The organism is Paenibacillus sp. J22TS3, assembly GCF_018403205.1.
GTDB lineage: Bacteria > Bacillota > Bacilli > Paenibacillales > Paenibacillaceae > Fontibacillus > Fontibacillus tuaregi.
The window spans coordinates 402,909-460,579 of record NZ_BOSF01000003.1 but is presented as its reverse complement, the minus strand read 5'-3'; the positions used below and the strand labels follow the sequence as shown (position 1 = coordinate 460,579).

The following is a 57,671-nucleotide window of genomic DNA, read 5'->3' as shown; positions in this document are numbered from 1 at the left end:
TTTCGGGGAACTGCTGCGCAAGCGGCAGATGGACATTCTCCGCAGGGTCGGATCGATTGTGGAGTTCTCGGGGTTCTATGGCAATTTGACCGCCAAGGAGAACCTGATGATCAATGCAAAGTTGATGGGTGTACATACAAGGAACGCGGTCATGGAGGCGCTCGAAATAGCTGGACTCGAGCAGGAGTCTGGGAAACTGGTCGGCAAATATTCGCTCGGGATGAAGCAGCGTCTGGGCATTGCCAGAGCGATTCTTCACCATCCCGAGCTGCTTATTCTGGATGAGCCTACGAACGGGCTTGATCCCGTGGGAATTGCAGAGATCCGCAGACTTATACAGACGCTGGCGGTGGAACGGAAGGTCACGATCCTGATTTCGAGTCACATTCTTCATGAAATCGAGCTGTTGGCTGAACGGATCGGTATTATTCACGAGGGCAAGCTGCTTGAAGAGATAGACATGGATATTTTGAAGTCACGGAACCGCAAATACGTGGAGTTCCAGGTATCGAATCCAAATTCCGCCGCCATGCTGATAGAGCAGCATTATGGAATCAACGGTTACGAGGTGCTGAATGAGGGAGTTATCCGTCTCTATACCCACCTGGGGCAACAGGGTAAGCTGAATCGGCTGTTTGTGGAGCACGGAATCGAGGTTTCCCGGATTGCCGAGAGCGAGACCCGGCTGGAGGATTATTTTGTCCGGCTTACGGGAGGTGTGCCGCATGTATAATTTGATCTGGACGGAGCTGCTGAAGCTGAAGCGCGCGAAGATGTTTCTGGTCAGCCTAGTCGGGGCGTCAGCCGCTCCCATCATGATGTTTATTGGATTTCGCGGGGTGCTTAATGAAAGAGTGACATTTGAGGTATCGTTCTATAACACAAATCTCTATGTTATCGTCCTGATCGGGGTGCTGCTGTATGGCATCATCACCTCTTTTCTGTTTCACAGGGAATACACGGAGGATACGCTGAAGAGTCTCTTGACCATCCCCGTGTCCAGGGTCAGTCTGATTCTCAGCAAGATGGTGATGCTCTTCATCTGGATTCTCGTGCTTACGTTGACCGCATGGGGACTGACCTTGATTCTCGGATTAATCGGAGGATTTGAGGATCTGAGCGCGGAGCTGCTGCTGCGGACGCTGATTCAATATATCGTAGGCGGCACGCTGCTGTTCTTGTTATCGACACCAACGATTTTTATTACGCTCATATATAAAAACTATATGCCTACGATGATCTTCTCCGCGATTATTACAATGGGCAATGTGGCTTTGGCCAACTCAAAGCACCGGGTGTTGTTCCCCTGGTCGGCCGCTCATTCGATCGCTAATCAGGAATTTGTCCCAGATTATCCGCCTCTCTATTCGTATGTGTCTGTATTGGCTACTGCGGTGCTGGGTCTGGCAGCAGTCCTGATTTATTTTAAAAGAACGGATATTGATTCATAGTTCCTCCGTTAAAGGCTGCTCTTTGAATACGGAAATGGAATTGGAGTGTGAAATTTGTTGAATTTATGGGAAGCATTTGTGGCCCTGATTCTGGGGCTTGTTGAAGGATTGACTGAATTTGCACCGGTATCGTCCACCGGACACATGATTATTGTGGATGATTTCCTGTTTCAGACGAAAAACATGTTCTCACCTGAGGTTGCTGTCACCTTTAAGATCGTGATTCAGCTTGGCTCGATTCTGGCGGTTGTCATATTAATGTGGGATCGTTTCATGAATCTGCTTGGTCTGAAGAAGATTCCCGGCCAGACTCAAGGCGGGCCGCGTCTGAATCTTGGCCAGGTCATTGTGGCCATGATTCCTGCAGGCGTGCTCTACCTGCTGTTTGACGATCTGGTAGACAAATATTTGTTCTCTACGCAGACGGTTGTTATCGGTCTGGTACTTGGGGCGCTTCTGATGATAGCGGCCGACCGTTTCGGTCCGAAGAATCCCAAGGTGGTGTCCGTAGATCAAATTACGTACAAGCAGGCATTTTTTGTAGGTCTGTTTCAATGCCTGTCCATGTGGCCGGGATTCTCGCGTTCAGGCTCGACCATATCAGGAGGGGTCCTGGTGGGTATGAAGCACCGGGCCGCAGCCGACTTTACCTTCATCATGGCAGTTCCGATTATGGCCGCGGTAAGCTTCTTCTCCCTGCTGAAGAATTGGGAGGCCATTACACCCGCGGTAATTCCTTTCCTCATCGTAGGCTTTGTCAGCGCCTTTGTGTTTGCATGGATCTCAATCCGGTTCTTCCTGAAGCTGATCAACCGGATCAAGCTGGTTCCATTTGCGATTTATCGAATTGTGCTTGCCGCCGTCATCTATTTTATATTTTTGTAGCAAACGGATGATTCTCAAATTACTCTGTCTGTATATGTTTGGCGATAATACCCTGCGGGAGTTCTCTCCTGCCGGGTGTTTGCGCTGTAACCGCCTGAGCAGCCGCCAGTCTTGCCTTGGGGCAGCCTATCTGCTTGCCTATGGTCTGGAAGAATCCTGCTATAGTGATATAATCAGGGAAAAGCTTGCTGGAGGACGGAAACGATGCCGGATAACACCCTCTTGGACTTTGAACCTTATACGGCCGGTCTAAGGCTGTATTGTCTTTCGCTTGCCCGTAATGAGTGGGATGCTGAGGATCTGATGCAGGAAGTGCTTGCCAGAGTATACCTGGCGATTAGACAATCCCCCGCAAGGCAGTTGAGCCAGGCCTATTTATACCGGACCGCGCGAAACGTCTGGATCGATCAGTACCGCAAAATGTCCCGGAGACCGGTTATAGCCTCGCAGGCTATAGAAGACAGTCACCTTTCTTCAGGTGAAGACCAGGGAGAACTTCGTCTCAGAGAGCATTTTGAACAGCTGGCCCACCTCCTGAATCCCAGGCAGTTGGTCCTGATCCTGATGCTGGACGTATTTATGTTTACCGCGCAGGAGACCGCGGTCCACCTGCACTCTACAACCGGTGCTGTAAAGGAGGGAGTAAAGCGGGCACGTCAGCGCCTGCGGAGCCTGGCTGCCGCATCAAGAGACGGGCTGCCTCCGGAACAGGGATCTTACGACTCGGGGAAGCTGAGTCCGCAGGTGTTCGAGCAGTTTCTGGAGGGGTTTCGCACAGGCAACCCAAGGCTGATCTGCCGGGCGTACTTGACCCTCGTCCGTCATGGCGTACGGGTGGAGAAGGCGGGGCGTAGTGAGGAGCTGCACTTCAACTTTCGGGACCCGAATGGCCATCTGATTGGTTTTTTTCAAAAAATGGGCTAGCCCCCCGTTTCCTTTTGCCGCGTTATGACGTTTATAAAAGATATCCAATAATGAGGAGTGGGAATGAAGATGGCTGTCAAAAATTTTGCTGTAATCCAGCTGCCGGTCAAAGACCTGGAGGCTTCCGTGAAATGGTACCAGGATATCCTGGGCATTCCATTCACTTTCGAATTCACGCCGGGGGATGATGAAGCCTGGCTGAATGTGGGGGGAGTCGGACTCGGATTAATCCGCAGTCCGCAGGTGCCGTGCTTTGATTTCCAGAACATGAAGGGGCAGAACCAGACCCTGCTGTCCTTGCAGGTTGATAATATCCATGAAATACATAAGGAAATTCGGAGCAAGGGTGTAGAGGTCAGCGAAATTACTTATAAGAAAGGCGGCGGTTACAGCTTCACTTTCCGTGATCCGGACGGGCACCTGTCCAATCTGTGGGGAGGATGGCCTTCTGAAGAGGACGAGAAAGCCCACACATAATGTCCTTAGACAGTTTTGTGGCCGATGGGCAGCAGTTAACGAAGCTCTCTGTATAGAGGGCTTTTTGAATTTGGGGGAAAGTGGGCAGCATGTGGAAGTGAGGGAATGTATACGACACGCTGAGAGGAGGAACGATGGTGCTTATTTCCGGCAGACTGAAGGTATACAAGTCCGCAATCCGGGCCCTCCCGTCCTCTAGACGGTTAACTCCCACGGACCTTCTAACTCCGGACTTTCTGATGGAGCAGAGCGGGCCGATTCAAATGTACTATGCACCGCATAATGAGTATTTGAATGCCTCAGCCTCCGTGGTAATCACCGGAATTACACCGGGCTGGACCCAGATGCGGGCCGCTTACGAATCAGCCGCTGCAAGCCTGGCCGAAGGGCTCGGGGACGCAGAGGTCTGTATGAAATCGAAGAAAGCAGCCAGCTTCGCCGGCCCGATGCGGAACAATCTGATTAACATGCTGGATGAGCTTGGGCTTCAGACAGTTCTAAAGCTCCCGACCTGCAGGGAGCTGTTCGGGCAGGAGAGAACGCTGCTTCATACCACTTCACTTCTGCGTTTTCCCGTATTTGTCCATGGAAAGAACTATACGGGCGCAAGTCCTGCTCTGCTATCCCATGCCTTATTAAGGAATAGGGGGCTTGGTTTTATCCGGGAGGAGCTTGCGCTGCTGGATCAGAGGGCCTTGATCATTCCACTGGGGAAGGCGGTGGAACAGACTATGCGGGCAGCCCAGAAGGAGGGCTGGCTTGAGGGACGACACATTTTGTGGGGCTTCCCTCACCCCTCCGGGGCGAACGGGCATAGAGTCAGCCAGTTCCGGGCTAATTTTGAGCAGATGAGGGCGGCGGTTCACGGGTTGTTCAGATCGCCCTATCACCGTTAAGCCAGCCGTGCCCCGAGACGCTGTGCTTCTTTCAGCCAGCCCTGCCGCAGCGATTCTGACGAGGTCTTTACTGGACCAATCTCCGTTATTCGCACGGGTGCAATCCCGCAGAACCCCAAAATGCTTCGCTTCATGATATGGTGCCCTGCCTGCTTCAAGATCCACCTGTAATACCAATGGGGAGTATCCATGGTGACGATCAGCCGGGCGGTTCTGCCGCCAAGCAGCTTTTTCTGCAGTAGGGAATTCGGCTCTGTCTTATAAGAGTAACCTGGCAGGAAGGTACGGTCGAAGAAGCCCTTCATGATGGCAGGCATGGTCCCCCACCAGGTGGGATAGACAAAGACCAGGTGCTCCGCCCACTTCATTGTATCCTGGGCTGCGAGAAGATCCTCTTCCAGCTCCATGCGCTTGCTGTAACCATACATTAAGTTGGGATTGAAGTTCAGCTTGCCGAGCTCGATGGTCCGTACCTCTGCTCCGCTGCTGCGGGCTCCTTCCACATAAGCATCCATTAGTCCTTGGCACAAGCTGCCAGGGTATGGATGTCCGTTAATAACCGCGATTCTTTTCATATTCTTGTTTCCTCCTCTGGGTCTGAGCCTGCTGGCTCATGGATTGCGCTGAACCGGTTCCACGGTTCATGCTAGAATAGGTTTATAGATGTAATTTTATTGTTTAAAATCCTGATCATATATGATCAAAGGCGTCATAAACCTGTTGATAAGCGCAAGTGGAGGTGTAACAGCTATGCCCAGCCGGGGAATTTCAGTGGCTTTCTTAATTCCTATGATGAGGGGACTTCTGCGAAAAGGTTATGACTGGGCTGATTTCTGCACGGTCGCTTCAGTGGATATGAACATGCTCCAGGATGTGGAAAGCAGGCTGCCTGAAGAGGAATTTACACGGATCGTCACGGAGGCAGCCCGCTACACGGGAGACGAGCTATTCGGGCTTCATCAGGGACAGGAAGTAACCCTGTCCGATCTTGGGGTGCTTGGTTATGTGATGATGCATTCGAAGACGATCGGGGAGGCCCTGACCACATATCAAAAATATAATATGCTTGCATGCGGCGGTTATAACGCCGCCTATCAGATGGACGGGGAGGATATCGTGATTCGTCTCTACGCTGTCAACCCGGCCGTTGCTCTCTCCAGGCATTGTATAGAAGACATGGCCAGTTCCCTTTGTTACGCCATGAAGGGACTGGCTGGCAAGCAGATTGGGCCCAAAGAGGTCGCCTTCTGTCATGAACCAGGTCAGAACATTAACGAGTATGCCCATGTCTTCGGAGTAATGCCCAAGTTCAGGCAGGAGCAGAATATACTGCGAATGAGTCAAGATATCTGGGATTATCCGGTTCTTAGCTCGGATTCCCGTCTTAAAGGGGTATTTGAGGCCATAGCGGAGGAGGCCAAGCACCGTTTGATCCAAGGCGCGAAGCTTACGGATAAGCTGTATCACTGGATCATTGAAAGCATGCCGGCCCGGTTCCCCTCCTTGCAGGAGGCGGCCATGGCTATCCGGATGAGCGCAAGAAGCCTTCAGGCGAAGCTTAAGCAGGAGGGGACCTCATATAACCGGCTGGCGAACCGGGTTAGGAGGGAGCTCGCCCTTGGTTACCTGGCCAATCCCGAATACAATATGGCTGAGATCGCCTATCTGCTTCATTTTTCGGAGCCCAGCGCTTTTCAGAGCACGTTCAAAAAGTGGATGGGGATATCGCCGGGTCAGTACCGGCTTATGCTTAAGGAAAGGGCCAGCTCTGGGGAGGTATTGGCCAGCAGCTGAGGTATCAATGGGGGATTTCTTTACGCATTCCTTAGGGGGCAGCCGGTTGATGTGACATGAATAGTCCGAAGGGGACCCGGCAAATGATAGTTAAATCTGTATAGAGTCTCCAAATCGGTTACAATGAGAAGAGTACTTATATAGGAGGTACGTCATGTCTAAAGATGAAGTAATCATGACCAGAGAAGGGTACGCACAGCTCGAACGCGAGCTTGAGGAGCTGACCACAGTCAAACGCAGGGAGCTTGCTGAGCGTCTCAAGACAGCCATCAGCTATGGGGACCTTAAAGAGAACAGTGAGTATCATTCCGCGAAGAACGACCAGTCCTTCATGGAGACGCGGGTTCTGACCATTGAGCGCATGCTCAAGAATGCCAGGATTGTCGATAGCATCGACAACTCGGTGGTACAGGTAGGCTCTGTTGTTATTCTTAATGATGTGGAGTTCGATGAACGGATTGAATACCGGATTGTTGGGCCTGCCGAAGCGGATGTGTCCGAGAATAGAATCTCTTATGAAAGCCCGCTGGGCGTGGCACTCATGGGCAAATCCGTAGGCGATAAGATCAGTGTGGATGCGCCAATGGGCCAGATCGAATATGAATTGCTGGAGATCAAAGGATTGGAATAGCGGGTATCCGCAGTATAGTCGGCATAAGCATAAAGCAGCTTCCCCTGCCTGTAGACAGGCAGAGGGGCTGCTTTTTTGTACGTGGAATACACCAGATTAGCTGTTATATTTAAAAGGTTACAAACCCCATAGCTTGCTTGGCGGCAAGCAGGGTTTCGGAGGCAACACGGGCTGCGCGCTCCGCACCGTCTTTGAGAATCCGGTCCAGTTCAGTCGAATCTACGATCTCCCGAAATTTCTCCTGGATCGGAGTTAGCCGGGCAACCACAACTTCAGCCAGATCTTTCTTGAATGTGCCGTAGCCCTGTCCCTGATAACGCTGTTCAATGACCGGAATAGGCTCCCCTGAGAAAATCGCATAAATCTCAATCAGATTGCTGACAGCCGGCTTGTTGTCCCAGTCATATCTTACCTGCATGTCGGAATCCGTCACTGCACGGGACAGCTTCTTGCGGATGTCGTCCGGAGTATCCTGGAGAAGAATGTAGCTGCTCTTGTTCGGATTGCTCTTGCTCATCTTCTTGGCCGGATCATCCAGGCTCATGATTCGTGAGCCAAGGTCCTGAATCACAGGCTCCGGGACCACAAAGGTATGGCCATAGCGCTTGTTGAACCGCTCCGCCAGGTTGCGGGTCAGCTCAAGGTGCTGCTTCTGGTCTTCCCCGACAGGGACATGGGTGGCCTGATACAGAAGGATGTCCGCAGCCATCAGGGCAGGATAAGTAAATAAGGCGGAGCTGACCGCGTCCTGGCCTTCAGACTTCTCTTTAAACTGCGTCATTCTGCTGAGCTCGCCGAAATAGGATTGGGTCTCCATCAACCACCCAAGCTCGGCATGGCCGCTAACCTGGGATTGCAGAAAAATGGCCGATTTGTTCGGGTCGACCCCAGCTGCGATGTAGTAAGCGGCGATATCCCGTGAGCGCTGATGCAGCTCCTTCGGGTCCTGATAGACGGTCACGGCGTGCAGATCCGGGACGAAATAGTAACATTCGTAGTCATGCTGGAGCTGCACGAACTGGTGCAGGGCGCCGCCGTACCCGCCAATGTTCAAGTCTCCGCTGGGTTTGATGCCGGATAGAATACGTTTCATGTTTATCTTCCTCCTAAAAAAGTATACATAACAAAAAGACACCTCATCCCTACTAGGGACGAAGTGTCAGCTCCGCGGTACCACCCGATTTCGGCACAAGGCCGCTCTCCAACATGGCGGGATTGAACGCCAAAGCCGTGGCGTATCCGATCATGCCTCCTTAGGATAACGGGGGAGAACCGTCAGCGCCTACTGCCCTGCCGTCAGCAGAAGTTCGGGCTGAAGCGAAGAGACCCATTCACTTACTCTTTAGTACCGGACCTCACACCAACCGCCGGCTCGCTTGAACTGTCCAAGTAAGCTACTCCTTCTCTTCTTAGCCGTTTCATTTTTAGATTGGAACTATTTTTGCATAAAAGGCAGGTGCAAGTCAAGGGAACGTCGATGCAGGTCAATGCACGTCAAGGGCACGTCAATGCACAAAAGAAATAAACGTTCATTTCATTCAATTCACCCATATAGTAGTATTTATTACATACGGGGGTTCTTGATGATGCATGAGTATGTACCTCATCCCCTAAGAAGGAGGGTAACACCGTGAATGTATGGCTGGCTATTGCTATTGTGTTGATTATTGTGGTCGTTACGGTCTATTTATATATCCGCCTGCACCCGATATTTGGTGGGAGACCTTCAGAAGAAACCAGGAAGCGGATGAACCAATCGGGCCATTACAGCAAAGGGAAATTTATTAACCTCTTGGAAACCTCGGTGGATCACGGCCTCAAGAATACCTTCTCCATCTTGAGGGATATGCTTAAGAAGGACGTTGGCAGAAGACCTGCAAAGCCATTAAAGGTGGTTCCGTATACATCCAGTTCCAACCCGCCGGAAACGGCAGCGGTAACGTGGTTTGGCCACTCGGCCCTGCTGCTTGAGCTTGACGGCAAGCGGATTTTCCTCGACCCTATGCTCGGAAGGGCTCCTTCACCGACCCCTATCGTGGGTGGGAAACGGTACAGCGACCGGCTGCCCTGTGAGATTGATGAGCTGCCTGAGTTGGACGCGGTGATTCTCTCCCATGATCACTATGATCATCTGGATTTTGTGTCTATTCTAAAGCTCAGAGACAAGGTCAAGACGTTCTTCGTGCCCCTTGGGGTTGCTGGCCATCTCGAGCGTTGGGGGGTGCACCCGGGACGCATTCGGGAGTATGACTGGGGGGAAGAAGGCGATCTTGATGGAATTAGACTGGTATGTACACCAGCCCGGCACTTCTCGGGGCGAAGCCTGTCCGGCAATTCAACCCTTTGGTGTTCATGGGCCATTCACGGGCGTGAGGCCCGGATATTTTACAGTGGTGACAGCGGCTACGGGCCGCATTTTGCCGAGATCGGCAGGAAATATGGGCCCTTCGATCTGACCCTGATGGAATGCGGGCAGTACGATCCAAGATGGGCCAGCATCCATATGGTTCCTGAGGAGTCTGTCCAGGCGCATGAGGATGTGCGGGGGCATGTGATGCTGCCGATTCATTGGGGCGCCTTCACGCTGGCCTTGCATCCCTGGACCGAGCCAGTGGAGCGGGCGCGCGTGGAAGCCGCTAGGCGGGGAGTCGTTCTAACGACTCCCCGGATCGGTGAGACGGTTAGGCTTGGCCCGGGGGCCGAGTACCCGTCCTCGACATGGTGGAGGACGGCAGATTAGAATATATTCGCTCATGTCACAATCCAAGGGACCGTGTTGTCTTCTGTATATATCCCCTTAGGAGGCGATGACCATGAGTTTAAGATTTAATTACCGTAAGGCAAATCCGGCAGCGTATGAGGCGATGCTGACGTTTGACAGTTCTATGGCAAAAAGCGGGATCGATCCACTCCTGTATGAGCTGATCAAGATTCGGGCCTCGCAAATAAACGGCTGCTCCTTCTGTATCGATTATCATACCAAAGACTTGATGAAGCTGGGCGAATCAACCCAGCGCGTTATTCTGCTGAGCGTGTGGCGGGAGGTCCCGATCTACACGGACAAAGAGAAGGCGGCACTGGAGCTGACGGAATATGTAACCCGGATCTCTGAGGCCGGTGTGCCAGACTCAGTTTATGAGAATGTGAGGAAGCATTTTAGCGAGAAAGAATATATTGATCTTGTCATGGCTGTTAATGTTATTGGCAGCTGGAACCGGCTGGCGATAGCTACCGGGATGTACCCGGGATGTATGGGTTAACCCAGAGTCTGGAGCAATTGTTCAGATAGACTGCTTGCAAGGCACCCTGGAGAGCCGTCTGATGTGGAGCCCAGCTCTTCCGCCCGAATGAGGCCATGCCAAGAATCTAGTGACACCGGGAGGGAGAACGATGGTGAATGGCAAGCTGAATATAGAGGCTCACCAGGATAAGGCTGAAGCGCTTGACGGAGGCAACGCCCCTCAGGGGAAAGATTTAGAGCAGCTGTACCGGTCTTACCGCCCTTATGCATTTATGGTGGCTTACCGCCTGCTCGGCTCCGTCTCTGATGCGGAGGATGTGGTTCAGGATTGGTTCACGGAAATGCATGGCCGACCGCTATCCACAGTTGAGAACTGGAAGGCCTATACAGCCAGATCGATCACGAACCGCTGCCTTAACTTGATGAAATCGGCCCGCCGCCGGAGAGAAGGTTACGTGGGTGAATGGCTTCCGGAGCCGCTGCCTCATTCGTACTGGACCCCGGCATTGATGGATGGCCCCTACGAGGCTGCTGAGCAGGCCGATACGCTGTCCTACGCTTACCTTGTTATGCTGGAGAAGCTGTCCGCTGCGGAGCGGGTTGTGTTCGTGCTAAGGGAGATGTTTGAGTACGATTACGGGACCATTTCGGATATTCTGGGCAAGTCGGAGGTTAGCTGCCGCAAAATCTTCAGCCGCGCCAGGCAGCGCCTGGCTGGGGAGTCAGCCACAAATCTGGACTATGATGTTGCCAGCGGCACACCCAGCCATAAGCTTAAATTGATGAACCGGTTCGTAGAAGCTGTTCAGCATTATGATGCGCCTGCGTTGATGGAACTGCTGACAGATGATGCGGTGCTGATCTCTGACGGCGGTGGCAAGGTAAGATCGGCCATCAACCCCATTATCAGCCGGAAAAGAGTCTTGGCTCTGCTTACTTCCCGGCGGGCCTTCCGCAAGCTGCGGGAATGGGATATCCGGAACATGGACATGCATGACGGCCAGAGCCTTGTCTACTATGATGAGCTTGGCCAAGCCAAGGTTGTCATTACCCTTGAGCTTGCACCGGATGGGGAACGGATTCAGCAGGTATTTATTATCATGAACCCGGATAAGCTCCGCTATCTTCCAAAGCTGACTTCTTGAGTTCTAAAAGGAGGGTGATTTTGCTCTCCTTTTGTATGATGCCCCTGGTTTGTTCGATTCTAAAGGCTTTGCATACACTTCAGCATAAAGCCAGAAGAGCCGTCCGGTCCGCCGGTTCAGTCAGTGGCTTTGCTACAAACCTAGCCGCCATTGCGCCCTGTCCAGCTTCCCGGCTGATGATCTATCGTGGAGTGATTTCCACATGGAGGCCCTCAAAATTCAGTTTTTTCATATTGTAATTCCCCTGGGCAGCTAAGGCTGCTCTATTTTTGATTTAGATAATAATATAATTTCATTGCAACAAAAGTTTAGGTATAAACCAATATGGTTACGCCAGAGTAAGAGCGGACAGGCTATGCTACAATAGCTTTAACCCGCACGGCACGGATGCCGGGGGCGCGAATGCAGCACAAATGCAGACAATGCAGCACGAATTCATATCCTAGTGAGGTTAAAACCATGAATATAGAACGTTTTGAAGATGCGGGTCTTAGCGGGGATCTGGTACGGGCCTTGAAAGGGCTTGAATACGAAAAGCCTACCGGGGTGCAGCGCCAGGTCATCCCACGTTTGCTCGCTGGCAGGGACATTGTGGTCAAATCACAGACAGGAAGCGGTAAGACGGGAGCTTATGCCATCCCTCTGTGCCAACTGGTGGAGTGGGAGGAGAACAAGCCGCAGGCTCTGATTCTTGTGCCTACGCGCGAGCTGGCGGTCCAGGTTAAGGAGGACATCACCAACATTGGCCGGTTCAAGCGGATTAAAGCGGCGGCGGTCTTTGGAAGACAGCCCTTTGCGGCGCAAAAGCTGGAGCTGAAGCAGAAGAATCATATCGTCGTAGGCACTCCTGGACGGGTGCTTGATCATATCGGGCGCGGTTCCTTGCCTCTTGAGAAGCTTAAATATCTTGTTGTTGATGAGGCGGATGAGATGCTGAATATGGGCTTCATTGAGCAGGTAGAGTCCATCATTCAGGCTCTTCCGGCCGAACGTGTCACGGTTCTGCTGTCCGCCACACTTCCTCCGGATGTGGATGGACTAAGCCAGCGGTACATGAAGGACCCTGAATATGTAGAAATTGAAGGAACCGGAGGTGTAACCGTCAGTCTAATTGACCATACCCGGATTACAGTCCGGGAGGAAGACAAACCCGAGGTGCTGAACCGGCTGCTTATTACCCGGAATCCGGACAGCTGTATTATCTTCTGCAACACCCAGGACCAAGTGGATCAAGTGTTCAGGGAATTGGCACGGCGGGACTACCCGGTGGACCGGATTCACGGGGGGATGGTTCAGGAGGACCGCCTGGAGGTGATGAACGCGTTCAGGCGCGGGCAGTTCCGCTACCTGGTTGCGACGGATGTCGCTGCCCGGGGGATTGATATCGAGAACATTACCCATGTTATCAATTATGATTGTCCTATGGATAAGGAGGGCTACGTTCATCGGACAGGCCGTACGGGCCGGGCGGGACATGCCGGGCAGGCAATGACCCTTGTTACGGCTTACGAGGAAGGCCGGTACCTATCTGATATCGAGCACTATATTGGCTTTTCCATCCCTGTTGTGGGAATCCCCGATGAGGGAAAGGTTCGGGCGGACCTAGGGGCTTTTGAACAGAAAATTCACGCCCGCCGTGCGCTCAGAACAGAAAAAAGCGAGCAGCTGAACCAAGGTATTATGAAGCTGTATTTCAATGGGGGGAAGAAGAAGAAGCTGCGGGCTGTCGACTTCGTGGGCACCATTGCCCGGATTGACGGGGTAACGGCCGAGGATATCGGCATCATTACGATTCAGGACAATGTCAGTTACGTTGAGATTCTCAACGGTAAGGGGCCGCATGTGCTTCAGGTGATGAAGAACACCACGATCAAAGGAAAGCAGCTTAAGGTGCACAAAGCGAATAAGTGAAGGAACGGAAAATTACAGCAAGATAAGCCTCCAGCCTGCGGTGTGGTGCTGCATGACGGGTGTCAACCGAAGGGCGCCTGCTGTTTACGTCTTCTGGAATAACCGTGAAGCGCATCGACAGACCTCGCACCGGACTGTACAAATACCCCCTAATGCTCTTTGAATAAAGCTGCGGGGGTAAGGGCTCCTTAGTAAGTGAGCATAAAGGATTTGTCAGATGAGTGTATGACGTTTCGACACAGCTCATGTGATGATGATGCGCGTCGTCAACGACCAACACGTACTATGTCCCTCGTCCCTCGGTCAACTGGCGGGGCTGACCGCGTTATCCGGGGGTGCTGAGGGCCCTGTTAATGCACTTGAAAGCTAGAGAAAATGCGGCTAGCCGCACACGATCACCTGCCGGATGAAGCCGCCTTTGCGGACAGCGCCGCGGTCCTTCTCGATCAAGCCGGCCTGTGTGATCATCTCATCCATGGATTCCACACTGATGAGAACCACCTTGTCCGCAATGCGGCGGGCGTGCTCCAAAATATGCAGCTGCGCCGCCTGCGTAGCCTTGGAGAAGTGATTGTAAGGCATGTCCACAATGGCGACATCATAGTGCTCCTTAATATCCGCGATATCTCCAAGCGTGACGGGCGCATCATATCCGAAATGCGCCAGGTTCTCGCGGGCGCCCTTGGCAATATGCGGATTGATGTCCCTTCCGACGATGTGGATTCCCATCGACAGGGCTTCGATCATCACGGTGCCGATTCCGCAGCACGGGTCAATGACCCGGACTCCCTTAGGTTCCGGAACGGCAATATTGGCGGCGGCTCGGGCTACCCGTGTGCTGAGCGCGATGGAGTAGCTGCGCGGCTTCTTCATATGATGCAGCCAGACCGCCGTGCTCTTGTGATAACGGCCGAAGTACCAGCGTCCCTCCATAGGAACCAGCCCGAACCAATGATCAGGCCGGTTCACGTCGGCTTCGCCTTCGATATGCAGGCCGATCTCGCGTTCAATCGCCCGGCGTTCATCATATTCAATCCTGCTGCTGCCGGTCAGGTCGTTGGTCTTGACGAAGATGACCTTGAACGTATCCTCGCCAAGCTCAATCTGTCTTACCTGGCGCAGAATATCGTCCAGCCGGTCACCTTCATACATAATGTCAATGCGCTCGCGGATAAAGGGACTGCGGCTTGGATCAATTCGATGGCTGCTCTTCAGCAGAGGGGTCTTCGTAATGAAGCCGAAGAGTGACCTCATCTCAAGCTGGCAGAGGGAGACCTCTTCCTCAGGCCAAGCATAAGTGTATATATATTCGGGTATGTTCAATGTATAATCATCCTTTACTGGGACTTTGCAGGCCGGTGCCTGCATCTATTATATGATAAAAGATTGGAGTGCAGTGCAATGACACAGCCTAATGTGAAAATGGACCCCGTGAAAGCAGCGGGGCTGCTTGAGAAATGGATATCCTTCTACGACATGAATGATCCCAAGGCATGGGATAAAGAAGAGTACGGATTCGTCAAAGACACCTGCAAGGCGATGCAGCTGTCGGCCCAGGTCCTGCGGGGCAAGGGGGCTTCGGTGAAGCCCGCACAGCGTCAGGCTGCAGCGGCTCAGCTTCTGGACTGGGTGGACGAGTACGAGATGGACAACCCGGGCAGCTGGGAGAAGGAGAATGTGTCTTTTGTGAAAGAGGTTGTCCAGGCTATTACGTTTGCTGCCTCATACTTGAATGGAAAATAAACCTGAAGGCCGTCCTTTGTTAACTTAAAGGGCGGTTTTCTTATAGTTCCAAGCATAAAGATAATTTAATCTTACAATAGTCCGGGTAATGCCTACCTGAATCTCTGTCCTCCGGTTAATCAGCTTGCGTATAATTAGGATGTAAACGCATTATTTAACATAAGCGTGATCAGATAAGGAGATGATCGTATGACTTTCAGCCGCCAGGAAATTCTGCAGCGTTTGAACACCAAGGTTAAAGAAGGAAAATACATCATGGGTGGAGGAGCCGGTACAGGGATCAGCGCCAAGTTTGAAGAGGCCGGGGGAATAGACCTGATTGTCATCTATAATTCAGGCCGCTACCGGATGGCCGGGCATGGTTCATTGGCGGGTCTTATGCCATACGGGGATGCCAATGGCGTAGTGATGGAAATGGCCAGCGAGGTCCTTCCGGTAGTCCGAAATACACCGGTTCTGGCCGGAGTATGCGGTACAGATCCGATGAGGATGATGCACCGATTCCTGCAGCAGGTAAAGGCCGAAGGCTTCGCCGGGGTACAGAACTTCCCTACGGTAGGTCTGATCGACGGCAACTTCCGGCTGAACCTTGAAGAGACAGGCATGGGTTATGACCGCGAGGTTGAGATGATCCGGACTGCTCACGAGCTGGATCTGCTGACCACTCCTTACGTCTTTAGCGCAGAGGATGCTGTTAAGATGACTGAGGCTGGAGCTGATATCCTGGTCATTCATATGGGTCTGACCACGTCAGGAACGATTGGGGCCCAGTCTGCCAAGACGCTGGACCAGTGTGTGGAAGAGATGAATAAGATTGCTGAGGCAGCTCTGGCTATCCGGGAGGACATTCTGATTCTTTGTCACGGCGGACCTATAGCTGAGCCTGAGGATGCGGCTTATGTACTTGAGAGATGTCCGAAGCTTCATGGGTTCTATGGGGCAAGTTCCATGGAACGGCTACCCACAGAAAGGGCAATCCGCGAACAGACCGAGCGATTTGTAAACATAGTTAGACCACAATAAGGAGGCAATAGCTATGAGTACCGTTGCACTGCTGGGAACGATGGATACGAAAGGTACGGAGTATGCGTATATCCGTCAATGTCTGGAAGCTCAAGGGCTGAAGACGCTGCTAATTAATGTCGGTGTATTTGAAGGGGCATCGCTGCCCGTGGATGTTACCGCTGATGAAGTAGCTATGGCGGCGGGGGCGGATCTGGAGGAGCTCCGGGCGGGGCGCGACCGCGGCCGGGCGATCTCGGTCATGGCGAAGGGGGCCGAGGTGGTCCTGGCCCGTCTATATGAACAGCGTCGTATTGACGGGGTGCTGGCGCTTGGGGGCTCGGGTGGTTCGTCCATTGCCTGTCAAGGCATGAGAGCTCTCCCGATTGGAGTTCCCAAAGTGATGGTATCAACGGTGGCGGGTTCGGATGTATCCTCTTATGTCGGCACCAAAGACATTGTCATGATACCGAGCATTGTGGATATCTCGGGGATTAACAAAATCAGCCGGGATGTGCTCTCCAAAGCGGCGGGAGCAATCGGCGGAATGGTCACGGCCAGGGTTCAGGCCGGTGAGGACAAGCCCTTGATTGCCGCATCTATGTTCGGCAACACCACGGAAGGGGTCGAGCTGGCCAAGGCGCAGGTGGAGAAGGCAGGCTATGAAGTGCTTGTGTTTCACTGCACCGGCAACGGAGGCAGGACGATGGAGAGCCTGATTGAATCCGGCATGATCTCGGGCGTGCTTGATATTACAACGACGGAATGGGCGGATGAGCTGGTTGGCGGGATCTTCGGTGCGGGACCGGACCGCTTGTCGGCCGCGGCCAAGAACGGCATCCCTGCGGTTGTCGTGCCCGGCTGCCTGGACATGGTAAACTTCGGGGCGAGAGAGACCGTGCCTGCCCGGTTTGAAGGCCGCCTCTTCTATCAGCATAACCCGAATGTCACACTGATGCGGACGACACCAGAGGAATGTGAGGAACTGGGAAAAAGAATCGCCGAGCATCTGAACCAGAGCACCGGACCGGTATCGGTTGCGATTCCGCTTAGAGGAATCAGTGTAATATCAGCCGAAGACCAGCCGTTCTACTGGCCTGAAGCGGATGAAGCTCTGTTCCGTTCCCTGAAGAAGAACTTGAGACCGGGAATCCCGGTAGCGGAGCTCGACTGCAACATCAATGATGCGCCGTTTGCTGAATTCTGTGCAAAGCTGCTGCTGACCTTGATTGAAGAAGCCAAAGCAACGGTATAATAGACTGCAACCATAGCAATAGCCATAACTTAGAGGCATGATTACAGGCAAGAAGCGGCGGCTTACTTCAAAGAGTGCTGCCGCTTCCAGTCGCTTGGGGTCATGCCGGTTTCTTTTTTGAACAGGCGGCTGAAATAGGAGGCATCCTCATAACCGACCTGCACGGACGCTTCCTGAACCGTGCAGCTTGGCTCAAGAAGTGCTTCTTGAGCCGTTTTGATGCGCAGGCGGATCAGCCAGTCGGAGTAGCTTGTGCCGGTTTTCTTTCTGAACAGATAGCTCAGATAGTTCCGGTTCAGGTGCAGGGTGTCCGCCAGTTCTGCGAAGGTTCCCGGGTTTGCGAGGTGTTCAGTGACATATTGTGTAATGTACCCGATATAATCCGACCGCTGGATGGCTTCGTGCAGATCGAGCTGCCGTTTCAACTGCTCGTTCTCCGTCTTGATCTCTTCGTATTGCTTAAACAGCTCGGTAACCCTTACAATACTCTCCTCCGTAGGAATTCTCTCAAAGCTGGACCCTCCGATATAACCAACGGCTTCCGTGTTGCGGTAGACATACTCCGCGTTCTCCGGCGAATTGACGGGTCCTCCGTAGACCAGCTTAAGGGGGAGTCCTCCCTTCACGTGAAGGCTCTCAAACATGCCGCGGACAAGCTTGATGCTGTCCTCCAGGCTGACCGAGTGCTGCACACCTGTGCGGCCGCCGGTGGTGAAACCGAGGTGCGCACAGATGATGTCGGCCCCCGCCTCGTTCATCAGCCTGGCTTCCTGTTCGTTAAACACAAATGCTATTGTGAGAAGTCCAAGCTTACCGGCTTCACGGATAGCCTCGACCTCTCTTTCGAAGCGGATGCCGGACTCCTCCAGCGCCTCGCGGAATTGCCCGTCAATAAGACCAATGGTTGGATAGTTGGTTATGCCAGCGAAGCCGGCTTGTTTGATCTCAGCCAGAAGTTCATCCAGACGAAGAGCCGGATCTGTGGCACACAGACCGAAAATGCACGGTACCTCAGGAGATACGGAGCGGAGCACCTCACTGGTGCCAATATTCATAACCATATCATTGCTGCTTCCAAAAGGCAGAAGGCTGGCGGTGGAGCTGATGCCCATGAGCCGAAACCGTCCGGCATTCAGAACCAGAATCAGATCGGCTCCTCCCATGAATGCATACTGGGCAAACATTCCACAGCCGACAGCGGCCCCGATAATAGGTTTATGCTTGAGGGCGGCTTCGGACAGACGGGCAAGATACTTTGATTTATCATCCATAAACAGTGGCTCCATTTAAGAGAGAATTTGCTGCCGTTTTTATTATAACTCTCTAAACCTTCTATAAAAAACGGGTGCCAGCGGGATAGCAAAGGCTTATAGGGAAAGATACTTTGCATTTTGGAATATTCTACCTACGCTGATTGTAGGGTTTACCTTGTCTGATAGCCGCTGGGAGGGTGAACAGCCATATTGTATAATCACCCTTGAAGGAGTGATTTTTATTTTATTGGTGAAGATGAACAGACAAACGTTCCATTTGCTTAGGGATGACGAGTTGATTGAAGCGTGCTTTAATCCGCTGATTCAAAGGTACAAAGAGGAACAGCTTCTGGGAAATGACTTTACCCCTATGTTTAATCAGATGACACCGGGACAGATGGCCATGTTTGTGTTTCAGACGTACTACATACATGCCGCTGAATCTTTGAAAGAGTATTATTGGTGGAGCGCCTACTACCTGGCCACTGGGGAGAGATGGACTGGACTGAAGTCGTCGCTCAAGTTTTTTGGTGAGGATGAGCTGCTGCGTGTAGCCGAAGAGACGGAGCGCGTGCTGGTGGATTCGAACCACCCGCTTTCATTTGAAGGGTTCGATCTGTCCAGGGATCATCTCCATCAGCATCCGAAGCTGCTGGCTTCCATAGAGGCGCTGGAGGAGAAATTTCAGGACATTGTGCCCGGAACAATTGGGAGGATCGCGGCTTATATTCGGCAGCATCCAGAGGAGTTCATTGGTGAATTAGAATAAACTCTGTGATAAGGGCTGCTCCAAGTGAGCTGCCGCTTCTCCAGATTGGATAGTTCAAATCAAGGCCCTTTCCGGACGACAGGTCATGGAAAGGGCCTTTCTGATCGGGTAGACGGGCTGAGAATGCATATGAGTCATGCGATTGCAAGTGTCTCCTTTAATGTGTGAAAGAAATTATGGTTGATTAAAGAAATAAGATATATCATAATAATGAGAGAATAATAGACATTTTTACCTATATATCTACATATTTCGTGAATTTTTGGGCGCTAAGGCTTGCTTCTGTCAGCCTATATGATGCTTGATTATATCAATAAAAAGCATGGGAGATGAGCTTGTGATTTGTACGAATTGTAATCATCGGAATGAAGGTGGGAAGTTCTGTGAGAACTGCGGGGCAAGACTGCCGGTAGAGACGGCTGCAGCCGCTGAGCAGGCTGCCTCGATGGGCCACAGTCAAGAAGAGCAGGGCCGTCCAGGGCCCTCTTATAGCGGACCCTCTTACACAGGAGCTTCGGGAGCAGCTTCAGGACAGCCGAATGTGTATCTACAGAACGCGAAGAATGCATCCAGATCCTATTTCAATTATTTTGGAGCGATTCTGAAGAGACCTTTTGGCGTTACACAGCAGGTGGGAAGAGATCAGCTCATTTATGCGATTATCACTATAGTGATCTTCAGTGTGCTTGCGCCGCTGATGGTGTACTTTAATCTCGGCAGTGCCCGTAAGATCATGGACAGCCCTTTCTTAAATGTGGTGATCAAGCCGACAATTACCCTGGCGGTATTTATTGTGCTTATAGCTACGTTCAGTTTTGTGGCGATCAAGCTTGCGAAGGTTCAAGCCGGTTATCAGGACGTGTTGTCGAGATTCGGGGCGATGCTGGTTCCGTTCCTGGCCTTGCTTGCTGTCGCTTTTGTTCTATCGATTTTGCAGCTTGAGATTTTTGCATTCTTCTTAGCGGCCAGCTTCGTGGGACTCATGTTCATTGTGCCGCCGATGCTGATTGCCAGCTGGGTGAAGCCGGGCCATCAGGGTGGCCTGGATATGATCTACGGGGTACTGCTCACTTATGTAGCAACGATCATTACCATTGGGATTATCGGGGATGCGATTGAGCGGATTTTGCTGGATGCCACTCCATTTGGCATGCTGCGCGGTTTTTAATACTCTGAGATTTTAAAGTGAACTAACAATATAGGGTCAAGACACCTCCACTAATCCCTGAATAGGGGCTGTTAGGAGGTGTTTTTGAATGGGGGATATCAAGTTGGCTTATTGTAAGGAATGTGGGCACGCGCTATCGGAGAACGCCACCTTTTGTAAGGAATGTGGTACTAAGCTGGGGAGCACGGCAGGGAGCCGGGGACCTGCCCCGCTTCAACGGAGTACGGATCAAGCCTCTGCACCGTCACCTTCACGACCGATGTCCAAGAGGACGAAGTGGATTCTGGCCTCGGCTGGCGCATTGATCGTGGTTCTGATTGCCGGTTATAAGACGGGTGAATATTTGTTCTCGAAGGAGCGGCTTGTAAGCCGGTTTGAATCCGCGCTTCAGGCGAGAGACAGTGCCGCGGTGGCTTCCTTGCTTACCTCTAATGACAAGCAGCTGGTAATTAATGAGGCTTCCGTTAAGAATTTGATGGCTTATCTGGCAAAACACCCGGACGAAATGAGCCGGATGCTTGAGGACCTGAAGTCACAGGCTAAGCAAACCGGGGATGACAGCTATTCGGGGGGTACCATCAAGCTGGAGAAGGAAGGCAGAAAGCTGCTTATTTACGATAATTATGAACTGGATGTGACCCCGGTCTATCTGAAGCTGGGCACAAATTATAAGAATGTCAGTCTGACGGTGGACGGCAAGGAAGTGGCTAAGTCCAATCAGGAGGACTTCGAGAAGACAGTAGGGCCTTACTTGCCGGGAACCTACAAGCTGGAGGCCAGACTCAAGACTGATTTTGTGGATTTGGTGAAGACCGAGGAAGCCGACTTGTTCGGGGAGGGCCGGGATTACTCAGAGAATTTGGAGCTGCAGGGAGAGCAGGTCTCGATCTCTACAGGGCTTGGCACGGACACCGGGCTTAAGGGAAGGCTGTTCATCAATGGCAAGAATGTGGGGATAGACCCATTTGCTGAAACCTCCTTTGGGCCGGTCATGACCGATGGCTCGGTGAAGCTGGCTGTGGAAGGCGATTACCCTTGGGGAACGATGAGATCGGGGGAAGTAGCTATCGGTGGAGCCGATGTGCGGGTGAACCTGGCCTCCAATTCTGACCTGCAGACCGGTCTGATGAATATTATAGTGAAGCATGCAGTAGAGAAGCTTAAGGCCTACACCTCTGGCAATGCTTCCGCATTCACTGCCGTGACCGGGAATTACAAGACGAATGAGAGTTCCCGAATTCAGTACAACCTACAATCCGGGTCCTATTATAAAGGCAAATATCTAGGGACCAGCTTTGATCTGGATTCTTTTGATCTCTATTATGAGAATGGCCAGTGGCATGTCTCCTTCCTGGCTCAGAGCAAGTACAATGAAGATACGTTCTACCAGGGAGAAATCCCGGTTATGGAGGACACGACTCGTGACGAGCGTTTTATTCTGGTCTATGACGAGACTCGGAAGGCTTGGTTGATTGATTCAGAGGAGCAGTCTTATAGTTACAGCAGTGACCATGTTAAGGAAATCACGGAGAAGTCGCCTCAGGTGTTCACAAGTTCGGGGGTGTCCGCGACCAAATCTTCAGCCGGATCCACAGAAGCTGAGTCTACCGCGCTCCAGACGTTCATGAGTAATTATTTAAGTGTCTCTGTTGATGCGATCAACAGCCGCAGCTTCAATGACGTTGCTTACTTGATCGACCCGGCGGGTCCGGCTTATAAGGAATCCTCCAGTTATATCGATCATCTGAATGAGAAAGGCATTACGGAAGAGCTGTTGTCTGCAACAGTAACCGGCTTCAAAGCCAGTGCTGACAACAAAAGCTATGAAGTCAACACGACCGAGGAGTACAACATCAGCTATAGCAACGGAACAACCAAATACAAGAAATTCAATTCGGTGTACAAGCTGGTTGTTCTTGACGGCTCGCTGCGTTTAAATAAGCTGATCAGCACCAAGGAACAATAACTCTATATGCGAAAGACGAGAAGCCGTGGCTGACTGAGCCCTTCTATGTCCTGCTTCATGATTAAAAGGCCCCTTTTTTCGGGGCCTTTTTGTATTAGTAGTGTAATCTTAAGCAGACCTACTTGAATACGCTGTGAGTCAGGCTGGTCCTGCACGCTCCTGCAGGTCATGGTATTGCTTTGGTTGTGATTGTGGGATAACATTTTATATGTACATGCAAATTCGGTATCTAGTATCTAAATGTATACCTTGTAGAAAGGGATGATATAAATGAAAGACGGGAAGAAACTCCCTGCAGTCTGTCCAAGTGAAGAGGGGTGTCCAGTGGAGTATACTCTCGGGGTGATTGGCGGTAAGTGGAAGGGCGTAATATTGTACCATCTGATCGATGGAGCCAAGCGCTTTAATGAGCTTCGCAAAATCTGTCCGGCCATCACGCAGCGGATGTTGACCTTGCAGCTCAGAGAGCTGGAGCAGGACGGAGTTGTCCACCGTGAGGTGTATCAGCAGGTTCCTCCCAAGGTGGAGTATTCCCTTACTGCCTTTGGGCGGACGCTTGAGCCGATCATACTCAGTATGAAGCGGTGGGGAGAGATTTACAAGGTGAAGTCGGAGAATGGGGAGAAGACCGAGGTCAGGGTTTAGTTTAAAGCCTGCTTCTTGTACACCCAAGGAGATAGGGGATGCCGATGCCGGAGTAAGGAAGCATCAGTTTATAATCTATACTTTAAAGAGGAAACTAGGTTTTGGTCCACAGTGTGCTTCTGCAACTTGTGAGCCTCCGTTCCCTTGTTTAAGTGGCACAGCGGTGAGAGCAACTTTTTTCGGTGACATCCGGACATATACAGAACTCTTGTAACAAAGCCAGAGGCCGTCCTATCAGGACGGCCTCTTCTCTACAGATATAGATAGGTTCACTACCCTTTTATTTTAGTCCCATGGCCTGAGCGACAAGCTCATAGGATCTGAGGCGTGCCGTATGATCATACACCTGAGCAGCCACGATCAGCTCATTCGCTCCAGTCTCCTGGATGATGCGTTCCAGCCGGGTGCGTACGATGTCAGACGTGCCCACGACTGAGTAGCGCAGCTTATCCTGGATAATTGCCTTCTCATGAGCATTCCAAAGGGGCTCCATGCTTTCAACTGGAGGATTAAGCGGGCCGGTGCGGCCCCGAATCAGGTTCAGGAACTGCTGGAGCTGCGAAGTGGCCAGGAAGTGGGCCTCCTTGTCGGTATCAGCAGCCACTGCATTCAATCCGACCATGACATAAGGCTCGCTTAGATGCTCGGATGGCTGGAAGTTCCGGCGGTACAAGTCGAGAGCGGGAAGCAGATAGTCTGGCGCGAAATGGCTGGCAAAGGCAAAAGGCAGCCCCAGCTTCCCGGCCAGGGTGGCGCTGAATCCGCTGGAGCCAAGAAGCCAGATCGGGATGTTCAGTCCTTCCCCTGGCACGGCTCTAACCAGCGTGGAGCCGGAGCTCAGTGTGGGGTTAAAGTAAGCCCGCAGCTCAGCCAGGCGTTCGGGGAAGTCCTGCCCGTCACTTGCAGCGCCTCGGCGGAGAGCACGGGATGCGGGCTGATCGGAACCCGGGGCTCTGCCGAGGCCAAGATCAATCCGGCCCGGGTACAACGATTCCAGGGTCCCGAACTGTTCCGCGATCACTAGCGGAGCGTGGTTGGGCAGCATGATGCCGCCTGAGCCAACGCGAATAGTCTTCGTGCCGGCCGCGATATGACTGATGACCAGAGACGTAGCGGAGCTTGCCACGCCGGGCATATTATGATGCTCGGCAAGCCAATAACGGTGATAGCCCCACTGTTCGGCATGCCTTGCCAGATCCAGAGAATTACGGAAAGAGTCTGCCGGTGTGCCTTGAGTAGTAATCGGTGCCAGATCTAATATAGATAAGCGGACGCCATCCGAGCTTGTGGATGACGGATAACCCGATGATGGATTATGCATGATGAATGAGTCCCTCCCTAATCTTCTTCAGGTAATGGCATTGGCTGGGTAAACCGAGTGCCTTATTTGTATTATAAACCTCTGTGGCAAATCCCACCCCCGTTTCTGAGTTAGGCAGGAAAGAACTAGGTAATTTATGCCAATTTGGAACATTTTTTTACATTGTTTAGGCACAAAGTCTTGTGAAGTTTGTTATAATTGACCCAAATAAACCCCGATAATGAGCAGAAGAGGTGGTGAACTATATGGAATAAACTTATAGAGTGAACCCGGTTCAATCTTAGGTTTAGTCTATATAGCCGGTATGAATATTAATTTGGATATGCAAACGGTATTTATCTCCATCGTAATCGGACATGTGTTCACGGTAATTCTGGTTAGCGCTTATCGTCATAAGCATATGAAGGATACCGCGGTAAATTGGTTTTTTGTCTCCAGATGTCTGCAGTCCCTTGCCTGGGGATTCCTTGCATTTCGGAATGTTCTGCCGGAGAGTGTGACGGTTCCTCTTCTGAATTCGGTTCTGTTCACCGGCTCCGTATTTGAGACGATAGCTCTGCTTCGGGTCCAAAACGTGTTTACGAGGAAAGTAAGAAAGTTTTATCTGTGGTTTACGTTATTTTTTATCGCCGGGTTTATGAGCATTTACTATTTGTTTAATAATGAAAGTTTGCGTATTGTGTATGCTTCGCTGTGTACGTCTGTGCTGATCATTTACCCAGCTTACCGGATGCTCACGAACCGCAAGGCGTCCACCCTGATGAGAACCATGGGCTTCTTCTATGGCCTGGTGAGCCTTGGACTTATCGGGAGAGCCGTAATGGAGGCGGAGGTTTTTGGACATATGAGCCTCTTTTACCCTGGAATTTATCAGGTTCTTCAGTTCATGTCCCTATACTTCATTATGATTCTCGGGAACACCGGGTTTATTCTGCTTGCGAAGGAGCGGGCGGACGATCACTTAATGCGACTGGCCAGCTATGATGACCTGACAGAAGTGCTGAACCGGAGAAGTTTTATTCAGAAGGCGGAGGCAGACGTTGAGATCATGGCGAATCAGGGGGGACCCGTCTCTTTTATTCTGTTCGATATCGACGAATACAAGGGAATTAATGATACTTATGGTCATGATGTCGGGGATCAGGTGCTCAAGTATTTAAGTAGACTAGTTCAAGAGAAGCTGGGGGACAAGGGCTATCTGGGGAGATATGGCGGAGATGAATTCGCGATATTTCTTCCAGGTATGAATGAGACGGAGGCCGAGGAGATGGCCGAGCAGCTGCGGGCGTCGATCTCCATATCAAAACCCGCCCGCTTCCCATTTCAGTTCACAGTAAGTATGGGGCTTGTTAGTGTGCCAGCCAGCCGCGAGACACGGATCAGCCGACTGTATCAGATCAGCGATCAGGCCCTGTACGAGGCCAAAAGATGCGGCCGCAACCAGGTAGTGCGAAGCAAATCAAGCTAGGGAACGATGTTGCCTGGCTTATTTGTGCTGCCTTTCTGATTGCATTTGCTCAGACAGGGGTACAATATTGCTGTGATTGCCGTCATGAGGGCTGTTTCGGAGCTGGTGAAATGGTCTAGAATATAAAAAAGTATATATTTTATACTTAGTTACGAAATTGTGCGTAATTGCTTTTCATTATGTAAGAGTGAATAATGTATGTATGGTTATTGAATAATCAAACTTCCCGGATGATGAGATGGTGTGGAGATATACATACAGACTGGCATTTTGGGGGTTATGACCAAATACCGAATAGATATAAGGAGGATATGAAGATGTCGACCCACTTATTTACTCCTTTCCGTTTAAAGGATTTGGAGCTTAAGAACCGTATTGTTATGGCACCGATGTGCCAATATTCTGTAACCGCTAAGGACGGTATTCCGAATGACTGGCACTATGTTCACTATGTGACCCGTGCTGTTGGTGGAACCGGCCTGATTATTATTGAGATGACCGATGTGGAGCCAGACGGCCGTATTTCTGATTATGATCTTGGCTTGTGGTCCGATGACCATATCCCGGCATTCGCCCGTATTGTGCAGGGTGTGCATGCGAATGGGGCGAAGGTGGGTATTCAAATTGCCCACGCAGGCCGGAAGGCTGAAGATGCTGCGGAGCCTGTAGCCCCTTCTGCGATCCAGTTCCCTGGTGCCCCGTATAAAATGCCCCGCGCTCTGACAACCAGCGAGGTGCAGGACAGAGTCCGCATGTTCGGGGATGCCGCCCGGCGTGCGGTAGAGGCTGGTGTAGACACCATTGAGCTTCATGGTGCCCATGGTTATTTGATTCATCAGTTCCAGTCGGCTCTGACGAACAAGCGTGATGATGTGTACGGCCAGGATTTATCGAGATTCGGAGTTGAAGTTATTCAGGCCGTCAAAAAAGAAATGCCCGCTGGCATGCCGCTCATCTTCCGTATCTCCGCAGTTGAATATGCGGATGGCGGCTATGATGTAGACCATGCCATCGAACTGTCCAAGGCGTATGTTGCCGCCGGAGTGGACATCATCCATGTAAGCACGGGCGGTGAAGGTCCGGCTGGAGCACGCAAGCCGGGGAACTATCCGGGCTATCAAGTGCCATTCGCCCGGAAGATACGCGAAGCGCTGAATGTTCCGGTGATCGCGGTTGGCATGCTGGAAGATCCGGCGTTGGCCGAAGCGGTGGTGGGCAACGAAGATGCCGATCTTGTGGCGATTGCCCGCGGCATGCTCCGTGATCCATACTGGGCCACGCATGCGGCAGTAGCCAAGAAGCATGGCGATCATGACCGCCATATCCCGGAACAGTATACCCGGGGATATTAATCTTATAGGCTGAATCTTGCAGGAGGCCGTCCCAACAGCGAGTAGTACAGCAGTTTGGACGGCCTTTTGCAAAAAAAGTAAGCAAAGTGCCAGCCCAGGGTGACTATCCCTGGACTGGCACTTTGCTATTTTGGACTATTACATGCTTATTTAGAAATTTATGAAGTATAGGCCAAGGAACGGTTTTTTGTGCTTTGAGTTAGTTTGTTCTTGGTGAGAGATTTCACCGGAGCGGCTTAAGAGACGAACATTGCGGACAAGCGAAAGCTAGCGGTCGCCTTTCGTCCTGGATGCTATCCCCTAAAAACACAAACTGAACTTCTAAGCTCAAAAAGGGACCGCCTATAGGGCGGCCTCTTGCCTTGTCTAGGGTTACTTTCGAGCCTGGCAGATCGTAGGGAGTAGATTATGCTACAATTCTAATCAGATCAAGGTGTCGTGAAGCGGGTTAAGATGACCCGGTTTGGCATTAAAGGCTAAGGAGCCGATGAATTGTGGAACGAAGGAAGGAGAGCCTAACATGAACAAAACAGACCGGATGCTGGCGATCATGCTAATGCTGCAGTCAAGGGGAACGCTGCGGGCGGAGGACCTGGCCTCCACCTTTGAAACGAGTATCCGTACGATCTACCGGGATATGCAGGCGCTGAGTGAAGCCGGTGTGCCTGTCGTGGGGGCACCGGGAACGGGATACTCTTTGATGGAAGGATACTTCCTGCCCCCAGTGAGCTTTACCGCCGACGAGGCTGTTGCACTCCTAATTGGGACGGACTTCATTATCCACAATTTTGAGGAGAATTACCGGGATTCTGCCGAGAGCTCACGGATGAAGATTGAAGCGATCCTCCCGGAACGTGTCCGTACGGAGGCGGACAGGGTTAGAGGCACAACCCGTCTGCTGATGGATGCGGAGTCCTGGGCCCGTTCAAGCCGGGAGAATCCTACCCTGGCCCTGCTTCGTACAGCTGTGATAAAGGGGAATAAAGTCCGCTTCAATTATGTGAAGGCCATAACTGGCCCTAGCGGAGAACGCTTCAGCAGCCGGACGGTATCCCCTTATGGACTGGTTCTTCTGAGGGGCAGGTGGATGCTGGTGGCTTATTGTGAACTCAGGCAGGAGATCCGTCATTTCCGGGTGTCCCGGATGCAGGATATCAGCATGCTGGAGGAACAGGCGGTTCGCCCGGCGGATTTCAATTTGGCGGTCTACTCGCCACCGGATGACCGGGAGCTGCGGGTACGGATTGAGGCTGATCCGGAGCTTGCAGACCAGCTACGGGAGAAAGGCAGCTATTATGTAGAGCAGGTTACCGAGCGGGAGGGGCGGCTCATTGTAGATCTGCGGGCCCGTCATGTGAATGAGATTCTGGGCTGGATCCTGAGCTTCGGCTCCAGAATGCGTGTACTGGAACCGGAAGCCGTCCGAATGAAGATTCGTGACGAGCTGCGGCAAATGGCAGAGAGCTACTGACATAATGCTGTCAGGAGGGATGCGGTATCTTAACTACAAGATGATTTTCCTGCCAGCCAGGAATCACGCATACTGAAGGGGGCACACTGCCAATGAACATTAAAAGTATATCTGAGATTATTCATGAAATGGAGAACTGGACCGCCCACTATGAGGAGAATGTGAACCGGTTTGGTCTGGAACAGCTTCAGCAGGTTCACACCGAAGGAGGATGGTCCCTCGGCCAAATGTATGTGCATTTGATCGGCTCCGCCCTATATATGCAGCTCCGCAGCGCACAGCGATGTCTGGAGGGGGAGGAAGAGCTGTCCCGGGAAGCATTCAAGACAGAAGTGGGCGAGGCAGTGTTCAAGCTCGGGGGCTTTCCTCCGATACGGGTTCAGGTTCCACCTTCCCCGCAGTATACTCCCCAGCAGCCAACAAGCCGGGAACAGCTTTTGGATGGGTTCAAGGAGGTGCTGGAGCAGATGAAGGCTTTAGAGCCAAAGCTGGAGAATTACGATGAGCAATATAAGGCACCTCACCCAAGACTCGGAGCCTTATCCGCTATGGAATGGTTCGCCCTTACGGAGATGCATTATCGTCATCATCTGCTTCAAGAGGAGCGGCTGTTACAGGCTTTGGAATCCTGACACTAGGCAGAGCTTAGCATAAACAAGAACCTCAAGTGGGCAGCACGGGTTGGGCAGATTCAGGTCTACATAGAACAGGCCAACTGCTGCCGGCCATGCTGCCGGACTTTGAAGGTTCTTTGTATGTGAACCGGCGGAAGGGATGGGCCGCCGGAGGCGATATTTGTTCAACTCCTCTACTATATTAAAATGAACTTTAGAATTAACCGGTCTCAGCTTCGATCCCGAGTGATTCTGTAGAAGCGGAGCGTCCGCCTTTGTCTCCGAAATGCCCCACTGATATCTAGTTCAAGCATTTCGGATACAACAGCGGCCTTAAAGAACACTCGGCATCGCAGCGCGCCGAATAGGACAACTTTCATAAGTTCATTTTATATAACTTCTTTACTAATTCCTCTATTAATTCTCCTATCTCATGTGAGAGGGTCCAACCGATTTCACCTTCCATTTGACGTTATTCGACAAAATATTTCATAATTCTTCATTTTTCTATTGAATTATTGGTAAAAACTAGTTTATATTCCTATATAAGAAGATAAGTTATCTATGAATTAAGTTAAGCCACCTAGAGGAGCACGCATGAAGAGACAATGGTTGTGGGTCCTGATCAGCATGGGCCTTGTTTTTATTTTTCCTATATCCATGATGATCTCCATCATTCAGTCTTCTCCGCTAAAGCCGCAGGCTCAAGGGGGATACTTGGATTTAAGTGATTGGGACTTTCAGAGCCGGGGGCGGGTGGAGCTGAAGGGGGAGTGGGAGTTCTACAGGAGCCAGCTCCTGAAGCCGCAGGATTTCCAACGGGCAGCCGCAGGGGCCCAGAGGCCAAATCTTTCCGGGCTGGTTCAGGTGCCGGGCGAATGGAATTCCTACATCTCATCGGACGGCAGGCCGGCTTCGCTTGGCTACGGGACCTATCGGCTGAGAATCAAGCTAAGGGATCAGACCGGCAGTCACATTTACGGAATCCGCACGGATAGTATCCGCATGTCCAACCGCGTGTATATAAACGGGCAGGAGGTCGGCGCAAGCGGGAACCCGTCACCAGGTGGCGGATCGTCCGGGAACATTCCCTTTACCGCATTCTTCCCTCTTCGTGGAAGCCTTGCCGAGATTGTGGTCCAAGTTGCGAATTACAGCTACTCATCGGGAGGCATCATTACGCCGATCTTGTTTGGGGATGGAACATCGGTCTTAGGATCGTATCAGGCCAGTCTGCTCGAAGACCTGATTACTGGAATCGGTTTTTTGCTGTTCAGCCTGCACTTCTTATATGTTTTCCGCAATAGGAAGCATGAATATGCGTCCCTGCCGCTAAGCGGCCTTTGTGTAGCGGGATTGGTTTACGTGTTAACACACGGGCAAAAGCTGATCGGAGTGATTGTACCGGGACTCTCCTATGAAATTATTTTGAGAATCCAGCTGATCGCTGCCACCTTGGTGTATTTTTTCCTTGTCAGGTATGTGGCGGCCTCCATTCCCCAGGTCATTTCCAGAAGGGCTATTGTGGCGTCCAACCTGCTAACCGCTGTTCAGATCGGAGCGGGGGTCCTGCTGCCAGCACGGATTTTCTCGGAGTGGGACATGCTTGTGTTAGCCTATGGGTTTGCCTGCGTGTCTTATATCTTCTATGTGATGTTAAAAGGGATGAGGCAGTACACCGGACACAGCATTCTGATGCTCACCGGGGGGCTCAGTCTCCTGGCTATCATTATTGTTAAGCTGTTCAATGTTAGCGGGGTACTTCAGAGTGATGTGTTTGTCATCTACGAAATTTTGATTTTTGTCTCGGTGCAGACGCTGCTGTTGTCCAGGCGCTTCACCGACTCTTACCGTGAGGCGGAGAACCTTTCAAACCGGCTGCTTACGCTTGACGGACTTAAAGATGAATTGATGGTCAACACTTCCCATGAGCTCAGAACGCCTCTGCATGCCATCGTTAACATTTCGGAATCGATGCTTGGGGGAGCGGCTGGCCCGCTAAGCCCCGCGCAGGCGGAACATGTGTCGCTGGTTGCCTCAACGGGGAAAAGACTGGCCCTTCTGATCGATGGATTGCTCGATTTCACCAGGCTTCGGGCCGGGGACATGGAGCTGAAGCTGGGGCCTGTCGATCTTTCCTCAACAATCCGGACCGTGTGGGAGGTCATCAGTCTAACGGCCTTAAATAAGGAGATCCGGTTCATTCAGAAGTGGCCGGAGGATCTGCCAAAGGTATATATGGACGAAGGCCGGCTTCAGCAAATTTTGCTTAAGCTGCTCAGCAATGCTGTCAGATATACAGACCAGGGCGAGATCACGGTAAGCGCGTGGAGAGAAGAAGACCGGGTGAGCTTTACTGTGGAGGATACGGGCGTGGGGATGCCGGCACGTTATGTGTCGGAGCTGTCCGAGCTGTTCTCTCGAAGAATAAGCCCGCTTCTGAACGAATACAGTGTTCCGGGGCTCGGACTGCGGGTGGTTTCGGAGCTGATCAAGCTTGCCGGTGGATCGATCGAAGTGAAATCAGTTGAAGGAAGCGGGACCGCTTTTCGTGTGACTCTGCCTGTGGCAGAAGAAGGCCAATCTGCGGAGATGGACCGGGAGCAGCACCCCTTCCCATCAGCCGGGAAAGATCGCCGTGCGAACCTGTCTGAGGCCGTGCCTTCTTCCAGGTTTCAGGTAAGGCTGCGAAGTATAGAGGAGGCGACCGGGGACGGAGGAGAACACGAGTTTACTGTGCTGATCGTGGACGATGATCCGGTGAATTTGAAGGTGCTGGAGAGTCTGCTTCATGTCGAGAGCTATCACGTTATCCCGGTGGCCAGCGGGCAGGCTGCGCTTAATGAGATTAAAACTAATCCCAGAATTGATCTCATTATTCTGGATTGGATGATGCCGGGAATGTCAGGGCTTGAACTGTGCCGGACCCTTCGCGGGACGTTTATGCTGGCCGAGCTGCCTGTGCTGATGCTGACAGCCCGCAGCAGCCCTGAGGACGTCCAGGCCGGGTTCGAAGCGGGCATTAACGACTTTCTAAGCAAGCCGGTCAATGGTGTGGAACTGCGGGCAAGGGTCAGAACGCTGCTGCAGCTTAAGCAGTCCGTACAGACTGCGGTCCGCACAGAGATGGCCTTCCTGCAAGCTCAGATCAAGCCGCATTTTCTGTATAATGCGCTGAATACCATGATTGCCCTATGTCCGGTGGACCCGGATAAAACAATGAGGATGCTGCTTGAACTGAGCCAGTACCTGAGAGGCAGCTTTGACTTCCGCAACAGGGATCAGCTCGTTCCCCTGCACAAAGAGATGGAACTGGTAGAGTCCTATATTTACTTGGAAAAGGCTAGGTTTGAAGACCGACTTCAAATGGAGTATACCGTTGAGGGAGATCTTCAGGTCATGATTCCCCCGCTCAGCATTCAGCCTATAGTGGAGAACGCGGTCAGGCACGGGGTTATGGAGCGGTCCGCTGGAGGAAGAGTTCATCTACAGATTACCGTGATGAAAGAGAAGGTGCAGGTAACCGTGACTGATAACGGGGTTGGCATGACACCAGAACAGGTGGAGAGTCTGCTGTCGCCTCAGGCACCGCAGCGTGGCGTAGGTCTCAGAAATATCCATCAGCGGCTGAAGACACTGAATTATCAGGGCCTTTACATCGAGAGTCAGCTAGGCCAGGGAACAAGCGTATCCTTCGAGCTGCCGAGCATCTCAGTGCATCAAGCCAGTAGGGAATAGGAGAGAAACGGATGAAAGCTGTTTTAATTGACGATGAGAAACCAGCGCTGCTGCAGCTGGAGCGGCTGCTGCTAGGTGATGGGCGCGTGAGTGTCCTGGAACGGTTCACCTCCGTTCAGGAGGGGCTTGATTTTTTAAAACATGAAAAAGTGGATGTGGTCTTCCTCGATATCGGCATGCCGGAAATGAATGGCCTTGAGGCGGGGGAATACATCCAACAGCTGAATCCATCTATTCGAATCGTCTATATTACCGCTTATTCGCAGTATGCCCTGGAAGCCTTCGAGCTGTATGCGCTGGATTATGTGCTTAAGCCGGTCATGCCTGAGAGGCTCGTTAAGACGATAGACCGGTTGGAGGCGGTTATGAGCCCGGTGCCTGAACGAGCACAGCCTACAGAGGATACAGGAATCTTCAGGATTCAGCTGTTCAAACGGCTGGTGCTGCCGGATATTCACGCACTGGATGGCAAAAAATTAAGACTCCGCACAGCTAAAGCCCAGGAGCTGCTGGCTTATCTCTTGAACCTGGACGGGGAGTGGGCATCGAAGGATCGTATACTTGAAGCCGTGTGGCAGGGGTATCCCCTGGATAAGTCCATCACACATCTCCATACCGCCATTTATCAAATCCGGAAGCTGCTGCGGGACCTTGGAGCCGACGCCGAAATTGAATACGCCCATGAGAATTACCGTCTGAAAAAAGGGAAAGTCAGCACCGATGTGGAGCAGTTCGAGCTTAAATTGGAGAGACTGGGAGAAGCCGGGGGACAGGAGCATCGGGAGATTGCCGAGCAAGCGGCTGCCCTTTACCGCGGGGGATATCTGGAAGAGCATGATTATGAGTGGGCCAAGTCCAGACGTGCGGAGCTGGACAGGAAATATATTGAGCTTGTGCTCGACCTGGCCAAATATGAGCTGGGCTGTGGACAGGCCAGCAAAGCGGTTAGGCGGCTGCTGATTATAGCCGAAATGGACCCGTACTCAGACCGGATCAGCAGGCTGCTTATTGAAGCTTACGGAAGGTTAGAGGAATATACGGAATTACGCACTTATTATGAACAGTTTAGAAGCCTGCTCCAGGAGGATCTGGGCCTGAATCCTGAAGAGGAGACGCGGCGCAGATATGCCCACTGGGTGGAGATGATGAAGAAATAGCAGATTTGGCCGGGAGGCGCTGTTTGACCGCAGGTATGGCGGAGCAGCGTCTTTTTAGTTTGATTTAGTTCTTTAGTCCTGCGCAGCGATGGTTCAGAAATGGTTCAGTGGACCTTGTTATTCTAGTAGAAATATTAGATTTTACTAGAAGAATGAGAGGGAAGACATTGGACAAACAGAGATTAATCAGCAAGATTGCATCGATTCCACTCGCCGTAGGTTTGATCGCCGGAGGAGCTGCACCTTACGCTTTTGCGGATGCGGCAGCGGGGGTGGGAACGGGAACTACTTCATTGCCTGTCTCTAAAGTATCTCTAGCTTCCGTACAGCCGGCTTATATCTCGCCGCAGATCGACACAGATTCAAGCCAGAAGGTAAGAGTTATTGTTCAGCTTACTGCGGAACCGGCTGCGGTGGGGATGTATGCCAGCAAAATGGGTGTTGCCAGCCTGACTGCGGAATCGGCTGAACAGGCAGCCGACAGCCAGCAGTCCACTGTGCTCAGCAAAGCCAAGGCTGCGGGCATCAATCTGACCGTAAATTACAAGTATGATACGGTTCTGAACGGCATGGAAGTCTCCATTCCCGCGGATCAGATTCCGGCTCTAGCCGCCATCCCGGGGGTTAAGTCGGTCAGTGAGAACCATACGTATTTCAGTGTTCCCAAGGAAGAACAGAATGGCCTTGACGCTCAAAGCCCTTTCTATGATATTAACCCGCTCAAGCAGATCGGTGTTGAGAGAGCCTGGGACAACAATTTGACGGGTGAACACCTGAAGGTGGGAGTCATTGATACCGGGATTGATTACAATCACCCGGATCTGAAGGGTGCCTACAAAGGTGGATATGACTCGATCAATCAGGATGATGATCCGTATGAGGATATTCCAGGCGGTTCGTCAGCGGGCTCCCAGCATGGCACTCATGTATCTGGTACAATCGCCGGCAGAGCAGCAAATACGTCCTCGGACATTGTGCAAAAGGGAGTAGCTTACAACGTCGATTTATATGTATACAAGGTTCTGGGTTATGACCCTGGAGAGAAGAAGGCAGTAGGTTCCTCCGCTCAGGTAATTGACGGGATCGAGCACGCAGTCGAGGCGAAGATGGATGTCATCAACCTTTCTCTGGGCTCTGACCTGGAAAAGGACGTGAATACTCCGGACGCCATCGCCATTAATAACGCCGTGCTGGCAGGGGTAACCGCAGTCGTGGCCAACGGCAACGCGGCAGGCAATGGGGAGTATTACTACACCATGGGTTCCCCGGCTTCTTCCCAGCTCGCCATTTCGGTTGGAGCGGTGAACAGCACTAGCAACCACTATACAGGAACGGTGAATTGGTCGCTGGGAGCACCAGGTCAGAACCTGACTAATGCGGCCCCAGGGCTTCAAGCCGCAGACACACAATCTGCTGGTTCGGCGGCTCAGAAGGATGCTGGCGGCCAGGAAGCGGCCGGTACGAGTCCAGCCAGTTCCGACCCGGCTGCCTCTGATGCAGTGAAGGCGGACGATGCTAGTACATCAGCTGCTGCTGCGGGTGCCCTAGAGGGAACTGAAGCTACAGCTAAGCAAGATACAGCCTCTAATCAAGATCAGACGGCTAATGCCCCTGAGCCTGATGCTGCAGCTGTAGTACAGGGAGGCTCTGCACCTGAGGCAGACCATACAGACGCGGCTGCGGGTGAAACTCAGACTAAAGCTGAAGCGGTCCCAGCTGCTTCTCCTCAAGTGAATGTGAATATAACTCCGCAGTCAGGCAGCTCAGAGGACATGGCTTTGATGGCATGGCGGACCAACCAGGAGGATTTCGCCGCTGTTCTCGGTACAGACCCAATTGATGCTGTTTACGTGGGTCTTGGCCAACAAGGTGACTATGAGGGTAGAGATGTGACGGGTAAAGTCGCTTTCATTTCCCGTGGCAAAAGCGCATTTGCCGATAAAGTGAAGTTGGCCAAGGATCACGGGGCCAAGGCAGTAGTTATGTTCAACGGGATTAATTCCAGTGACACAGAAGTTCAACTGGATGACACCAAGATTAATAGCAGCCGGAACGGGCATATCGGAAGTGCAGGCTATCTCGGCGACAGCCTGGAGTACATTCCGGCGTTTGACATGACAGGAACCGAGGGCCGGGCACTGGCCAGACAAGTTCTGGCTAATCCGGATGAGCCGCTGTATTTCACCTTTGGCAGTAACTATGATAAGAACACTTCGCGGGGGGATATCATAGCTGATTTCAGCTCCAGAGGGCCTGATTCAGATGTCAATCTGAGCATTAAACCAGACTTGGTTGCACCAGGCGTTAACATCATGTCTACCTGGCCGGCATACGGTCAACAGGATTACGAATACAGCGAAGCTTATTCGCGCATCAGCGGCACCAGCATGGCGACCCCGCATGTGGCTGGCCTTGCCTTGCTGCTTAAGCAGGAGCATCCGAACTGGAGTCCGTTCGATATCCGTGCGGCATTGGCGAACACTTCAGACGAGGTTTCGGATGCGAATGGAGTGCAATACGATGTGTACTCTGAAGGTGCAGGGCGCGTCAATATTGCCAAAGCGATCGATACTCCGGCGGTTCTGCAAGCCGTGGACAAGATCAACATCTTGGACAAGTACTTCGTATCGCATGAGGTGGACAATTACAGCTCATCTGCAAGCTTCGGTACTATGAAGGTTGGCGATGAAGCCAAGACCGAAGAGCTTCAAGTCAAGAACTTCTCAGGTCAACCGGTGGAATATGCAGCTTCCGTAGTTATGCATCCTTCGGTTACCAGCGATCCTATGAATCCGGTGGCTACTCCAGATGTAAATAACATAACAGCTAACCTTGTGAATCTTTCTGATGGTAAAGTTACCGTAGCTGGCAGCACTGACGGAACCGCAGCGGTATCCAAATTCACATTAAATGTGCAGCCTTCACCGGGTGCAGCGAACGGGGTCTACGAAGGGGAAGTGCTTCTAACCAGCACGACACCAGGAACTCCAGACCTTCATCTGCCATTTGTCGTTCATGTTGGAGACAGACCGGCCAATGGATTTGGCGTTCAGGACGTATCTGTTTCGCCTGCGTTAATCTGGACAGACGGGGAGAATACAGCGAAGAGCACGAGTGTGACTTATACACTAACAGCGAATGACGCCAACTATGTTGAGCTTGATGTCTATGGTCTTGACGACAACCTAATCGGGACCATGAAATCCCAAACAGTTCCTGCTGGACAGTACCTTCAGCCAGGTACCTATACGTTCAATCAAATTGATGGTACCTATACGGATGTAGGTGGCACCCCTGATCAGAAACTTGCACCGGGAACGTACAAGCTTGGGGTACTTGCAGCACAATTAGATGCACAGGGCTTACCGGTTAAGGATGTAAACGGAAACCCAATCGTGTATACCGCCTACGGTCAATTCCGCGTTACTTCCGCGGATATGGAGAAAGTGCTGCATCATGCGGATCAGTTCAAAAGTTTGGTGAACGTCGCCAACACAACAGAATTGGACAAAGCGGTTCTTAAATTCCCGGAGAACAATGAGTTCTCCTATAAAGTCATCAAGAGCACGAACTCCAGTTATATCGACGACAATGGAATTCTCAAGAAGATTCCGGCTTATAACGAATCCAAAATAAATACAGAGCTGAAAGTAGAGATTGGACTGAAGCAGCAAGCTGCTTCTGGCTTAACTCCAACTGTTCCAACTGCTTCCGTCTCAACAATCGTAAGTGTACCGGTCACGATCGCTCCGGCCGCACCGCCGGTGACACCGGATCCTACGCCAACACCAGATCCGACACCAGTGCCAAATCCGACGCCGACGCCGGACCCAACACCAGCACCGACACCGGGCCCAGCACCAGTGCCAAGTCCAACGCCGACACCAGCACCAGCACCGGCGCCAGTACCAACAACAAAGCCTTCAACCGGAGTGAATCCTTCTATTCCGGCGGTGATCAGCCAAGGCCAGACGCAGGTACAAGTGGCCGGCGCAGCTGCAAAGAACGGCAATGGGGTGTCCCTCTCCTTCAAGGACGAGGACCTGGCCAAGTCGGTAAAATCGGCATCATCGGCAGCCGCATTTGTTGTATCGGCAGCTGATACCGGCAGTCAGGAGCTTAAAGCAACGATCAGCCCTGCCCAGGTTCAGATTCTGGCTCAGGCTCCAGCCAAGAGTACTTTGGTTGTGAACAGCGAAGGCTCATCTGTCTCGCTTCCGCTGTCATTAATGAAGAGCGTTCCGGCAGACTCCGGAGTAGAGGTGGTTATTGCACCGGATGCCTCCAAGCAGGGTGTGTTCACTTCCCAGTCAGCAGGAAGCAGTGTGGTTGGAACTCCGGTGAGCTATGAGGTTAATGTAGTCAATGCTCAAGGAAGCAAGCCGATTCAAGCTAATAAGACGCCAATTAAACGCTCCTTTACAGTAAAAGGAACCATTAAACCGGGTGCAGCAGGGGTATTGTATGAAGAGAATGGAGTTGTCCGTCCGGCGGCATCCACATTTGCACCACAGGAAGACGGAACAACGATTGTAACGGTAAGCCGTCCAGGGTTCTCCACCTATGCGGTGGTGACCCGAAATGTAAGCTTCAGCGATATCTCTGCAAGCTGGGCCAAGGATCAGATTCAAGCTATGGCTAACAAGCTGCTCATTAACGGCACATCTGCGGATACGTTCTCGCCGAAGATGAATGTAACCCGGGCGGAATTCGCTTCCATGCTTGCACGGGCGCTGGGACTTGCTTCCGCGACTCCGGCATCCGTATTCTCGGATGTTAAGGCAGGCACATGGTATGCGGCCGATGTGGCTGCAGCCTATGAAGCAGGATTGATCAACGGTACGGGCAATGGCAAATTCGATCCGAACGCGCCGCTTACACGTGAGCAGTTGAGTGTAATCCTGTCCAAAGCAATGAAGCTTCTGGAGGTGTCCTCCAGCAATCCGTCCCACACTACCTATAGTGATGCGGGAACCGTATCCGGGTATGCCAAGGACAGTGTCCAGGCTGTAACTGAAGCCGGACTGATGCAGGGTGAGATTTCAGGAGGAGTCTTCTACTTCCACCCTGGGGTTACGACCAGCCGGGAGATGGCAGCCGCAACGATCTGGAAGCTGCTCAGCAAGGCGCAAATGGTAAACTAACTAACTAACTAACCCTATTGAGCGAGAAGTTTATCTGTTAAAAAGAACAAGCGTGCAAGCCCGCATCCGATAGAATGCGAGGCCTGCACGCTTGTTTGTTTATGTGCCAAATGAGCGCCTTTAGTCAGATCGGGATCGATCTTGAATGCGACATGCCCAAATTGTTGTGTTCATCACGTCGACCAGACGGTTAGCTATTATGTGTGATGATGCCTGTCGTCAACGTTGCTGCGGGTTCTGCTGAGCCGAGAGACAAGGGCGCACGCCATTATTCAAGCATGCCCTGGTGGAGATCATACATCCTGCTGCCTAGGGAGTCTAGATGGGATCAGGCTTCCTTTTGCTCGAACAGCTGTACAATCTCAACGATAACCTGGACCGCTTTAATCATGTTGTCAACTGAGATGAATTCGAACTTGCCGTGATAGTTCTCGCCGCCGGTGAAAATATTCGGGGTCGGCAGTCCCATATAAGAGAGCTGGGAACCGTCAGTGCCTCCACGGATCGGCTTCACATCCGGCTGAATCCCCAAATTCACCATAGCCTGGTGAGCGATGTCCACTACTTCCCGCACAGGCTCAATTTTTTCCCGCATATTGTAATATTGGTCGTTCATGTTAAGCAGGACATTGGCCTCCCCATAGGTCTGGCGGAACTCTTCAACCAGCCGCTGAATGACAGCCTTGCGTTCTTCAAAACCTTTCCGGTCGAAGTCACGGATAATATAATACAGGGTTGTGGACTCCACGTCCCCGTTTACGGACAGCAAATGATTGAAGCCTTCATAGCCCTCTGTAAATTCCGGTGCCTCGCTGGCAGGCAGGCGGCGATTGAATTCCATGGCGATTTTGGCGGAATTGATCATTTTACCTTTGGCCGAGCCGGGATGGATGTTGTTGCCTTTAATTGTGATCTTGGCGGACGCTGCATTGAAGCTTTCATATTCCAGCTCGCCAAGCGGCCCTCCGTCCACTGTGTAGGCATACGTGGCATTGAAGGCGGGAACATCAAAGCGCTGCGGTCCCCGGCCAATCTCCTCATCAGGGGTAAAAGCAACCCGGATTTTGCCATGCTTAATTTCCGGATGCTTAATTAAATAGTCCATAGCCGTCATAATCTCGGCAATTCCAGCCTTGTTGTCAGCACCAAGCAGGGTGGTTCCATCGGTAGTTATCAGCGTATGTCCGATGTAATTGGACAACTGCGGGTATTCTCCAGGGGACAGCACCACATTCAGCTGTGGATTCAGGACAATGTCCCTGCCGTCGTAATTCTCATGAATTTGCGGATTTACACCAGCCCCGGTGAAGTCGGTAGCCGTATCGACATGGGCGAGAAATCCGATCGTCGGCACTTCTCTCTCCGTATTGGAGGGCAGGGTTGCCATCACATATCCGTTCTCGTCAATAGTGACCTCAGACATGCCAATGGAACTCAGCTCTTCCACAAGCATGTGGGCAAGCGTCAGCTGTCCTGGAGTAGACGGGCAGGTCTCGCTGTCTTCGTTGGATTGGGTGTCAATCTTGACGTACGAAGTCAATCGTCCGATAATTTCTTCCTTCATTTTGGCACAACTCCATTTCATGATAGTTAGTTAGTCTACCCTAAGGATAAATAACCCTGAACAAGGAATCAACACCAGCCCAAATGAGGTTCTGATTTATGAAGCACACGATAAGCGCGGAAGTGTATAATTAAGACAGCGGTTTTATATAGAAAAAGCTGCTTCCAAACCAGCTAAGTTAGGGTGATACGATGACCCCATTTACGGCTCAAGTCATCTCGGTGATTCAATCCATCCCCGAGGGCAGGGTGATGACCTATGGGCAGATTGCGGCCTGTGCCGGCTCGCCCAGAGGTGCGAGGCAGGTTGTGCGGATTCTGCACTCGATGAGCGGGAAGCACCAGCTGCCGTGGCACCGGGTGGTGAACAAACAGGGGGAGATTGCACTGCAGGAGGATGAATCCAAGTCCCTGCAGATGCTGCTTCTGGAAAGCGAAGGGGTTGAGCTGCTGCCAGGGAACCGTGTTAATTTGCAGCGATACTTGCACGAGCCAGACCCGCCTCAGCCAGTTTGAATGGGATCCCTTAGATCCCGTGAAGGCATTTGAGGCATTTCGCGGGTTTAGATAACGCCTGTGCGCCGGCAAGCAGGGAGGCATCCTCTCAAACACAAAGGAAGCCCTGTACTCAAGGGTGAGTACAGGGCTTCCTTATTGTCCAGACGGCATAGGATAGCGCGTTTATTACGAACCCAGCCGCCTCGGTCTTAGCTGTATTTCTTACCGTAGACGCTGCTCTCCACAATGGCTGGGAGCTCTGCCTTCTGGGCCAGGAACTGCTCCTCAGTCAGGCTGCCGCTGGCAAGACGCTGTTGAAGCTGCTGCTCAAGCTCTGTAAGCTGCAGGTCAATAACCTGCTGCACGTTCCCCTGCTTAGCCTGAGCAATCTCCGCCAGAGACTGGCCGTTGTAGACAGCCTGGTACAGCTCCTCATCGGAAGAGGTTCCAAGCGCCGTATGAAGACTGTCACCGGCAGGCAGGCTGGCCTGAGCGCTCTTTTTCAACTGCGGCCTCACCTTGTCTATATTAATGCTGATCAGCTTGACAAGCGGGCTGGCATATATTTTCTCACTGTGCAGGCCTGTGCTAATGGTAACGACCACTGCAATAGTACCACTTAAGATAATACGTTTCGGATGCATAGGTATAACCTCATTTCAGGATTCTTTATGTAGAAGGCGTACGGCACGATAAATTACTCACTTTAGAGACAAAACAAAAAGGTTCTTGATCACTACTACGGCTGAAAAGGCTAAAGGTTACATAACAGGCTAGGTGCCTGCTCGGGTGGGATGACGTAGGTTCATTATATGCGCCCAACCTTAGAATAAGATGAAAACGCACAAAATCGTCACAGTTAGAGAAGCCGGAAGCCTGCTCCGGCTGGGCTCCCGGCTCAGATTATTTACCACCAACCTTGCTGTCTGAATCGCCAAGAACACACACTTTTTAATGAAAACAAGTCTCTTAAATGGAGCGCGCCGCAGCCATCTGAACGTCAACTGAGGTGAATTCTAGCTCAGCAATCTTTTCTTCGTTAGAAGTGTGTTATTCGGCAGCGGCTGATATTCCCGGAGATTCGGACCGCGATAACTGATATTTACGGTTCAGCGAGGGCAGGATCACCCAGTAATACAAGCTGACCGCCAGGATACAGAATCCAAGGACCATATAGAGCGATTCAATGGTTACATATTGAGGAAAAGCTACAGCCACGAGCCCCAAGGATACCGATTGTCCCAGCATCATCAGCGGATCGATCCAGGCGCTTACGCGGCCCATGCTGCTCGGGTCCACAAGCTCCGGCAGCCATCCGCCAAAGACCACATTAACTGGAGCCAGAATGAGCCCAGTGATTAAGACCAGGGCCATATAAATCCAAATGCCGTCCATCATGCCAAGCAGGAAGGTGAGAAGAGCAGATAGGATCAGGCCGCTGATCAGTACGGTGACCTTGGAGAACTTTTGAATGAGCACGGCGGCAATCGAGCTTCCAATCAGAAATCCGATCCCGAGAAAGACGGTGAGCAGCGCCGAGTAAGTCTGGTAATGCTCTGGGCTCAGCTTATACCGCATGGTGAAGATCGGGAGCACGGAGAACACACCGTTGATCACACCAAATACGAGAAATCCGGAAATAATGGCAAGCAGCAGCTTGTTGGCACGAATATATTTGAAGCCCTGCCAGAACTCTTGGGCAATGACCCGGATATGTAAGTCCTTGAGCTTGGCCGGACCGTTCGGGAGCCGCACCTCTGGCTCGAATCGGCATCTTGCAATCAACATCCCTGAAATGAGGAAGCTGGCTCCATCGATGATAATTGCACCCTCAATTCCAAGATAGTTATAGGCAATAGAACCAAGCCCTGTTCCGAACAGCATAAAAATCCCCATGATAGACTGGTTCAATCCGGCAGCTTGAACATATTGGTCTTCCTTCATGATGCCCTGCAGCAGACTGGTCTCAGCTGGCGCGAAAAATTTGGAAACCGCACTGCGCAGAAACAAAATGGCAAAGGCTGCCGCAATCCAGCCCTGATGCAGAACGAGCAGCAGAATAACGGTCAGCCCTGCGCGGATCCAGTCACTGTTCATGGCAATCCGCTTGCGGTCAAGCTTATCTGCCAGCACACCGACGAACAGGAACACTGCCAGCGTGGGAAGCGAGTACATCAGTTCCGCAATAGAGGCATAGGATGGCTGACTGCTGAAGTGATCCAGAAGGTAGAACACAAAGGCCATATTACCCACGACCGTACCCAGCTGGGAGGTGAAGTTGGCCAGGAACATTTTTGTAAAGGTCATATTCTTAAAGAGCTGCATGAAAAAACCTCATTTCCTTATAAAGTTAAGCTGCAGATGAGCTTACTCGTCTACCCCAAGCAGGGCTTTGAAGAGAGGAATCATAGCGTCAAGCTGTTCATAGGCTTGAGCCTCCTCGGCACCTACAGCCATCGAATGCGACATGACACCTTCTATATGGGACGTGATGATCTTCGCGATCAGTTCGATCGGATGAACAGGCTTGAATTCGCCTTTATCCACTCCGGCCTTCAGCAGACGGGATACATAGTCTATACCAGTCGCGTACCGTCTGATGAGGCGCATACGTCTTTTCTCATCCCGGTAGCCGGCTAGGAAATACTCATAATAAGCCGAAGCCAAGCTGTTCTCTATGGTGAGCATATCCTTCTTCTGTTCGTTCAGAAGAGTCTCAAGTGCCGCCCAGCCCGTGGGCGCTTGGGCCATAAGCTCACTTAAGAGCTGCTCGTTCTGCTGCTCGTATTTCTCGATAAGGGCTTCAAAGATCTCCTCCTTCGTTTGAAAATAAAGATAAATCCAGCCTCGGCTCATTTGGGTCTCTTCTACGATATTCTTCATCGTGGCGAGATCGAAGCCGTGCCGGATAAAAACCCGCTCGGCCGCGTCCAGAATCATGTTAATTCGCTGCTGCTTGACTTCATCTGAAATTTTGGGGGACATAGGATCACCTTTCTGTATCGGGATTTCCACCGTGCATGGGCAGATGCACGGTAGTAGAGAATTGCGCCAATCCTAGGTTATAAAATAAATGAACCGTGTGTCATTTATATTAATGACACACGGTTCATTTTGCAAGAGGGTATGGAAAATTTTTTTACCGGTTCTTCGCGGTAATTCGTAGATAATTGTGGAACAACAGTATTGACAATGATAATAATTCTCATTATCATTACCTTATAAAATTGGACGACCGGGAGGACATCATGATCCATTATTATAAGAAAACAAATCGCAAATTTGGGCTTTTGTTTATCAGCCTGCTGGCTGTAGCCCTGCTTCTAAGCGCTTGTGGAAGCAAAGCATCTGACTCGGGCAGCTCATCAACCACACCGGACAAGGGCGCGTCTGAACAAAGCGCTGCTGAGCCCAAGGAGAAAGAAATGACGGATGCGATGGGGCATAAGGTGAAGATTCCTGCAAATCCGCAGCGGGTGCTCGCCTCATATCTGGAGGACCACCTGACTGCACTGGGAGTAAAGCCAGTTGCCCAGTGGTCTGTGGCTAAGGGGATTCAAGACTATCTGCAGACTGATCTGAAGGGCATTCCAACGATTTCCTATGACCTTCCCGTGGAATCTGTTCTTGGATTGAGCCCGGATCTGATCATTATCGGTTCCGAAGCTCAGGTTCAGAAGGGCTTATATGAACAGTACAGCAAAATCGCGCCTACTTATGTGCTTGGTGACGCGGTCAATAAAGATTGGCGCCAGGCGCTGCTGAAGATTGGTGAAATTCTCAATAAAACGGATCAAGCCAGGAAGGCAATCAGCGATTATGATACCAAAGCTAAGGAGGCCAAGGAGAACATATCCAAGGCTATCGGTGGCAAATCCGCAGCTATTCTGTGGTTGACTCAGAAGAACTTCTATCTCGTTGACCAGAGCGTATCCAGTGGCGCCGTATTGTACGGGGACTTGGGCATCCAACCGCCAAATCTGGTGACGGATATCCCGGCCGACAAGCGTGCAAGCTGGAACCCGGTTACCTTGGAGAAGCTGGCTGATTTGAAGGCCGACTATATCTTCCTCGTCAACAGTGACAAGGGGCAGGGGGCCGATGACACACTGAACAGCCCCGTGTGGAAGGGGATTCCGGCAGTCAAGGAAGGACATGTCTTCGAGATCAGCAAATCGAGCAGCTGGCTGTACAGCGGAGCAATTGCAGGCGGCAAGATCATCGATGATGCTGTGAAATATTTGGTCAAATAACGATTATTAGTAACGATTGAACAGGTATAAGTAACGAACGTATGAGTAGAGATGGAAATAGGTAGGGCAGAACAATAACCCGTCAGCTCTTGGATTGAATGGTCAAGCGGAGAGGCTTCCGCTGACTGCTCAATCCGCTTGTGTGAAGGATCACACAGAGCTGGCGGGTTATTTGCTATTTTAAGCTGGCGGGTGATCTTTCAAACAGAACATCTTCAGGTAATTAGAGTAGTTTGCTAGATTGAGCTGCATATGATTGTTCGTCCCTTCCAGCTTGCTCAGCATGATGCTGCCCTCCAGCAGGGACAGGGTGAAGGAGGCAACAGCATCAGGGTCCAGATCACTGCGGAACTCCCCGCTGTTTATCCCATCCTGAACGATCTCCCTAATGGATTTCAGTGTAGCGCTGGAGCTCTCCTGGGCCTTGAGTCGGAGCAGGGGATGGGCATCGTCACACTCTACAGCGGTATTCTGCATCGGACAGCCGCCGATGAAAGGCGGTTCATTGGTGACATTCTTATATACGTGGAAGTAGGCCATAAGCTTATCATAGGCGGTCGTTTCCTGCTCGATGGCAGCTGCGAATTTGCCGCCGACAACCTGGCTCGCATAATTGTAAGCCTCAACCGCAATTTCATCCTTGCTGGTAAAATGTCGGTAGAGCCCGCCTTTCTTAATACCAGTAGCGAGCGTAATATCTGAAAGGGATGAGCCGGCAAATCCGCGCTGGTTGAACAGCTCCGCAGATTTCATGATGATGAACTGGCGTGTCTGCTCTCCTTTGGTCATAAATAATCCCCCCGTAACACATAGAGTCTATAAACGTTCATGGAATGATACTGCAGAAAATTTCGGGCCGGTATTGCCAACTGGAAATCTTATGCTATCATAAAAGAGACCGATCGGTATCTTTTATGCAGCAAGATTATTATGACTTGAACCGGCATCCAAAGTCAAACCATTTCATACACGTTCATCTCATATCCATCATGCGCAAGTGATAAAGAGAAGTAAAGGAGAGGGAACGATGCTGGAATGGTTAAAGGCTTCTGTCCATAAAGGACGCAGCAATGTCTGGATTGGACTTGGGGTATTATGGATTGTTGGATTCATCGGCGCGCTGTCGCGCTTTATTATGGCCTATTACCAGGTTCAGATTTCGGCTGACTTAGGGATCGGCCGGGGGTTCATCTCGCTGTCCTGGTCAACGAATCTGTTTATTGCGGCCCTCTGCGCTCCGCTGGGGGGATGGCTGGTTGACCGCTTTGGCGCGAAGAGGGTCATGATTCTGAGCACACTGCTCAGTGTAGCGGGAACCGGGACGGTCTATCTCGGCCATATTCCGCTGGTCTTTTTCACAGGATACGGCATTATTGCAGGTCTTGCGGGAATTGGGGCATCTACGACCTATGTGCTGCTGTTCGGTTGGTTCGACAAGCACCGCGCCAAAGCTATCGCGCTCATTCAGAGCGCATCTTCCATTGGTCTTGCCGTATGTACACCGATATTTGCACAGAATTCATGGATCAGCTGGAAGGTTACTTTTCTCGCCTCGTGCATACTGGGGCTGGTTGTGACTCTGCCATTAATTCTGCTGTTTATCCGCAATCCAAGGATTGAGGGAGCTTCCAAGACGGGGAAAGGCACGACTACGCGGGAAGGCAAGACTACCGGGGAAGGCAAGACTGTAGGTGCAAATATGCGCAGGGAAGGCAATACTGCAGATACAACCGTACCCGGTGAAAGAAAGTCCCGGCTGAAGGTTCTGGGGAGGACCCAGCTCGCCATTCTTCTTACGATCGGCTTTGCACTGTTCACCTGCGGCTTCAATATGGGCACTGTGGAGATGAACCTCGTTGCCATACATCAAGAGGCGAACGTGCCCAATACAACGATTGCCGCGGCTATGGCAGTCTTAGGTGTTATGGAGATTGCAGGCTCATTTGCCTTCGGCTTTCTCCTGGACCGTTGGAACAAGCCTTATGTAATGTTCATGCTTTATGGAATCCGGGTGTTCAGCTTTATGATCCTGCTTGCCCACTTCCCGGCATCACCGGTGCTCTTTGCCCTGTCTTTTGGAATAACGTATTTAGGGGCGGTGCCAGGAGGATTGATGATCGCGGATCAGCTTGGAGGAGCCAAGGGCAGGATGGTGGGGATTCTGCTGTTGTTCCACCAGGGGGGCGGTATTCTCGGGGCCCTGCTGGGAGGCATTCTATACGACTATATGAGGAGCTATCAGCTTCTAATCGCCGTGGACGCTGGGCTTGCTTTGGCTGCCGCAGCAGGCTATGTAATGATTCGCCGGTACAAAAATGATCAGGCGGCGGTTCCCGGAGAGACCCAGACGGACCTGCCTGCACAGACGTAAGAGAGGGTTATCCTATATAAAAAGCAAACAGAAAAGGGGCCGTCTGAAAAGACGGCCCCTTCCTTTGTCTAGGCGTTCGGTTTGTGTTCGAAAGGCTCCGAGAATGAACGCCTGCTCTGCTGCAAGTATTACTTGCTTTTGGGAAGGCATCACTCTGTCGTTCTCGCCGGAATTTATACTCAGAAGTCAGGCAGCGCTGTTAGTCTCTGTCTTTGAATTCGCCGACTTTCTGTTGGATCTCGCCTTTCACTTTGTCCGCTTTGCCTTCGGCCTGAAGGGATGCATTGTCTGTGGCGTTGCCAATCTGATCCTTCAGCTCGCCCTTGGCTTTGGACACGCTGCCTTTGATTTTATCACCAAGTCCGTTATCGTGGCTCATTTGGAACAACTCCTTACAGTTAGTGTAGAAATTAATACCCCATCTGGAGCCTTGTTAATCAGCTTAGCTCTGACGTTCAGAGAACTGACCGATTTCCATGCAGGATATCACAGCTGCTCCTCTGTCCAGGCATCCCGGTCATCCGCATGTCCGCAGATCAGATCCCCCGGCTGGATTTCGTCCCCGGGCTGAATATCCTCATCCGGCTGGGCCCAGACGGAGACACTGCCGCCATTGACCGTGAACACTGCGGAGCCATCCTCGCCAATTGTGATCTGCTCCTCCCTGTTGCCGGTCAGATCAATCCAAACTTCACCTGCTCTGTGAGCTCCAACGTTCATGTTCTTCTCACCATCGTCCCCGTTAGAGATAATCACCGCGCAACCAGAGCGCTCAATCTCAGGGACACCCATTCTAACCCAGCCTATGGTATTCGGGTGGTCGAAATAATCCTGCTGATCCCCATAGGCCTTGTTATAACGGGCGCAGAGCAAAGGATCCAACGCTTCCTTCTTGCCCTCGATAGGATGGTCGCCTCCAATGCCATAATAATCGCCATAGAAGACAACAGGATATCCATCTTTGCGCAGCAGAATCAGCGCATAGGCACTAGGTTTGAACCAGTCTTCAATCCAGGATTCCAGCGCTTCGCCCGGCTGGGAGTCGTGGTTATCCACGAAGGTAACAGCATTGAGCGGATGAGAACCTACAAGAGTATCGTGGAAAATCGTTGTCAGATCGAAGGAGCTCCCCGCGTGGGATGCTTCGAACAGCTTATAGTGCAGGGAGACGTCGAACAGGTCGATTTTGTAATCGACCGTATTTAGGAAGTCCCGGCAGGCTTCCAGTTCATTTTTCCAGAACTCACCGACAATATAGAAATCCTCACCGCGCTTCTTCTTCATCGCCGTGGCGAACTCCCGGACGAAATCATGATTGATATGCTTGATGGCATCGAGGCGGTATCCCCCACATTGCAGCGTATCTACCAGCCACTTGCCCCACTCCAGCATCTCGCGACGTACATCCGGGTGGCTGTAATCAATATTGGCGAACATGAGGTAATCATAGTTGCCGAACTCGTCATCGACGTTCTCCGCCCATTGTTTGTTCTCCGCATGAATGCGGAAAATGCCACTTCGGCCCTTTCGGTTATCGTAGTCCGTACCGTTGAAATGCTCCCAGTTCCATTTAAAAGGGGAGTAGGTGTTGCCTCTTCCCGGAAAAGTAAACTTGGTCCAGCCTTCAATTTCGAAAGGCTCGGAGATGTCCTCGGTCCGGTTGTTCGGGTCCACCTCAACGACCTCGAACCGCTCCGTCTCATCAGCCCCGGCCTTGTGATTCATAACCAGATCCACATAGACAAGAATTCCGTTCTCCTGGCAGGTGGCAATCGCCTTGATCAGTTCTTCCTTGGTGCCGTATTTGGTCCGCACGCTTCCCTTCTGATCGAATTCACCCAAGTCATATAGATCATACACGCCGTAGCCGGTATCCTCAGTTGTAATAGCTTTGGTGACCGGCGGTACCCATACCGCGTCTATTCCGATAGCCTTGAGCTCGGGAGCCCGCTCAGCGAGCCGCTTCCAATGCATGCCGTCCGGTTCAACGTGCCATTCAAAAAACTGCATAATCGTATGATTTCTTTTCAAATTGGATTCCTCCTCCATCGATGCAGCAGTCTGCACCTAAACCTGCATAATTAAGCATTACCCATTCGGACCTAAGATTTAACCCAGCAAGCACAGAATTGGGCAGAAGAATTTCAATTTAATGGAAGTGGGCGGGGGAGACGGGCTCAAGGAGCGCCCTGCAACGCTACACTGCCCGCGGGTAACTTCGCGCATGCGAAATGCGAAAAAAGAGGCTTGGCAGAAAGGATTTCCAAATAGGGTACTGCTATTTGTGATGGGGTGAAGTTATAGAAGAGGAAAAGAGGCCACACCTACTTTCTTTAAAGCTGGGAGCCGGGAAAGGAGGCATCAGGATCAGCAATACAGGAAATGGAATCGGACAAGGTTGATTTGACGCAACCTCCCGCTAATTTCCGCTGTCTGCAATATGTAGTGGTTATTTTGTGAAAATCATGTATATTTATACTATTCATACTTATAATTACACTTGCTTCGCTTGTGATGACGGTTCTGTCAGGCGACCGGACTAGAGATGTGTTCCCCAAGTTCAGGGTACAGCTCAAAGGGTGCCGGCCGCTGCGGTGAGGTGACCTGACTTCGCGGCAGCTTCAGCAACCTGGATAAGTGGTATAAATTTATAAGGTAGATTGGCAGGAAGATGGGATTGCACGAGAAAATACAGCTTATTGAGTAACCACAAGTAAGGAACAGGATTTAAAATATATAAATATGAGGTGAACAAAAAGACGCTGAAGTGCTCATTCTTCACGTCAGCACACAATGACATCAAATGAACCGACTACATACAAGCAGTGTGCATACTGCCATGAGCTTAAGCCGGTAACAGAGTTCCGGCGGCGTACAGGCAAGGGCACCGCCCCGGGTGCCCGCCGAGGTGCCTGCCGCTCCTGCCGGAGCAGGTTGAAGGCGGCCGCGCGGGAAGCCGCGTCCTGCCCGTCCCGGCCGGAATTGGCTGGCGCGACAGCGGAGCTGACCCGGCCTGCAGATGTTGGCCGGGAGGCGGCGCCGCCAGGGCCGGGCGGGCAGGCGAGTGTAGGCCCTGGCGAAGGGCCGGGCTCTGCCGCAAAGCCGCGGCCTAAGGCCCCCGCGGGCGGGGCCGGCGGTGCGGCGGCAGGCGCTGGAGGTACGCCGCAGCAGCCGGGTGCCCGCCGGCAGATGCCTGCCGCGGGAGGCCGGCCGTCCGGGGCCGCACCCGGCGCTTCCCGCAGGGGAAGCGGGGCCCCGCCGGTAAGCCCGGCGGATGCCTCGGCCCTGCGGCCGAATCGGCAGGGCCTGATCCGCATGCGCGGGCGGACAGACAGCGGCAAGGGCTGGCAGCAGGAGATTGATCTGGAGCTGGCGAAGGTTCTTGTAGAGGAGAAGGCGGCCGTCGTAGTGAATCCCCACACGATCCGCCGACTCTACACCAGCAAGGGCTTCCGCCGGTATATCCTGAACCGGGACCGCTACATCTGCTACTTCTGCGGCGGACCGGGGGATACCATCGATCACCTGCTGCCCCGTGCCAAAGGCGGGCACACAACGCCCGACAACTGTGTCTGCGCCTGCAATCTGTGCAATCAGATGAAGGCGGATAAGGACGCGGAGGAATTTATGAAGAGAACTGGCGAAATATAAGTTAGGATGAGCCAGTCGGAAAGGATCGGATTAACTAATGGAAATCACGGTAAATCAGAGGGATGACTCCAAAGTCGCCGTCATTACAAGCGACCAGCTTGTGATATCTAACATAAATGACGCATTGGATGTCATGATGAACGCCAAATATCAGGGGTGTGACAAAATTTTGCTCAGGAAAGAAAACATTACTGAAGACTTTTTTGAGCTAAAGACAAAGCTTGCGGGCGAAATCCTGCAAAAGTATACGAACTATAGGGCCAGATTGGCTATTGTCGGTGATTTTAGTGGATACACCAGCAAGAGCTTGAACGATTTTATCTATGAATGCAATCAAGGCGATAAAGTGCTGTTCAAGAAAACAGAAGCAGAAGCTCTGGATGAGCTTCACCGGATTCCGAGTGCGTGGTAAGAACATCGTATACATTAAAAGTGAAGAAGGATACCCGGTACATGGGTATCCTTCTGGCATATTGCTAACCTTTCTTACAACCGGGCAATGATCATAAAGCGCTCTGAATTTGTGCGAATTCCCTGGGTGGTCTTATTGTCCCTTATGAACTGTTGGAGGGTTGAAAGATCAGACTTCTTCCGTCCAAAGTCAGGAATAATCGGAGTGTGTTTTAACAGAAATACGAAGTCTTCAGCCGTTTCATAGTATTCCGTGGCGTTATATTCAAAAGATTGAACATCAGTAAAACCTGCTTCGTACAATTCAGTTACATATTTATTCTTTAGCGTTCCTGACTTTATTCCAAGTGCCTGCCCTCTCCCGAAAGTTGCTTTCAGGTTGGCCTTGTCGTTCTCGCCTACCTGCTGTGTGAGAAATAGGCCGCCTTCTACCAAGACTTTGGAGATTTCTTCGGCATTGAATTCCGAATGTCTGCACGAGACCACATTAAAGAAGTTCTCCGGAAATTCCAGTTTTTCAGCGTTCATCCTAAGAAAACGCACATTGGGTATCCGGGATTTAGCCGCATTCTCTAAAGCAGTTTTGATCATTCCCGAAGACTGGTCAATTCCCACTAGAAGAAGTGCGGAATCAGCAATGGATAGTACAGCTTCCCCACCGCCTGTGCCGATGTCAAGCAATAGATCCGATTTATTGCTGGCCTTCCTCACTTTATCGTAAAAGTCCCATTCTACTCCCTCAGAAGTATATTTCATTTTGCTGAAATCCCATCCGTTGATTCGACCGACTCTATTATAAAACTCTTTATATTCTGCTGGATTCATTTGATATCTTCCGCCTTTCTCATTCTGCATTTAGATTCCATAAGATCAAAAGGGCAGACTTCCCCCTTGATGGCTGGTACGCGTTGTTCTCCAGCCCGGAAACTAAATATCTCGAACGATACGGAAGAGCATCCTGCTTCACCTCATTGAAAGAATTGATTTAACTATAGCTTGGATAGACTTTCTAAACAATAACCAATCGTGCTGGGGCATTGGAGCACAAGAAAGGCTGTCGTCACAGGTGGTTAATGTGGTTGCCGTGATAGGAATCAGCAGGCTACCTTTTACAACTCTTTTACAACGAAATTTGGGCCGAAATGGTAAAATGAGGGTGGAAGTGGAGGTAGCTATGGCACATTTGCTGATTGTCGAGGACGAAAATTCAATTAATGATTTAATCGCCATGAATCTGACGCTGGTCGGGCATACCTGTGAGCAGGTCTATGGGGGCCAGCATGCATTATGTTACATGAAAGAGAATCGCTACGATCTGATCATTATGGATATTATGCTGCCTGAAGTGGACGGTTTCACACTGATCTCATCTGTTCCGAAGAATACGCCGGTCATTTTCTTGACCGCCATGGGCAACCTGACAGACCGGGTTAAGGGTCTTCAATTGGGGGCTGACGACTATATTGTGAAACCCTTTGAAACTATTGAGCTACTGGCCCGGATTGAAGCTGTACTGCGGCGGACGAACCGGTCAATGCAGCTTTTTGCACTGGACGATACGGTAGTGAACCTGGACAGCCGGGTTGTGACGATAAACGGAAGCGAGGTCGATCTGACCCTACGGGAATTTGAACTGCTGGAGATCCTCATCAAGAATAAGAATATTGCATTGTCCCGGGAAAAGCTGCTCAAGCTGGCGTGGAACTACGAGTATAGTGGTGAAACGCGGACAGTGGATGTACATATTCAGAAGCTGCGCAAGAAGCTCAATTGGGAACACCGGATTAAGACCGTCTACAAGTTGGGCTATAGGCTGGAGGTGGACTCGTGAAGTTCTGGCAGAAGGCGTTCGTGGGTATTCTGCTGGTGTTTATTATTTCTCTGGACATCTCCTTATATCTGACATCCCGGTACAGCTTTGATCTTAACCTGAAGCGGGACACGGACCGGGCCTTAGGAGAATATCATTTCATTATTAACGGTTTGAATGACTCCATCAACAGTATTCACTACCGATGGGAGGGGCAGCCTTCCCAAGCTTACTACGAGAGTCTCATGCAATCTTATGCAGATTACTATGGGAGGCAGAGGGTGTTCCTGGGCCTAAGGGGAACAGACAAGATGATATTCTCAAATATTCCGGCAGATGTGGGATTGTCCAAGGAACAGCCCGAACAAGAAGCCTATACAATGCGGGTGAAGAATAGCAGCGGCATTCACTATCTGATCATTTCAGGGAAAATCGGAGGACAGCTGGAAGGAAATGATCTGGTTTATGTGAGGGATCTGACGGAGCTCTATCAGGCCAACGTTCAGCTGACCTGGTATCTCGTCATTGTCAGCATCGCAGTCGAAATTACACTATCGCTGGTGTTGTTCTTGTTCTTACGCAAGCTAACGCATCCTATCCGCATCCTTCAAAGTGCAACCCGTACTCTCTCTGACGGCATCTACAATAGTCGTATCCAGGTCCCGGGAAAGGATGAATTTCACGATTTGGCTGAAAATTTCAATCAGATGGCGGAGAGCATACAAGATAAAATGGATGAGCTGGACCGCAATGCGCGGGACAAGCAGCGGTTAATTGATAATTTAGCTCATGAGCTGCGTACGCCATTAACGGCCATTCGCGGATATGCCGAGTACTTACAAGGGGCCAATACTCACGAGCGGAATCGAATCAAGGCGGCGGATCATATGATTCGCGAGATTGATCGGATCAAGAATCTGGCGTTCAAGCTTCTGGATCTGTCGTTGGCCAAGAACCATTGTCTTGAGCTGCAGGAGATTGGGGTTCTGGAGATCTTTTCCCAAGTGAAGCTAATGGCGGGGCTGGTTCTGAAGGAGCGGAAGCTTCGTCTGACACTTCATGCCGATTCCGAGCTCGCCAAATTGACATGTGATGTGGTGCTGCTTCAGTCCTTGCTTCTGAATCTGGTGGAGAACGCAGCCAAAGCTTCAACGGATGGCTCGGTGATTGAGATGTATACCTATGGGAATCCGGTATCGGTGCTGGAGATTCGGGATTATGGGATGGGCATGCAGGAGGAGCAATTGCAGTACGTGTTCGAGCCCTTTTATCGGGTAGATTCTGCGCGTTCCCGGAATTCGGGAGGAGTAGGGCTTGGCTTGACTCTCTGCCGGGAAATCGCACGCCTGCATGAAGCGGAGCTCCAACTGATTTCACAACCGGGTGAAGGAACGACGGCACGATTGAGTTTTACGACTTCTTTACAACCTGCTGAATACTCTCAAATGTCCGCTGAAATATGATGGGTTTACAGCGGAAGGAGAGGCTGTAAAGCTAAAATAAAGGAGTTTTAACAGATGGACAAGTTAAAGAAGGGATTATCTAAGAACTTGTGGGTTCTGGTGGCGGCCGGTCTAATGATCATTGGAGGAGGCTTCGCATTGGTAGTTGCTTTAAATCATGGTTTGCCAGACAATGCGAAGCTAAATGCAGAGAATGTCAAGATGGAATCGACCCCGACAAAGGCCAACGCGGTCACGCCTGGAGGTTACACGCTGATTGACAAATCAAAGGATACCCCTGAAGAGGAGAAGTCATATAAGCTTTTCCTGAAGCAGGCTAATCCAGGGCATACCCAGGAACAGATTGATGAGGAATATAATAGATTATGGGCTCACAAAACTCCCGGAGATAAGGATATGACTGCCGCTCAAGCTGCAACTTATGCGGTGGATATTCTTAAGAAATTCTATGCGATTGACTTGACCGGATATACGGTAACAGCGAAATTCTCCGGCGGATGGACGTCTAAAGACGTTTGGGACTTTAGCATCACTAAACCTCGGAGATCAGACAAAACCCGGAGCTATAGTGTTTCCGTAGATTCGGTTACAGGATCGCTGATGGATATGTACTGGGGAACTGCCGCTGTTATAAAGGTGGAAAATAAGAACCTGGGTGACCGGGCATGGATCAAAGCAGCTGTGAAACAGGTCACACGTCTTCTTCCGGAGCATGTAACTGTCACTGGCAGCAAAGGACTCATTGGTAATTCTGAAACCGGTGTAGCTGTTTTATGCGAACTTTCCGATGGTTCGGATTCCGTAGTCCTTGTACAAGGCCCAAAACGGGAGCTAAAATATTATCAACATTTCCCGTCAGGATACGATGGAAGCTGGGAGCAGGCGGCAGCAGATGGGGCAGAACCTCCCTGCTGCAAGCTTCCGGAAAGCGGGAAATAAGCATTGACTTAGGAATAAGGAAAGGGCAGGGTAGTATAAAGTTGGGGTCGAGCTATTGATCATCATTTTGCGGAGGGAAGGAACGACGGCACGATTGAGTTTTACGACTTCTTTACAACCTGCTGAATACTCTCAAATGTCCGCTGAAATATGATGGGTTTACAGCGAAGGGAGAGGCTGTAAAGCTAAAATAAAGGAGTTTTTACAGATGGACAAGTTGAAGAAGGGCTTATCTAAGAACTTGTGGGTTCTGGTGGCGGCCGGTCTAATGATCATTGGAGGCGGATTCGCATTGGTAGTTGCTTTAAATCATGGTCTGCCAGACAATGCGAAGCTAAATGCAGAGAATGTCAAGATGGAATCGACCCCGACAAAGGCCAACACGGTCACGCCTGGAGGTTACACGTTGATTGACAAATCAAAGGATACCCCTGAAGAGGAGAAGTCATATAAGCTTTACCTGAAGCAGGCCAATCCAGGGCATACCCAGGAACAGATTGATGAGGAATATAATAGATTATGGGCTGACAAAACTCCAGGAGATAAGGATATGACCGCCGCTCAAGCTGCAACTTATGCGGTGGATATTCTTAAGAAATTCTATGCGATTGACTTGACTGGATATACGGTAGAAGCGAATTTCCAACGCGGATGGGCGTCTAAATACGACATTTGGTATTTTATCATCGGCAAACCTCGGAGCTCAGACAAAACCCGAGGCTATCATGTTTCCATAGATTCGGTCACAGGATCGCTGATGGATATGAGCTGGGGAACTGCCGGTGTTATAAAGGTGGAAAATAAGAACCTGGGTGACCGGGCATGGATCAAAGCAGCTGTGAAGCAGGTCACACGCCTTCTACCAGAGCATGTGACTGTCACTGGCAGCAAAGTGCTGTATGGCAATCCTGGGGAAGGCGTAGTTGTTTTATGCAAGCTTTCCGATGGTTCGGATTCCGTAATCCGTGTAGCAGGACCGAAACGAGAAGCGATGGGGTATCAACATTTCCCGTCAGGATATGATGGCAGCTGGGAGCAGCCGATAGCAGATGGGGCGGAAGCTCCCTGCTGCAAGATTCCGGAAAGCGGGAAATAATCATTGACCGGACTCAAAGAATAACAGGAGCCCCATTTCAATTCTGCCAGAATGGAATAAATGAGCGTAATTTAAGAAAAATCATAGACCAAAGCTGATCATTAGCGCGGTGAACGCTGCCTGTTCAGCACATCCCCCAAAGACGCCATACCCTAACCGGATGGCGTCTTTGCTTTGGGCAGATGGCGATGGCTC

Annotated in this window: 49 protein-coding genes and 1 other annotated feature (2 of these 50 cut by a window edge); of the genes, 35 read left to right on the top strand and 14 right to left on the bottom strand. The window is 51.3% G+C overall.

Annotated elements, in window-relative coordinates; all coding sequences use genetic code 11:
* The 6 genes from KJS63_RS11745 to KJS63_RS11720 form a co-directional block, all read left to right on the top strand.
* On the top strand, positions 1 to 733 hold the 3' portion of the coding sequence (locus KJS63_RS11745) for an ABC transporter ATP-binding protein (protein WP_213619303.1). It extends 188 nt beyond the left edge of the window; only the last 733 of its 921 coding nucleotides appear in the window; the start codon falls outside the window, past its left edge; it ends in the stop codon at positions 731 to 733.
* On the top strand, positions 726 to 1,451 hold the full coding sequence (locus KJS63_RS11740) for an ABC transporter permease (RefSeq protein ID WP_213619302.1): 726 nt from the start codon (positions 726 to 728) through the stop codon (positions 1,449 to 1,451). The genes KJS63_RS11745 and KJS63_RS11740 overlap by 8 nt, the downstream gene beginning before the upstream one ends.
* A 57-nt stretch (positions 1,452 to 1,508) precedes the next feature.
* Positions 1,509 to 2,336, top strand: a complete 828-nt coding sequence (locus KJS63_RS11735) for an undecaprenyl-diphosphate phosphatase (RefSeq protein WP_213619582.1) — start codon at positions 1,509 to 1,511, stop codon at positions 2,334 to 2,336.
* Between the two features lie 204 nt (positions 2,337 to 2,540).
* Complete coding sequence (locus KJS63_RS11730; protein ID WP_213619301.1) at positions 2,541 to 3,260, top strand: RNA polymerase sigma factor; 720 nt, start codon at positions 2,541 to 2,543, stop codon at positions 3,258 to 3,260.
* Between the two features lie 69 nt (positions 3,261 to 3,329).
* The gene (locus tag KJS63_RS11725) at positions 3,330 to 3,737 is read left to right on the top strand and encodes a VOC family protein (RefSeq protein WP_235847692.1); all 408 of its coding nucleotides are present in this window, start codon (positions 3,330 to 3,332) and stop codon (positions 3,735 to 3,737) included.
* Between the two features lie 134 nt (positions 3,738 to 3,871).
* Complete coding sequence (locus KJS63_RS11720) at positions 3,872 to 4,633, top strand: uracil-DNA glycosylase family protein (RefSeq protein WP_213619300.1); 762 nt, start codon at positions 3,872 to 3,874, stop codon at positions 4,631 to 4,633.
* Here the strand turns inward: KJS63_RS11720 and KJS63_RS11715 are convergent.
* Positions 4,630 to 5,208: an NAD(P)H-dependent oxidoreductase gene (locus KJS63_RS11715; RefSeq protein WP_068621118.1), complete on the bottom strand. Its 579-nt coding sequence runs from the start codon at positions 5,206 to 5,208 to the stop codon at positions 4,630 to 4,632. The genes KJS63_RS11720 and KJS63_RS11715 overlap by 4 nt on opposite strands.
* Positions 5,209 to 5,383: 175 nt before the next feature.
* Here KJS63_RS11715 and KJS63_RS11710 point away from each other — a divergent pair, with 175 nt between their 5' ends.
* Positions 5,384 to 6,427 (top strand): AraC family transcriptional regulator, encoded by a 1,044-nt coding sequence (locus KJS63_RS11710; protein WP_213619299.1) that lies wholly within the window; start codon positions 5,384 to 5,386, stop codon positions 6,425 to 6,427.
* A 154-nt stretch (positions 6,428 to 6,581) separates the two neighbouring features.
* Positions 6,582 to 7,058 (top strand): transcription elongation factor GreA, encoded by a 477-nt coding sequence (gene greA, locus KJS63_RS11705; protein ID WP_213619298.1) that lies wholly within the window; start codon positions 6,582 to 6,584, stop codon positions 7,056 to 7,058.
* 109 nt (positions 7,059 to 7,167) lie between these two features.
* On the opposite strand, the gene trpS is transcribed toward greA, so the two are convergent.
* The gene (gene trpS, locus KJS63_RS11700; RefSeq protein ID WP_068621112.1) at positions 7,168 to 8,151 is read right to left on the bottom strand and encodes a tryptophan--tRNA ligase; all 984 of its coding nucleotides are present in this window, start codon (positions 8,149 to 8,151) and stop codon (positions 7,168 to 7,170) included.
* A gap of 51 nt (positions 8,152 to 8,202) precedes the next feature.
* Positions 8,203 to 8,478: a binding site (T-box leader), on the bottom strand.
* Between the two features lie 210 nt (positions 8,479 to 8,688).
* On the opposite strand from trpS, the gene KJS63_RS11695 reads away from it, so the two are divergent.
* The 4 genes from KJS63_RS11695 (at position 8,689) to KJS63_RS11680 (ending at position 13,355) form a co-directional block, all read left to right on the top strand.
* Entirely contained in the window at positions 8,689 to 9,798 is a 1,110-nt protein-coding gene (locus KJS63_RS11695) for an MBL fold metallo-hydrolase (RefSeq protein WP_244862577.1), read from the top strand.
* 73 nt (positions 9,799 to 9,871) lie between these two features.
* A complete protein-coding gene (locus KJS63_RS11690; RefSeq protein WP_213619297.1) occupies positions 9,872 to 10,318 on the top strand; it encodes a carboxymuconolactone decarboxylase family protein in 447 nt (148 codons plus the stop codon).
* A 130-nt stretch (positions 10,319 to 10,448) separates the two neighbouring features.
* Positions 10,449 to 11,444 carry a sigma-70 family RNA polymerase sigma factor gene (locus KJS63_RS11685; RefSeq protein WP_213619296.1) on the top strand — a complete coding sequence of 332 codons (996 nt, stop codon included), beginning with the start codon at positions 10,449 to 10,451 and terminating at the stop codon, positions 11,442 to 11,444.
* A gap of 459 nt (positions 11,445 to 11,903) precedes the next feature.
* Positions 11,904 to 13,355 carry a DEAD/DEAH box helicase gene (locus KJS63_RS11680; RefSeq protein ID WP_213619295.1) on the top strand — a complete coding sequence of 484 codons (1,452 nt, stop codon included), beginning with the start codon at positions 11,904 to 11,906 and terminating at the stop codon, positions 13,353 to 13,355.
* A gap of 381 nt (positions 13,356 to 13,736) precedes the next feature.
* On the opposite strand, the gene KJS63_RS11675 is transcribed toward KJS63_RS11680, so the two are convergent.
* Positions 13,737 to 14,723 (bottom strand): TRM11 family SAM-dependent methyltransferase, encoded by a 987-nt coding sequence (locus tag KJS63_RS11675; protein WP_213619294.1) that lies wholly within the window; start codon positions 14,721 to 14,723, stop codon positions 13,737 to 13,739.
* Positions 14,724 to 14,756: 33 nt separating this feature from the next.
* Between KJS63_RS11675 and KJS63_RS11670 the strand changes: the two genes are divergently transcribed.
* From KJS63_RS11670 to KJS63_RS11660, 3 genes are all read left to right on the top strand, one after another.
* The gene (locus tag KJS63_RS11670; RefSeq protein ID WP_213619293.1) at positions 14,757 to 15,098 is read left to right on the top strand and encodes a hypothetical protein; all 342 of its coding nucleotides are present in this window, start codon (positions 14,757 to 14,759) and stop codon (positions 15,096 to 15,098) included.
* A 189-nt stretch (positions 15,099 to 15,287) separates the two neighbouring features.
* Complete coding sequence (locus tag KJS63_RS11665; protein ID WP_068621098.1) at positions 15,288 to 16,121, top strand: phosphoenolpyruvate hydrolase family protein; 834 nt, start codon at positions 15,288 to 15,290, stop codon at positions 16,119 to 16,121.
* 13 nt (positions 16,122 to 16,134) lie between these two features.
* Complete coding sequence (locus KJS63_RS11660; RefSeq protein ID WP_213619292.1) at positions 16,135 to 17,355, top strand: Tm-1-like ATP-binding domain-containing protein; 1,221 nt, start codon at positions 16,135 to 16,137, stop codon at positions 17,353 to 17,355.
* A 62-nt stretch (positions 17,356 to 17,417) separates the two neighbouring features.
* On the opposite strand, the gene KJS63_RS11655 is transcribed toward KJS63_RS11660, so the two are convergent.
* On the bottom strand, positions 17,418 to 18,626 hold the full coding sequence (locus tag KJS63_RS11655; protein ID WP_213619291.1) for a phosphoenolpyruvate hydrolase family protein: 1,209 nt from the start codon (positions 18,624 to 18,626) through the stop codon (positions 17,418 to 17,420).
* A gap of 229 nt (positions 18,627 to 18,855) precedes the next feature.
* Here KJS63_RS11655 and KJS63_RS11650 point away from each other — a divergent pair, with 229 nt between their 5' ends.
* The 4 genes from KJS63_RS11650 to KJS63_RS11635 all read left to right on the top strand — a co-directional run bounded on the left by KJS63_RS11650 (position 18,856) and on the right by KJS63_RS11635 (position 23,156).
* A complete protein-coding gene (locus tag KJS63_RS11650) occupies positions 18,856 to 19,377 on the top strand; it encodes a hypothetical protein (protein WP_213619290.1) in 522 nt (173 codons plus the stop codon).
* Positions 19,378 to 19,714: 337 nt separating this feature from the next.
* Positions 19,715 to 20,545 carry a zinc ribbon domain-containing protein gene (locus KJS63_RS11645; RefSeq protein ID WP_213619289.1) on the top strand — a complete coding sequence of 277 codons (831 nt, stop codon included), beginning with the start codon at positions 19,715 to 19,717 and terminating at the stop codon, positions 20,543 to 20,545.
* Between the two features lie 88 nt (positions 20,546 to 20,633).
* Entirely contained in the window at positions 20,634 to 22,511 is a 1,878-nt protein-coding gene (locus KJS63_RS11640; RefSeq protein WP_213619288.1) for a zinc ribbon domain-containing protein, read from the top strand.
* Between the two features lie 270 nt (positions 22,512 to 22,781).
* Positions 22,782 to 23,156: a winged helix-turn-helix transcriptional regulator gene (locus tag KJS63_RS11635; RefSeq protein WP_213619287.1), complete on the top strand. Its 375-nt coding sequence runs from the start codon at positions 22,782 to 22,784 to the stop codon at positions 23,154 to 23,156.
* A gap of 280 nt (positions 23,157 to 23,436) precedes the next feature.
* On the opposite strand, the gene KJS63_RS11630 is transcribed toward KJS63_RS11635, so the two are convergent.
* Positions 23,437 to 24,477 (bottom strand): LLM class flavin-dependent oxidoreductase, encoded by a 1,041-nt coding sequence (locus KJS63_RS11630; protein WP_213619286.1) that lies wholly within the window; start codon positions 24,475 to 24,477, stop codon positions 23,437 to 23,439.
* A 322-nt stretch (positions 24,478 to 24,799) separates the two neighbouring features.
* Between KJS63_RS11630 and KJS63_RS11625 the strand changes: the two genes are divergently transcribed.
* The 7 genes from KJS63_RS11625 to KJS63_RS26200 all read left to right on the top strand — a co-directional run bounded on the left by KJS63_RS11625 (position 24,800) and on the right by KJS63_RS26200 (position 39,421).
* Positions 24,800 to 25,945 (top strand): GGDEF domain-containing protein, encoded by a 1,146-nt coding sequence (locus tag KJS63_RS11625; protein ID WP_213619285.1) that lies wholly within the window; start codon positions 24,800 to 24,802, stop codon positions 25,943 to 25,945.
* 317 nt (positions 25,946 to 26,262) lie between these two features.
* Positions 26,263 to 27,297 (top strand): NADH:flavin oxidoreductase/NADH oxidase, encoded by a 1,035-nt coding sequence (locus tag KJS63_RS11620; protein ID WP_213619284.1) that lies wholly within the window; start codon positions 26,263 to 26,265, stop codon positions 27,295 to 27,297.
* Between the two features lie 520 nt (positions 27,298 to 27,817).
* Positions 27,818 to 28,768: a helix-turn-helix transcriptional regulator gene (locus tag KJS63_RS11615; protein WP_213619283.1), complete on the top strand. Its 951-nt coding sequence runs from the start codon at positions 27,818 to 27,820 to the stop codon at positions 28,766 to 28,768.
* A gap of 92 nt (positions 28,769 to 28,860) precedes the next feature.
* Positions 28,861 to 29,400 carry a DinB family protein gene (locus KJS63_RS11610; protein ID WP_213619282.1) on the top strand — a complete coding sequence of 180 codons (540 nt, stop codon included), beginning with the start codon at positions 28,861 to 28,863 and terminating at the stop codon, positions 29,398 to 29,400.
* A 579-nt stretch (positions 29,401 to 29,979) separates the two neighbouring features.
* On the top strand, positions 29,980 to 33,120 hold the full coding sequence (locus tag KJS63_RS11605) for an ATP-binding protein (protein WP_213619281.1): 3,141 nt from the start codon (positions 29,980 to 29,982) through the stop codon (positions 33,118 to 33,120).
* A gap of 11 nt (positions 33,121 to 33,131) precedes the next feature.
* Positions 33,132 to 34,277 carry a response regulator gene (locus KJS63_RS11600; protein ID WP_213619280.1) on the top strand — a complete coding sequence of 382 codons (1,146 nt, stop codon included), beginning with the start codon at positions 33,132 to 33,134 and terminating at the stop codon, positions 34,275 to 34,277.
* A gap of 167 nt (positions 34,278 to 34,444) precedes the next feature.
* Positions 34,445 to 39,421, top strand: coding sequence for a S8 family serine peptidase (locus KJS63_RS26200; RefSeq protein WP_244862576.1), 4,977 nt, complete (start codon positions 34,445 to 34,447; stop codon positions 39,419 to 39,421).
* Between the two features lie 328 nt (positions 39,422 to 39,749).
* On the opposite strand, the gene pepT is transcribed toward KJS63_RS26200, so the two are convergent.
* On the bottom strand, positions 39,750 to 40,985 hold the full coding sequence (pepT, locus tag KJS63_RS11580) for a peptidase T (protein WP_213619279.1): 1,236 nt from the start codon (positions 40,983 to 40,985) through the stop codon (positions 39,750 to 39,752).
* A 191-nt stretch (positions 40,986 to 41,176) separates the two neighbouring features.
* Here pepT and KJS63_RS11575 point away from each other — a divergent pair, with 191 nt between their 5' ends.
* Complete coding sequence (locus KJS63_RS11575; RefSeq protein ID WP_068621073.1) at positions 41,177 to 41,500, top strand: MGMT family protein; 324 nt, start codon at positions 41,177 to 41,179, stop codon at positions 41,498 to 41,500.
* Positions 41,501 to 41,691: 191 nt separating this feature from the next.
* On the opposite strand, the gene KJS63_RS11570 is transcribed toward KJS63_RS11575, so the two are convergent.
* The 3 genes from KJS63_RS11570 to KJS63_RS11560 form a co-directional block, all read right to left on the bottom strand.
* Positions 41,692 to 42,126 (bottom strand): hypothetical protein, encoded by a 435-nt coding sequence (locus tag KJS63_RS11570; protein WP_213619278.1) that lies wholly within the window; start codon positions 42,124 to 42,126, stop codon positions 41,692 to 41,694.
* Positions 42,127 to 42,532: 406 nt separating this feature from the next.
* A complete protein-coding gene (locus KJS63_RS11565) occupies positions 42,533 to 43,807 on the bottom strand; it encodes an MFS transporter (RefSeq protein ID WP_213619277.1) in 1,275 nt (424 codons plus the stop codon).
* A 42-nt stretch (positions 43,808 to 43,849) separates the two neighbouring features.
* The gene (locus KJS63_RS11560) at positions 43,850 to 44,467 is read right to left on the bottom strand and encodes a TetR/AcrR family transcriptional regulator (RefSeq protein ID WP_213619276.1); all 618 of its coding nucleotides are present in this window, start codon (positions 44,465 to 44,467) and stop codon (positions 43,850 to 43,852) included.
* A gap of 263 nt (positions 44,468 to 44,730) precedes the next feature.
* On the opposite strand from KJS63_RS11560, the gene KJS63_RS11555 reads away from it, so the two are divergent.
* A complete protein-coding gene (locus tag KJS63_RS11555) occupies positions 44,731 to 45,735 on the top strand; it encodes an iron-hydroxamate ABC transporter substrate-binding protein (protein WP_213619275.1) in 1,005 nt (334 codons plus the stop codon).
* A gap of 180 nt (positions 45,736 to 45,915) precedes the next feature.
* Here KJS63_RS11555 and KJS63_RS11550 read toward each other — a convergent pair whose 3' ends face one another.
* Entirely contained in the window at positions 45,916 to 46,524 is a 609-nt protein-coding gene (locus KJS63_RS11550) for a TetR/AcrR family transcriptional regulator (protein ID WP_213619274.1), read from the bottom strand.
* A gap of 238 nt (positions 46,525 to 46,762) precedes the next feature.
* On the opposite strand from KJS63_RS11550, the gene KJS63_RS11545 reads away from it, so the two are divergent.
* Positions 46,763 to 48,106 carry an MFS transporter gene (locus KJS63_RS11545; protein WP_213619273.1) on the top strand — a complete coding sequence of 448 codons (1,344 nt, stop codon included), beginning with the start codon at positions 46,763 to 46,765 and terminating at the stop codon, positions 48,104 to 48,106.
* A 199-nt stretch (positions 48,107 to 48,305) separates the two neighbouring features.
* On the opposite strand, the gene KJS63_RS11540 is transcribed toward KJS63_RS11545, so the two are convergent.
* Both KJS63_RS11540 and KJS63_RS11535 read right to left on the bottom strand, forming a co-directional pair.
* A complete protein-coding gene (locus KJS63_RS11540; RefSeq protein ID WP_213619272.1) occupies positions 48,306 to 48,485 on the bottom strand; it encodes a CsbD family protein in 180 nt (59 codons plus the stop codon).
* Between the two features lie 107 nt (positions 48,486 to 48,592).
* The gene (locus tag KJS63_RS11535; RefSeq protein WP_213619271.1) at positions 48,593 to 50,137 is read right to left on the bottom strand and encodes an alpha-amylase; all 1,545 of its coding nucleotides are present in this window, start codon (positions 50,135 to 50,137) and stop codon (positions 48,593 to 48,595) included.
* 762 nt (positions 50,138 to 50,899) lie between these two features.
* Here KJS63_RS11535 and KJS63_RS26195 point away from each other — a divergent pair.
* Together KJS63_RS26195 and KJS63_RS11525 are read left to right on the top strand one after the other, a co-directional pair.
* Complete coding sequence (locus KJS63_RS26195; protein WP_244862575.1) at positions 50,900 to 51,757, top strand: HNH endonuclease; 858 nt, start codon at positions 50,900 to 50,902, stop codon at positions 51,755 to 51,757.
* 37 nt (positions 51,758 to 51,794) lie between these two features.
* A complete protein-coding gene (locus KJS63_RS11525; RefSeq protein WP_213619270.1) occupies positions 51,795 to 52,169 on the top strand; it encodes a DUF4180 domain-containing protein in 375 nt (124 codons plus the stop codon).
* A gap of 74 nt (positions 52,170 to 52,243) precedes the next feature.
* Here KJS63_RS11525 and KJS63_RS11520 read toward each other — a convergent pair whose 3' ends face one another.
* Complete coding sequence (locus KJS63_RS11520) at positions 52,244 to 52,993, bottom strand: class I SAM-dependent methyltransferase (protein ID WP_213619269.1); 750 nt, start codon at positions 52,991 to 52,993, stop codon at positions 52,244 to 52,246.
* A gap of 349 nt (positions 52,994 to 53,342) precedes the next feature.
* Here KJS63_RS11520 and KJS63_RS11515 point away from each other — a divergent pair, with 349 nt between their 5' ends.
* From KJS63_RS11515 to KJS63_RS11500, 4 genes are all read left to right on the top strand, one after another.
* Positions 53,343 to 53,999, top strand: a complete 657-nt coding sequence (locus KJS63_RS11515; protein WP_213619268.1) for a response regulator transcription factor — start codon at positions 53,343 to 53,345, stop codon at positions 53,997 to 53,999.
* On the top strand, positions 53,996 to 55,441 hold the full coding sequence (locus tag KJS63_RS11510) for a sensor histidine kinase (protein WP_213619267.1): 1,446 nt from the start codon (positions 53,996 to 53,998) through the stop codon (positions 55,439 to 55,441). The genes KJS63_RS11515 and KJS63_RS11510 overlap by 4 nt, the downstream gene beginning before the upstream one ends.
* 54 nt (positions 55,442 to 55,495) lie before the next feature.
* Complete coding sequence (locus KJS63_RS11505) at positions 55,496 to 56,380, top strand: hypothetical protein (protein WP_213619266.1); 885 nt, start codon at positions 55,496 to 55,498, stop codon at positions 56,378 to 56,380.
* Between the two features lie 208 nt (positions 56,381 to 56,588).
* Positions 56,589 to 57,476: a hypothetical protein gene (locus tag KJS63_RS11500; protein ID WP_213619265.1), complete on the top strand. Its 888-nt coding sequence runs from the start codon at positions 56,589 to 56,591 to the stop codon at positions 57,474 to 57,476.
* A gap of 152 nt (positions 57,477 to 57,628) precedes the next feature.
* On the opposite strand, the gene KJS63_RS11495 is transcribed toward KJS63_RS11500, so the two are convergent.
* Positions 57,629 to 57,671, bottom strand: the end of a protein-coding gene (locus KJS63_RS11495) for a hypothetical protein (RefSeq protein WP_213619264.1). The gene runs 905 nt beyond the window's last position; 43 of the gene's 948 nt are visible here — the last part of the coding sequence; its start codon lies beyond the right edge, outside the window; its stop codon occupies positions 57,629 to 57,631.

Coding starts and splice junctions, on each gene's coding strand:
- KJS63_RS11670 (WP_213619293.1), top strand. CDS start 14,757: ATGACACAGCCTAATGTGAAAATGGACCCCGTGAAAGCAGCGGGGCTG.
- KJS63_RS11640 (WP_213619288.1), top strand. CDS start 20,634: ATGGGGGATATCAAGTTGGCTTATTGTAAGGAATGTGGGCACGCGCTA.
- KJS63_RS11655 (WP_213619291.1), bottom strand. CDS start 18,626: ATGGATGATAAATCAAAGTATCTTGCCCGTCTGTCCGAAGCCGCCCTC.
- KJS63_RS11540 (WP_213619272.1), bottom strand. CDS start 48,485: ATGAGCCACGATAACGGACTTGGTGATAAAATCAAAGGCAGCGTGTCC.
- KJS63_RS11610 (WP_213619282.1), top strand. CDS start 28,861: ATGAACATTAAAAGTATATCTGAGATTATTCATGAAATGGAGAACTGG.
- KJS63_RS11515 (WP_213619268.1), top strand. CDS start 53,343: ATGGCACATTTGCTGATTGTCGAGGACGAAAATTCAATTAATGATTTA.
- KJS63_RS11675 (WP_213619294.1), bottom strand. CDS start 14,723: ATGCAGGCACCGGCCTGCAAAGTCCCAGTAAAGGATGATTATACATTG.
- trpS (WP_068621112.1), bottom strand. CDS start 8,151: ATGAAACGTATTCTATCCGGCATCAAACCCAGCGGAGACTTGAACATT.
- KJS63_RS11720 (WP_213619300.1), top strand. CDS start 3,872: ATGGTGCTTATTTCCGGCAGACTGAAGGTATACAAGTCCGCAATCCGG.
- KJS63_RS11505 (WP_213619266.1), top strand. CDS start 55,496: ATGGACAAGTTAAAGAAGGGATTATCTAAGAACTTGTGGGTTCTGGTG.
- KJS63_RS11620 (WP_213619284.1), top strand. CDS start 26,263: ATGTCGACCCACTTATTTACTCCTTTCCGTTTAAAGGATTTGGAGCTT.
- KJS63_RS11680 (WP_213619295.1), top strand. CDS start 11,904: ATGAATATAGAACGTTTTGAAGATGCGGGTCTTAGCGGGGATCTGGTA.
- KJS63_RS11740 (WP_213619302.1), top strand. CDS start 726: ATGTATAATTTGATCTGGACGGAGCTGCTGAAGCTGAAGCGCGCGAAG.
- KJS63_RS11605 (WP_213619281.1), top strand. CDS start 29,980: ATGAAGAGACAATGGTTGTGGGTCCTGATCAGCATGGGCCTTGTTTTT.
- KJS63_RS26195 (WP_244862575.1), top strand. CDS start 50,900: ATGACATCAAATGAACCGACTACATACAAGCAGTGTGCATACTGCCAT.
- KJS63_RS11665 (WP_068621098.1), top strand. CDS start 15,288: ATGACTTTCAGCCGCCAGGAAATTCTGCAGCGTTTGAACACCAAGGTT.
- KJS63_RS11635 (WP_213619287.1), top strand. CDS start 22,782: ATGAAAGACGGGAAGAAACTCCCTGCAGTCTGTCCAAGTGAAGAGGGG.
- KJS63_RS11525 (WP_213619270.1), top strand. CDS start 51,795: ATGGAAATCACGGTAAATCAGAGGGATGACTCCAAAGTCGCCGTCATT.
- KJS63_RS11550 (WP_213619274.1), bottom strand. CDS start 46,524: ATGACCAAAGGAGAGCAGACACGCCAGTTCATCATCATGAAATCTGCG.
- pepT (WP_213619279.1), bottom strand. CDS start 40,985: ATGAAGGAAGAAATTATCGGACGATTGACTTCGTACGTCAAGATTGAC.
- KJS63_RS11625 (WP_213619285.1), top strand. CDS start 24,800: ATGCAAACGGTATTTATCTCCATCGTAATCGGACATGTGTTCACGGTA.
- KJS63_RS11520 (WP_213619269.1), bottom strand. CDS start 52,993: ATGAATCCAGCAGAATATAAAGAGTTTTATAATAGAGTCGGTCGAATC.
- KJS63_RS11615 (WP_213619283.1), top strand. CDS start 27,818: ATGAACAAAACAGACCGGATGCTGGCGATCATGCTAATGCTGCAGTCA.
- KJS63_RS11560 (WP_213619276.1), bottom strand. CDS start 44,467: ATGTCCCCCAAAATTTCAGATGAAGTCAAGCAGCAGCGAATTAACATG.
- KJS63_RS11575 (WP_068621073.1), top strand. CDS start 41,177: ATGACCCCATTTACGGCTCAAGTCATCTCGGTGATTCAATCCATCCCC.
- KJS63_RS11660 (WP_213619292.1), top strand. CDS start 16,135: ATGAGTACCGTTGCACTGCTGGGAACGATGGATACGAAAGGTACGGAG.
- KJS63_RS11690 (WP_213619297.1), top strand. CDS start 9,872: ATGAGTTTAAGATTTAATTACCGTAAGGCAAATCCGGCAGCGTATGAG.
- KJS63_RS11710 (WP_213619299.1), top strand. CDS start 5,384: ATGCCCAGCCGGGGAATTTCAGTGGCTTTCTTAATTCCTATGATGAGG.
- KJS63_RS11685 (WP_213619296.1), top strand. CDS start 10,449: ATGGTGAATGGCAAGCTGAATATAGAGGCTCACCAGGATAAGGCTGAA.
- KJS63_RS11725 (WP_235847692.1), top strand. CDS start 3,330: ATGGCTGTCAAAAATTTTGCTGTAATCCAGCTGCCGGTCAAAGACCTG.
- KJS63_RS11630 (WP_213619286.1), bottom strand. CDS start 24,477: ATGCATAATCCATCATCGGGTTATCCGTCATCCACAAGCTCGGATGGC.
- KJS63_RS11555 (WP_213619275.1), top strand. CDS start 44,731: ATGATCCATTATTATAAGAAAACAAATCGCAAATTTGGGCTTTTGTTT.
- KJS63_RS11730 (WP_213619301.1), top strand. CDS start 2,541: ATGCCGGATAACACCCTCTTGGACTTTGAACCTTATACGGCCGGTCTA.
- KJS63_RS11545 (WP_213619273.1), top strand. CDS start 46,763: ATGCTGGAATGGTTAAAGGCTTCTGTCCATAAAGGACGCAGCAATGTC.
- KJS63_RS11570 (WP_213619278.1), bottom strand. CDS start 42,126: ATGCATCCGAAACGTATTATCTTAAGTGGTACTATTGCAGTGGTCGTT.
- KJS63_RS11715 (WP_068621118.1), bottom strand. CDS start 5,208: ATGAAAAGAATCGCGGTTATTAACGGACATCCATACCCTGGCAGCTTG.
- KJS63_RS11600 (WP_213619280.1), top strand. CDS start 33,132: ATGAAAGCTGTTTTAATTGACGATGAGAAACCAGCGCTGCTGCAGCTG.
- greA (WP_213619298.1), top strand. CDS start 6,582: ATGTCTAAAGATGAAGTAATCATGACCAGAGAAGGGTACGCACAGCTC.
- KJS63_RS11500 (WP_213619265.1), top strand. CDS start 56,589: ATGGACAAGTTGAAGAAGGGCTTATCTAAGAACTTGTGGGTTCTGGTG.
- KJS63_RS11565 (WP_213619277.1), bottom strand. CDS start 43,807: ATGCAGCTCTTTAAGAATATGACCTTTACAAAAATGTTCCTGGCCAAC.